The sequence below is a fragment of the Streptomyces sp. NPDC022910 genome, assembly GCF_055561075.1.
This window is the reverse complement of record NZ_JBVHHL010000003.1, coordinates 283,697-334,676: the sequence shown is the minus strand read 5'-3', so window position 1 is coordinate 334,676 and position 50,980 is coordinate 283,697. Positions and strand designations below refer to the sequence as shown.

The 50,980-nt window shown below is 68.8% G+C and carries 40 protein-coding genes and 4 pseudogenes (1 of these 44 only partly in view); 22 read left to right on the top strand and 22 right to left on the bottom strand.

What is annotated here, in order from left to right; all coding sequences use genetic code 11:
* Nucleotides 1-245: 245 nt before the first annotated feature.
* Complete coding sequence (locus ACZ3TS_RS04895; protein WP_467613643.1) at nt 246-1,364, bottom strand: hypothetical protein; 1,119 nt, start codon at nt 1,362-1,364, stop codon at nt 246-248.
* A 198-nt stretch (nt 1,365-1,562) separates the two neighbouring features.
* Here ACZ3TS_RS04895 and ACZ3TS_RS04890 point away from each other — a divergent pair, with 198 nt between their 5' ends.
* On the top strand, nt 1,563-2,717 hold the full coding sequence (locus ACZ3TS_RS04890) for a cystathionine gamma-synthase (RefSeq protein WP_467613642.1): 1,155 nt from the start codon (nt 1,563-1,565) through the stop codon (nt 2,715-2,717).
* Nucleotides 2,718-2,727: 10 nt separating this feature from the next.
* On the opposite strand, the gene ACZ3TS_RS04885 is transcribed toward ACZ3TS_RS04890, so the two are convergent.
* The 3 genes from ACZ3TS_RS04885 to ACZ3TS_RS04875 form a co-directional block, all read right to left on the bottom strand.
* Nucleotides 2,728-2,976 (bottom strand): hypothetical protein, encoded by a 249-nt coding sequence (locus ACZ3TS_RS04885; RefSeq protein WP_467613641.1) that lies wholly within the window; start codon nt 2,974-2,976, stop codon nt 2,728-2,730.
* A gap of 88 nt (nt 2,977-3,064) precedes the next feature.
* Entirely contained in the window at nt 3,065-3,568 is a 504-nt protein-coding gene (locus ACZ3TS_RS04880) for a sigma factor-like helix-turn-helix DNA-binding protein (RefSeq protein WP_467613640.1), read from the bottom strand.
* A gap of 219 nt (nt 3,569-3,787) precedes the next feature.
* A complete protein-coding gene (locus ACZ3TS_RS04875) occupies nt 3,788-4,294 on the bottom strand; it encodes a MarR family winged helix-turn-helix transcriptional regulator (RefSeq protein WP_467613662.1) in 507 nt (168 codons plus the stop codon).
* A 164-nt stretch (nt 4,295-4,458) separates the two neighbouring features.
* Here ACZ3TS_RS04875 and ilvA point away from each other — a divergent pair, with 164 nt between their 5' ends.
* The 3 genes from ilvA to ACZ3TS_RS04860 all read left to right on the top strand — a co-directional run bounded on the left by ilvA (nt 4,459) and on the right by ACZ3TS_RS04860 (nt 7,764).
* Entirely contained in the window at nt 4,459-5,688 is a 1,230-nt protein-coding gene (gene ilvA, locus ACZ3TS_RS04870; protein ID WP_467613639.1) for a threonine ammonia-lyase, read from the top strand.
* A 211-nt stretch (nt 5,689-5,899) separates the two neighbouring features.
* Nucleotides 5,900-6,910 carry an ATP-binding cassette domain-containing protein gene (locus ACZ3TS_RS04865; RefSeq protein ID WP_467613638.1) on the top strand — a complete coding sequence of 337 codons (1,011 nt, stop codon included), beginning with the start codon at nt 5,900-5,902 and terminating at the stop codon, nt 6,908-6,910.
* Nucleotides 6,907-7,764, top strand: coding sequence for an ABC transporter permease (locus tag ACZ3TS_RS04860; protein ID WP_467613637.1), 858 nt, complete (start codon nt 6,907-6,909; stop codon nt 7,762-7,764). The genes ACZ3TS_RS04865 and ACZ3TS_RS04860 overlap by 4 nt, the downstream gene beginning before the upstream one ends.
* 88 nt (nt 7,765-7,852) lie before the next feature.
* On the opposite strand, the gene greA is transcribed toward ACZ3TS_RS04860, so the two are convergent.
* Together greA and ACZ3TS_RS04850 are read right to left on the bottom strand one after the other, a co-directional pair.
* Nucleotides 7,853-8,353: a transcription elongation factor GreA gene (greA, locus tag ACZ3TS_RS04855; protein WP_467613636.1), complete on the bottom strand. Its 501-nt coding sequence runs from the start codon at nt 8,351-8,353 to the stop codon at nt 7,853-7,855.
* A 173-nt stretch (nt 8,354-8,526) separates the two neighbouring features.
* On the bottom strand, nt 8,527-8,925 hold the full coding sequence (locus ACZ3TS_RS04850; RefSeq protein WP_467613635.1) for a DUF4307 domain-containing protein: 399 nt from the start codon (nt 8,923-8,925) through the stop codon (nt 8,527-8,529).
* A gap of 157 nt (nt 8,926-9,082) precedes the next feature.
* Between ACZ3TS_RS04850 and mca the strand changes: the two genes are divergently transcribed.
* Both mca and ACZ3TS_RS04840 read left to right on the top strand, forming a co-directional pair.
* Nucleotides 9,083-9,955: a mycothiol conjugate amidase Mca gene (mca, locus tag ACZ3TS_RS04845; protein ID WP_467613634.1), complete on the top strand. Its 873-nt coding sequence runs from the start codon at nt 9,083-9,085 to the stop codon at nt 9,953-9,955.
* Between the two features lie 12 nt (nt 9,956-9,967).
* Nucleotides 9,968-10,231, top strand: coding sequence for a hypothetical protein (locus ACZ3TS_RS04840; protein WP_467613633.1), 264 nt, complete (start codon nt 9,968-9,970; stop codon nt 10,229-10,231).
* A gap of 62 nt (nt 10,232-10,293) precedes the next feature.
* On the opposite strand, the gene ACZ3TS_RS04835 is transcribed toward ACZ3TS_RS04840, so the two are convergent.
* Together ACZ3TS_RS04835 and ACZ3TS_RS04830 are read right to left on the bottom strand one after the other, a co-directional pair.
* A complete protein-coding gene (locus ACZ3TS_RS04835) occupies nt 10,294-13,494 on the bottom strand; it encodes a tetratricopeptide repeat protein (RefSeq protein ID WP_467613632.1) in 3,201 nt (1,066 codons plus the stop codon).
* Nucleotides 13,495-13,582: 88 nt separating this feature from the next.
* The gene (locus tag ACZ3TS_RS04830; RefSeq protein WP_467613631.1) at nt 13,583-14,005 is read right to left on the bottom strand and encodes a hypothetical protein; all 423 of its coding nucleotides are present in this window, start codon (nt 14,003-14,005) and stop codon (nt 13,583-13,585) included.
* 91 nt (nt 14,006-14,096) lie between these two features.
* Between ACZ3TS_RS04830 and ACZ3TS_RS04825 the strand changes: the two genes are divergently transcribed.
* The 7 genes from ACZ3TS_RS04825 to ACZ3TS_RS04795 all read left to right on the top strand — a co-directional run bounded on the left by ACZ3TS_RS04825 (nt 14,097) and on the right by ACZ3TS_RS04795 (nt 25,157).
* Nucleotides 14,097-14,681 (top strand): helix-turn-helix domain-containing protein, encoded by a 585-nt coding sequence (locus ACZ3TS_RS04825; RefSeq protein ID WP_467613630.1) that lies wholly within the window; start codon nt 14,097-14,099, stop codon nt 14,679-14,681.
* Entirely contained in the window at nt 14,662-16,689 is a 2,028-nt protein-coding gene (locus ACZ3TS_RS04820; RefSeq protein WP_467613629.1) for a thioredoxin domain-containing protein, read from the top strand. The genes ACZ3TS_RS04825 and ACZ3TS_RS04820 overlap by 20 nt, the downstream gene beginning before the upstream one ends.
* Nucleotides 16,690-16,893: 204 nt before the next feature.
* The gene (locus tag ACZ3TS_RS04815; protein ID WP_467613628.1) at nt 16,894-18,171 is read left to right on the top strand and encodes a glycosyltransferase; all 1,278 of its coding nucleotides are present in this window, start codon (nt 16,894-16,896) and stop codon (nt 18,169-18,171) included.
* Nucleotides 18,168-19,811, top strand: coding sequence for an ArnT family glycosyltransferase (locus tag ACZ3TS_RS04810; protein ID WP_467613627.1), 1,644 nt, complete (start codon nt 18,168-18,170; stop codon nt 19,809-19,811). The genes ACZ3TS_RS04815 and ACZ3TS_RS04810 overlap by 4 nt, the downstream gene beginning before the upstream one ends.
* Entirely contained in the window at nt 19,808-21,136 is a 1,329-nt protein-coding gene (locus ACZ3TS_RS04805) for a glycosyltransferase (protein WP_467613626.1), read from the top strand. Before ACZ3TS_RS04810 ends, ACZ3TS_RS04805 begins: the two co-directional genes overlap by 4 nt.
* On the top strand, nt 21,133-23,559 hold the full coding sequence (locus ACZ3TS_RS04800) for a galactose oxidase-like domain-containing protein (RefSeq protein ID WP_467613625.1): 2,427 nt from the start codon (nt 21,133-21,135) through the stop codon (nt 23,557-23,559). The genes ACZ3TS_RS04805 and ACZ3TS_RS04800 overlap by 4 nt, the downstream gene beginning before the upstream one ends.
* A 275-nt stretch (nt 23,560-23,834) precedes the next feature.
* Nucleotides 23,835-25,157: a glycosyltransferase 87 family protein gene (locus ACZ3TS_RS04795; RefSeq protein WP_467613624.1), complete on the top strand. Its 1,323-nt coding sequence runs from the start codon at nt 23,835-23,837 to the stop codon at nt 25,155-25,157.
* A 39-nt stretch (nt 25,158-25,196) separates the two neighbouring features.
* On the opposite strand, the gene ACZ3TS_RS04790 is transcribed toward ACZ3TS_RS04795, so the two are convergent.
* The 3 genes from ACZ3TS_RS04790 to trhA form a co-directional block, all read right to left on the bottom strand.
* Entirely contained in the window at nt 25,197-25,931 is a 735-nt protein-coding gene (locus tag ACZ3TS_RS04790) for a Mut7-C RNAse domain-containing protein (protein WP_467613623.1), read from the bottom strand.
* A 34-nt stretch (nt 25,932-25,965) separates the two neighbouring features.
* Nucleotides 25,966-26,616, bottom strand: a complete 651-nt coding sequence (locus ACZ3TS_RS04785) for a TetR/AcrR family transcriptional regulator (RefSeq protein ID WP_467613622.1) — start codon at nt 26,614-26,616, stop codon at nt 25,966-25,968.
* 316 nt (nt 26,617-26,932) lie between these two features.
* Nucleotides 26,933-27,646: a PAQR family membrane homeostasis protein TrhA gene (trhA, locus tag ACZ3TS_RS04780; protein ID WP_467613621.1), complete on the bottom strand. Its 714-nt coding sequence runs from the start codon at nt 27,644-27,646 to the stop codon at nt 26,933-26,935.
* Between the two features lie 306 nt (nt 27,647-27,952).
* Between trhA and ACZ3TS_RS04775 the strand changes: the two genes are divergently transcribed.
* On the top strand, nt 27,953-29,830 hold the full coding sequence (locus tag ACZ3TS_RS04775; RefSeq protein ID WP_467613620.1) for a phosphoenolpyruvate carboxykinase (GTP): 1,878 nt from the start codon (nt 27,953-27,955) through the stop codon (nt 29,828-29,830).
* 144 nt (nt 29,831-29,974) lie between these two features.
* Here ACZ3TS_RS04775 and ACZ3TS_RS04770 read toward each other — a convergent pair whose 3' ends face one another.
* The 4 genes from ACZ3TS_RS04770 to ACZ3TS_RS04755 are packed head-to-tail and all read right to left on the bottom strand — an operon-like array spanning nt 29,975 to nt 34,362.
* A complete protein-coding gene (locus ACZ3TS_RS04770; protein ID WP_467613661.1) occupies nt 29,975-30,559 on the bottom strand; it encodes a hypothetical protein in 585 nt (194 codons plus the stop codon).
* Between the two features lie 4 nt (nt 30,560-30,563).
* Nucleotides 30,564-32,099, bottom strand: coding sequence for a substrate-binding and vWA domain-containing protein (locus ACZ3TS_RS04765; protein WP_467613619.1), 1,536 nt, complete (start codon nt 32,097-32,099; stop codon nt 30,564-30,566).
* On the bottom strand, nt 32,096-33,271 hold the full coding sequence (locus ACZ3TS_RS04760) for a toxic anion resistance protein (protein WP_467613618.1): 1,176 nt from the start codon (nt 33,269-33,271) through the stop codon (nt 32,096-32,098). Before ACZ3TS_RS04760 ends, ACZ3TS_RS04765 begins: the two co-directional genes overlap by 4 nt.
* Nucleotides 33,268-34,362, bottom strand: a complete 1,095-nt coding sequence (locus tag ACZ3TS_RS04755; RefSeq protein ID WP_467613617.1) for a substrate-binding domain-containing protein — start codon at nt 34,360-34,362, stop codon at nt 33,268-33,270. The genes ACZ3TS_RS04760 and ACZ3TS_RS04755 overlap by 4 nt, the downstream gene beginning before the upstream one ends.
* 522 nt (nt 34,363-34,884) lie before the next feature.
* Here ACZ3TS_RS04755 and ACZ3TS_RS04750 point away from each other — a divergent pair.
* Both ACZ3TS_RS04750 and rfbA read left to right on the top strand, forming a co-directional pair.
* Nucleotides 34,885-35,568 (top strand): L,D-transpeptidase family protein, encoded by a 684-nt coding sequence (locus tag ACZ3TS_RS04750; protein WP_467613616.1) that lies wholly within the window; start codon nt 34,885-34,887, stop codon nt 35,566-35,568.
* 357 nt (nt 35,569-35,925) lie between these two features.
* Nucleotides 35,926-36,870: a glucose-1-phosphate thymidylyltransferase RfbA gene (rfbA, locus tag ACZ3TS_RS04745; protein ID WP_467613615.1), complete on the top strand. Its 945-nt coding sequence runs from the start codon at nt 35,926-35,928 to the stop codon at nt 36,868-36,870.
* Between the two features lie 180 nt (nt 36,871-37,050).
* Here rfbA and ACZ3TS_RS04740 read toward each other — a convergent pair whose 3' ends face one another.
* A complete protein-coding gene (locus ACZ3TS_RS04740; protein WP_467613614.1) occupies nt 37,051-38,553 on the bottom strand; it encodes a DUF2079 domain-containing protein in 1,503 nt (500 codons plus the stop codon).
* 237 nt (nt 38,554-38,790) lie between these two features.
* On the opposite strand from ACZ3TS_RS04740, the pseudogene rfbC reads away from it, so the two are divergent.
* From rfbC to ACZ3TS_RS04725, 3 genes and pseudogenes are all read left to right on the top strand, one after another.
* A pseudogene (gene rfbC / locus ACZ3TS_RS04735) lies at nt 38,791-39,388 on the top strand (dTDP-4-dehydrorhamnose 3,5-epimerase).
* Between the two features lie 309 nt (nt 39,389-39,697).
* Entirely contained in the window at nt 39,698-40,315 is a 618-nt protein-coding gene (locus tag ACZ3TS_RS04730) for a hypothetical protein (RefSeq protein ID WP_467613613.1), read from the top strand.
* Between the two features lie 252 nt (nt 40,316-40,567).
* Nucleotides 40,568-40,693, top strand: a pseudogene (locus ACZ3TS_RS04725) (NAD-dependent epimerase/dehydratase family protein); the annotation flags it as partial.
* 35 nt (nt 40,694-40,728) lie between these two features.
* Here the strand turns inward: ACZ3TS_RS04725 and ACZ3TS_RS04720 are convergent.
* Entirely contained in the window at nt 40,729-42,201 is a 1,473-nt protein-coding gene (locus tag ACZ3TS_RS04720; protein ID WP_467613612.1) for an IS3 family transposase, read from the bottom strand.
* Between ACZ3TS_RS04720 and rfbB the strand changes: the two genes are divergently transcribed.
* The 3 genes and pseudogenes from rfbB to ACZ3TS_RS04705 all read left to right on the top strand — a co-directional run bounded on the left by rfbB (nt 42,126) and on the right by ACZ3TS_RS04705 (nt 45,039).
* Nucleotides 42,126-43,133, top strand: coding sequence for a dTDP-glucose 4,6-dehydratase (gene rfbB / locus ACZ3TS_RS04715; RefSeq protein WP_467613660.1), 1,008 nt, complete (start codon nt 42,126-42,128; stop codon nt 43,131-43,133). The genes ACZ3TS_RS04720 and rfbB overlap by 76 nt on opposite strands.
* Nucleotides 43,130-43,910: pseudogene (gene rfbD, locus ACZ3TS_RS04710) on the top strand (dTDP-4-dehydrorhamnose reductase); the annotation flags it as partial. The gene rfbB and the pseudogene rfbD, both read left to right, overlap by 4 nt.
* 38 nt (nt 43,911-43,948) lie before the next feature.
* Nucleotides 43,949-45,039: pseudogene (locus ACZ3TS_RS04705) on the top strand (IS630 family transposase).
* Between the two features lie 437 nt (nt 45,040-45,476).
* On the opposite strand, the gene ACZ3TS_RS04700 reads toward ACZ3TS_RS04705, so the two are convergent.
* The 5 genes from ACZ3TS_RS04700 to ACZ3TS_RS04680 form a co-directional block, all read right to left on the bottom strand.
* The gene (locus ACZ3TS_RS04700; protein WP_467613611.1) at nt 45,477-46,676 is read right to left on the bottom strand and encodes an IS4 family transposase; all 1,200 of its coding nucleotides are present in this window, start codon (nt 46,674-46,676) and stop codon (nt 45,477-45,479) included.
* A gap of 59 nt (nt 46,677-46,735) precedes the next feature.
* Nucleotides 46,736-48,010 (bottom strand): glycosyltransferase, encoded by a 1,275-nt coding sequence (locus tag ACZ3TS_RS04695; RefSeq protein ID WP_467613610.1) that lies wholly within the window; start codon nt 48,008-48,010, stop codon nt 46,736-46,738.
* Nucleotides 48,007-48,477, bottom strand: a complete 471-nt coding sequence (locus ACZ3TS_RS04690) for a tetratricopeptide repeat protein (protein ID WP_467613609.1) — start codon at nt 48,475-48,477, stop codon at nt 48,007-48,009. Before ACZ3TS_RS04690 ends, ACZ3TS_RS04695 begins: the two co-directional genes overlap by 4 nt.
* 884 nt (nt 48,478-49,361) lie before the next feature.
* Complete coding sequence (locus ACZ3TS_RS04685; RefSeq protein WP_467613608.1) at nt 49,362-49,826, bottom strand: SCO4983 family protein; 465 nt, start codon at nt 49,824-49,826, stop codon at nt 49,362-49,364.
* A 102-nt stretch (nt 49,827-49,928) separates the two neighbouring features.
* Nucleotides 49,929-50,980 carry the 3' portion of a pyridoxal phosphate-dependent aminotransferase gene (locus tag ACZ3TS_RS04680; RefSeq protein WP_467613659.1) on the bottom strand. It continues 160 nt past the right edge of the window, so 1,052 of the gene's 1,212 nt are visible here — the last part of the coding sequence; its start codon lies off the right edge, out of view; it ends in the stop codon at nt 49,929-49,931.

Below are 50,980 nucleotides of genomic sequence, written 5' to 3'. Positions count from 1 at the left end.
GCCCCATACCCACCCCGATCCATCGGATGTGGGCACAACGTTGACTGACGGCCTGTCATTCCAAGGAAACGACCGGTCATTTTGCTAGGAGTCCTTAGCTTGACCCCCGTGCCTACGGGGCTCTCGTGTCAGGTGACCCCTGGCACGAGAGCTGTTCAGGGCGGGCAGTTCCGGGGCCGGCTCCGGTTTCGAGGATGGCCGGCCACCGCCTCGCCGGGTGGGCCCCGCATGCGTTCCCAGCCGTCTCAGCGCGGCAGTGTCGCCGGGCTTCCCCCGTTCGCCTCGTATCCCGCCACCGCCAGCGCGCGGTATATGGCGTAGTCCGCGGCCGGGTCGGAGGTCAGGGTCCAGGGCAGTGCGCCCACGTGGCCGTCGACGTGGACCAGTTGGGCCATGGCCTCCGTCCAGCGCTCGCTGCGGACCAGGAAGAAGAGCAGGAGGTGGCGGACGTGCGCCAGCATCGGGTCGTCGGAGCGGGCCGACTGCACCGCGAAGAGCGCGCCGTGGATCGCCTTCGTCACGACCTCGCTCTGGTAGAAGCTGCTGACCAGGTTCACCTCGGGGAGGTGCTCGAAGACCGCGAAGAGGGGCATCGCGGCGAGGAGCGAGCCCTGAGGGGCGCGGGCCGCGGCCGATTCCGCGAAGGAGTACGCCAGATCGCGCGAACCGTGCCACTTCTCGCACCAGTAGTGCAGCGCCGCCAGATGCGCGCCCATGTGGGCGGGGGCGCGGTCCAGGATCTTCAGCCACAGCTGCTCGAACTCCGGCTGCGGGTAGGCGAGCCCGCGGGCCACCGAGAGCTCGATGATGTACGGGATCGGGTCACCGGGGGCCAGCAGCGCCGCCTCCGCGCACGACGACCTCGCCTCCTCCATGATGATCCGGAACTCGTCCGTCCCGGGCGTCGACGTGCGCCACGCCTGCTGCACCAGGAACTCCGCCTGCACGGCCGCGCCGCCCGCGTCCTTGGGGGCCTCGGCCCGCCACACCCGCAGCCACTGGCCCCCCGGTGTCTCGCTCACCCCGCCGGGTCGCTGCTGCAGCTCGAGGGACGCGGCGCCCGCGAAGGCCTGCACGCGCTGCCAGCGTGACTCGCCCTCCGTCTCGGTGCCCGCCAGGAGCTGCGAGGCCGCCCGGTAGTCCTGCGTGCGCTGCACCACGTCCAGGACGTCCAGCAGGTCCTGGTCGGGGCCGGGCATGCGGATGTCCAGCTCCTCCTGGCGCACGAAGCCGTAGTTCGCCGGGTCCGCGGCGTCCGGGTCGCCCGGTGCCACCTGCTGGATACCCGCGCGCCTGCGCATGAGGACGGGCAGCAGGACCATGCTCAACATGGCCAGCGCCATCAGGACCCAAAGAATCACCATGCCTCAAGCGAACCAGACCGGTCCGACACTTGGCCAACCTGGTCGCCAGGCCTGTGGAAAACCCACCAGCGTTGCTCCGTGGACCGGTCGCCGTCCCGGCTCGCCCGCTCACCGCTCCCGCCGTTCAGGCCTGCGCCTCCGACGCCGCGGGTCTCGCGCGCCGTCGTCCTCGCCACGAGCGCACTACCCTCGGTGCCCATGAGCGACAGGCACATCAGTCAGCACTTCGAGACCCTCGCGATTCACGCGGGGAACACCGCCGACCCCCTCACAGGTGCGGTCGTCCCTCCGATCTACCAGGTTTCGACCTACAAGCAGGACGGCGTCGGCGGGCTGCGCGGCGGATACGAGTACAGCCGCAGCGCCAACCCCACCAGGACCGCCCTGGAGGAGAATCTCGCCGCCCTGGAGGGCGGCCGCCGCGGCCTCGCGTTCGCGTCCGGACTGGCGGCCGAGGACTGCCTGTTGCGTACGCTGCTCAGCCCCGGTGACCACGTGGTCATCCCGAACGACGCGTACGGCGGTACGTTCCGCCTCTTCGCCAAGGTCGTCTCGCGGTGGGGGGTGGAATGGTCGGTCGCCGACACCAGCGATCCTTCGGCCGTACGAGCCGCGCTCACCCCGAAGACCAAGGCGGTGTGGGTGGAGACCCCCTCCAACCCGCTGCTGGGCATCACCGACATCGCCGCCGTCGCCCAGATCGCCCGTGACGCGGGAGCCAGGCTCGTCGTCGACAACACGTTCGCGACTCCCTACCTGCAGCAGCCCCTCTCGCTCGGCGCGGACGTCGTCGTGCACTCCCTGACCAAGTACATGGGCGGGCACTCCGACGTCGTCGGCGGTGCGCTGATCGTGAACGACCAGGAGTTGGGCGAGCAGCTGGCGTACCACCAGAACGCGATGGGCGCGGTCGCCGGTCCCTTCGACTCCTGGCTGGTGCTGCGCGGGACCAAGACGCTGGCCGTCCGCATGGACCGGCACAGCGAGAACGCCGCCAAGATCGCCGACATGCTCACCCGGCACGCGCGCGTGACGCGCGTTCTGTATCCCGGTCTGCCGGAGCACCTCGGTCACGAGGTCGCCGCGAAGCAGATGAAGGCGTTCGGCGGCATGGTCTCCTTCCAGGTCGAGGGCGGGGAGGAGGCGGCCGTCGAGGTGTGCAACCGGGCCGAGGTGTTCACACTCGGCGAGTCCCTGGGGGGTGTCGAGTCCCTCATCGAGCACCCGGGGCGCATGACGCACGCGTCCGCGGCCGGCTCCGCCCTGGAGGTCCCCGCCGATCTCGTGCGCCTCTCCGTGGGCATCGAGAACGTCGACGACCTCCTGGAGGACCTGCAGCGGGCACTCGGCTGACGGCCCGGTCTCACCAGTTGCTGATCGGTGGAGTCGTCGTGGACGGCGGCTCCACCCAGGGGCGTGCGACCGACGCCCAGATCACGAAGGCGAGGGTCGCGGCGAGCAGGGCCAGCCACAGCAGGCGGCGAGCCCCTGTCCGGCGGCGCAGCATGCGGCTGCCGCGCCGCACCACCTCCGGGTACAGGTCGGGCGGCACCGGGGGCGGCGTCCGCTCCAGCATCCGCCGCACGGCCGCCTCACGCTCGGAGATCTTCATCCGTCACCTCCGTCACCTCCGTCACCTCCGTCACCTCCGTCACCTCCGTCACCGCAGGCCCGGGGCCCGGCGGGCGTCGTCGGCCCGGTCATGACGGCGCCACCTTCGCGACCGGCACCGCCGGTGCCGGCCCGGGCGGTGGATGCAACAGCGTGGCCGTCGCCCGCAGGCAGATCGAGCGCACCCGCTCGGTGGGCAGCCCCAGCAGCGCCGCCGTCTGTTCCTCGGCCACACCCTCGTACAGCCTCAGGACAAGGATCAGCCGTTCCTGGGGCGACAGAGCCGCGAGCATGCCGCCCGCGTCCGGCCGGTGCCGGCCGAGCGCCCCGTGGCGGTGCCACGCCTCGCGCGCGAAGCGGGTGGCCAGATGCTGGCGCGCCCGGTCGTAGGGGTCGTCGCCGCGCAGCCGGTCCCAGGAGGCGTACGTCTGGGCGAGGGACAGCGTCAGCAGGCGCCGTGCGCGAGGGTTGGCGTCCGGCGCCTCAGCGGTGAGCAGGGTGGCGGCATGCAGCAGCCGCCCGGCCGCGCCCGCGACGAATGCCTCGAACTCACGGGCCCGGCGAGCGTCCTGGGACGCATGCCGTTCTCGCACCGCGCCTCCCCCTGAGGGCGACCATGAAGGAACGGGACCTCGCCGCGTGCGGTACCGGCCGCGCCCGCACGACGAGCAAGTGGGGCGTGCACGGCATGCCGGACCGCGTACGACAGGGGCCCGGTCTCATATGAGACCGGTCGCGCCCCCCGGGTCAAGAGCCGGGGAGCGCTCGCACGCGCGCGTGCCGGGGTGGTGACGTACGGCGTGGACCGGGGCTCAGGACGTCGGCTGTGACTCCGACCCCGGAATTCCCTGTGCCGTCTGCCGGGCGGAGAGGGCCGTGTTGAACCGCGTGAGCAGCGCGCAGAAGTCCTGGCGCTCCTCCGGCGTCCAGTCGTGCGTCAGTTCGGCCATCAGCTGTCGCCTGGAGGAACGTACCTCCTCCAGGCGGGACAGGCCGCGCGGGGAGAGCTGGAGCACCACCGCGCGCCCGTCCTCCGGGTGGGAGGTGCGCTTGACGAGACCGGTGTCGACCAGCGGGGCCACCTGCCGGGTGACCGTCGACGAGTCGATGCCCATGCTCGCGGCTAGCGCCTTGACGCCCATCGGGCCTTCCTTGTCGAGGCGGTTGAGCAGCAGGTACGCGGCGCGGTCCATGGAGTTGCGCACCTGCCCGACCCCGCCGAGCCGCGTCTGTTCGGCGCGGCGTGCGAACACCGCGACCTCGTGCTGCAGCGTGTCCAGAAGACCGGTGTCACCGACGGTCGTCATGTCCATCGACATTTCAGGTGTTGTGGGCATGGCCGGGGGCTCACTTCATGCGTGGGGAGCTGGGTTGGGGGACAGGGTACGCGGCCGGGACGCGGGTCGTACCAGCGCTGCGCAAACCCGTACCAGGCCTTGGTCACACCCGCTGCCGACGGGCGTGAACTGCGAGACTGGTGGTCATGAGCTACAGCACGGCTGACTCCTTGCCGGCGGTGACGCTGGACGACGTACGGGGCGCCCAGAAGATGCTGTCGGGCATCGCCCGCGTCACGGCCATGGAGGGCAGCAGGCACCTGTCCCAGCTGGTCGGCGCGCCGGTGCACTTCAAGTGCGAGAACCTCCAGCGGACCGGGTCGTTCAAGCTGCGCGGCGCGTACGTGCGCATCGCGGGGCTGCTGCCCGAGGAGCGGGCGGCGGGCGTGGTCGCCGCGAGCGCGGGCAACCACGCGCAGGGCGTCGCGCTCGCGTCCTCGCTGCTGGGTGTGCACTCCACGGTCTTCATGCCCAAGGGCGCCCCGCTGCCGAAGATCAGCGCGACCCGCGAGTACGGCGCCGACGTACGACTGGACGGCCAGGTGGTGGACGAGACACTGGCCGCGGCGCAGGAGTACGCGGCCGAGACAGGTGCGGTCTTCATCCACCCGTTCGACCACCCGGACATCATCGCGGGTCAGGGGACGGTCGGTCTGGAGATCCTGGAGCAGTGCCCGGAGGTGCGCACGATCGTCGTCGGCATCGGCGGCGGCGGGCTGGCTGCGGGCATCGCGACCGCGGTGAAGGCGCTGCGCCCGGACGTGCGGGTGGTGGGCGTGCAGGCGGAGGGCGCGGCCGCGTACCCCGCATCCCTTGCGGCCGGACGTCCGGTGTCGGTCGCGAACCCGGCCACGATGGCCGACGGGATCAAGGTGGGGCGGCCCGGCGAGGTGCCTTTCCGGATCGTCCACGACCTGGTCGACGAGGTCCGTACGGTGTCCGAGGACGCGCTGTCCGCCGCCGTGCTGCTCTGTCTGGAGCGGGCCAAGCTGGTCGTCGAGCCGGCCGGCGCGAGTCCCGTGGCGGCGCTCCTGAGCGATCCGGGAGCCTTCGAGGGGCCGGTGTCGGCGGTGCTGTCCGGCGGCAACGTCGACCCGCTCCTGCTGCAGCGCATCCTGCGGCACGGCATGGCGGCACAGGGCCGCTACCTCGCGGTTCGGCTGCGGCTGACCGACCGCCCGGGCGCTCTCGCGACGCTTCTCGGGGTGTTGTCAGTGCTCGACGCTAACGTCCTCGATGTGAGCCACGTACGGACCGACCCACGGCTCGGGCTCACGGAGGCGGAGGTCGAGCTGCATCTGGAGACGAAGGGCCCGGTGCACTGTGCGGAGGTCGAGCAGGCGCTGCGGGAGGCGGGTTACACCGTCACCGACTGAGGTCCGGGACCGTTGTCGCAGGTGCGCGGAAATATTCGTTGAGAGACGCGATACATCGCGTTATGGTGTGTCCGTCTCGTGGCCTCTGCCCATGCCGCGGGGCGTTCGCCGCCGTGCGCGCGGAAAACCCGTCGAGCGGACGAAAGCCTGAACCGTACGCTCGTTGCCCGATCCCCAACGACCCTGATCCCCATAGACGTGGAGAACTCATATGCCAGGTGCCATCTATGCCGAAGGTCTGGTGAAGACTTTCGGCGACGTAAGGGCTCTGGACGGCGTCGACCTCGATGTCCCGGAGGGCACCGTGCTGGGCCTCCTCGGGCCGAACGGCGCGGGCAAGACCACGACGGTCCGCTGTCTGACGACCCTGCTGCGCCCTGACAGCGGCACGGCGGTCGTCGCGGGGATCGACGTGGTCAAGCACCCCGACGCGGTGCGACGCTCGGTCGGTCTGTCCGGGCAGTTCGCCGCCGTCGACGAGTATCTGACCGGCCGCGAGAACCTCCAGATGGTGGGGCAGCTCTACCAGATGAAGGCGAAGGCGGCGAAGCAGCGGGCGATCGAGCTGCTGGAGCAGTTCAACCTCACGGATGCCGCCGACCGTCCCACCAAGACGTACTCCGGCGGTATGCGCCGCCGTCTCGACCTCGCGGCCGCGCTGGTGGTCCGGCCGCCCGTGATGTTCATGGACGAGCCGACGACCGGTCTCGACCCGCGCAACCGCCAGCAGCTGTGGGACGTCATCAAGCAGCTCGTCTCCGGGGGCACGACCCTGCTGCTGACCACCCAGTACCTGGAAGAGGCCGATCACCTGGCGCACGAGGTCTGCGTCGTCGACCACGGCCGCGTGATCGCTCGGGGCACCTCCGACCAGCTCAAGGCGCGTACCGGCGGCGAGCGCGTCGAGGTCGTCGTGCACGAGCGCGAGCACATCACGACCGCTGCCGAGGTCCTGGGCGGCTTCGGCAAGGGTGAGACGACGGTCGAGGAGCACACCCGCAAGCTCACCGTCCCGGTCACCGGCGGCGCCAAGCTGCTCGCCGAGGTCATCCGCGAGCTGGACAGCCGCGGTATCGAGATAGACGACATCGGGCTGCGCCGTCCCACCCTGGACGACGTCTTCCTGTCCCTGACCGGCCATGTGGCCGAGGAGAAGCCCGAGGACAACGGCGCGGCCGAGGTCCCCAAGGCCCGCAAGCGCACGAAGGAGACCGCCACGTGAGCGCAAGCACCGACACCCTCGCCGTCGCCGCGCCCGCAAACCCGCTCGGCCAGTCCGTCCGTGACTCGCTGGTCGTCGCCAAGCGGAATCTGATCCGCATGACCCGGATCCCGGAGATGGTGATCTTCGGACTGATCCAGCCGATCATGTTCGTCGTGCTGTTCAGCTACGTCTTCGGCGGCTCCATGCAGATCGGCGGCAGCACCAGCCCCGAGGCGTACCGCAACTTCCTGATGGCGGGCATCTTCGCCCAGACCGTCACGTTCGCCACGGCGGGCGCCGGCGCGGGCATCGCCGACGACATGCACAAGGGGCTCATCGACCGCTTCCGCTCCCTGCCGATGGCCCGGGGCGCGGTGCTCACGGGGCGCACGCTCGCGGACCTCGTACAGACCGCGCTGACCCTGCTGGTCCTCGCGATCGTCGCCCTCCTGGTCGGCTGGCGCGTGGGCTCCAACGCCGACACCAACCTCGGCAAGGTGCTCGCCGCCTTCGGCCTGCTGCTCCTGACGGGGTACGCGTTCACCTGGATCGGCGCCCTGATCGGCCTCTCGGTGCGGACGCCGGAAGCGGCCACCTCCGGCGGGCTGATCTGGCTGTTCCCGGTCACGTTCATCTCGAATGCGTTCGTGGACACCAGTCACATGACGCCCTGGCTTCGGCACGTCGCCGAGTGGAACCCGTTCAGCGCCACCGTGCAGGCCTGCCGCACGCTGTTCGGCAACCCCGGGGTGTCTCCGTCGGACGCATGGCCGATGGCCCACCCCGTCTGGGCCTCACTGATCTACTCGGTGGTGATCATCGCGGTATTCCGGACGCTCGCGGTACGGAAGTACCGCTCGGCGACGGCCTGACGCGACGCCGGCCCGATCCGACCCCGGGCATGGCAATGCCCCCGGTGCCACAAGGCACCGGGGGCACGCCGCAGGTGTCGGGGGAGGCTCAGCCCTGGTAGGGCTCGGCCTTCAGGATCTTCACCGAGGCCTTCTTGCCGTTCGGCAGTTCGTACTCCGCGTCCTCGCCGACCTTGTGGCCGATCACGCCGGCGCCCAGCGGGGACTGCGGCGAGTAGGTCTCGATGTCGGCGCTCGCGTACTCGCGGGAGGCGAGCAGGAACGTCAGCGTGTCGTCCTCGTCACCGTCGAAGGCGATCGTCACGACCATGCCGGGCGCGACGGCCCCGTCAGCCGAGGCGGGAGCCTCGCCGACCTTGGCGTTCTCCAGAAGCTGGGTCAGCTGGCGCACACGGAGCTCCTGCTTGCCCTGCTCCTCCTTGGCCGCGTGGTACCCGCCGTTCTCGCGCAGGTCGCCCTCCTCGCGCGCGGCCGCGATCTTGGCGGCGATCTCCGTGCGCGCAGGACCAGTAAGGTGCTCAAGCTCGTCCTTGAGCTTGTTGTACGCCTCCTGGGTCAGCCAGGTGACGTTCTCGCTGGTCTGGGTCACAGGTGCTCCTCGTCGGTACTGGGAATACAAAGCATCGCCCTACCCAGAAGAATGTTCCTTCACGGGTGGGCGAAACCACGAGCCTAACAATTCAGCGGCGAAAGGGGGAGGACATAAGCCATCAGAATTACGTCAACGCAGCTCAGAGCCTACGTGAGAAGAGTGGCGTGGCGTCAGTCCGCGTGACAGCCGAGCAGCTCCGCCGTCGTGCCGGGGGACGTCGTACGCAGCGTGACGACCTTGTCGATGCGTGTGGCATGCCCGCCGAACCGGAAATCCCCCCGGCCCACCTCGGCGCCGTCCGCCGACTGCGAGCGCAGGGTGCAGTAACCGGTGGCATCCGCGTCCTTGCGCACCTCCAGATGCACCTTGACCGAGTCGTGAGAGGCCTCGAAGGTGATCACCTCGCCGCTGATCTTGCTCTCGACGACATAGTGATACGCGAACCAGCCGATGACGACCAGCAGCACCGCCCCCAGCACACTCGCGACGATCTTGAGTGTGCGGTCGGCACGCTCGTCCGCGGAGCGGCCGTAGCGGCCCTCGGGCAGCCGGGTGCTCGCCGTACTCATGATCGTCCTCTCGGCAGGGGCCGGGACGAACGTCCCGGAAGGGGCACTCCGGGACCGGACCCGGAATTTTCCGCCCCCCGATTCGGTCACTATAGAAGCCGCCCAACGCGCCGAATCACACCGGGCGCCGACTTGCCGACTTACTGAGGATCGAGTCTTGACTGACCAACTGCGACTGATGGCCGTGCACGCCCACCCCGACGACGAGTCGAGCAAGGGCGCGGCCACCATGGCGAAGTACGTGTCCGAGGGGGTGGACGTGCTGGTGGTGACCTGCACGGGCGGGGAGCGCGGCTCCATCCTCAATCCGAAGCTCCAGGGCGACAAGTACGTCGAGGAGCACATCCACGAGGTACGCAAGAAGGAGATGGACGAGGCCAGGGAGATCCTCGGCGTCAAGCAGGAGTGGCTCGGCTTCGTCGACTCCGGGCTGCCGGAGGGCGACCCGCTGCCCCCGCTTCCCGAGGGCTGCTTCGCCCTCGAGGACGTCGACAAGGCGGCTGGCGAGCTGGTCCGCAAGATCCGCGCGTTCCGTCCGCAGGTGATCACCACGTACGACGAGAACGGCGGCTACCCGCACCCCGACCACATCATGACCCACAAGATCTCGATGGTGGCCTTCGAGGGCGCGGCGGATACCGAGCAGTACCCGGAGGGGGAGTTCGGCCCGGCGTGGCAGCCGCTGAAGCTGTACTACAACCAGGGCTTCAACCGACCGCGCACCGAGGCGCTGCACCACGCGCTGCTCGAGCGCGGTCTGGAGTCGCCGTACGGGGACTGGTTGAAGCGGTGGGACGAGTTCGAGCGCGCCGAGCGCACGCTGACCACCCACATCCCCTGCGCCGACTTCTTCGAGATCCGCGACAAGGCGCTGATCGCGCACGCCACGCAGATCGACCCCGACGGCGGCTGGTTCCGTGTCCCGCTGGAGCTGCAGAAGGAGGTCTGGCCGACGGAGGAATACGAGCTCGCGAAGTCCCTCGTGGACACCTCCCTCCCGGAGGACGACCTCTTTGCAGGCATCCGCTAGCCCTGAGGGACAATGCCTGACATGAGCGCAAGCGTGAGCCTGGCAATGACGCACCTCGTCCCCCTCGCCGAGGTCGACCAGAACAAGGTCACCCCCGGCGTCCTCGGCTTCATCGTCTTCGCCGTGATGGCACTGGCGGTGTGGCGCCTGATGAAGTCCATGAACAAGCACATGGGCAAGGTGGACTTCGAGGAGGACGCCCCCGACGCCGGTGCCAAGGCCGGCAAGAAGGGCTCCGGCACGGTCAAGGGGGCGCCCAAGGCCCAGCGGGGCTGAGGGCTGTTCACTGCAGGGGCCACGCCACCGATGCCCGGCGCGGCCCCTGCCCGGCGTGACCGTCAGCTCCCGGCGGGCACCGCCACCCCCATCACCTCCCGTGCGTGCCGTCCCGGCACCATGCCCAGGCGCCACGCCTGCCAGCCGCCCTCCAGGTTCACGCCCCGCTCCAGCAGCAGCTGGTACGCCCCCACGTAGTCGTCCAGCTTCTCGTCCCTCGACGGGTGGACCGTGCGGGACAGCTGGGCCAGTTCCTCCTGGGCCACTGCCGTGCCCACCTCGGTGCCTCCCGGAGAGGCGTAGGGGAGAAGGGTGCAGCGCAGGAAGCGGGCCCAGTCCTCGCCCCGGCGGTCGCCGTACGACGTGAAAAGGCCCACCGCCTCGTCGCAGAGCGCCAGTGCCTGCTGGGTGCGGGCGTTGCCTGCGTCCACCACCGCCAGTTCCAGGCACGTCCACGCCTCGCCGTGGGCCACACCGATGCGCTGGAAGTCCGCCTTGGCGTCCACCAGCAACTGGCGGGCGAAGCCGGAGTTGCGCAGGGAGCCCGTCCGGGCCGCTCGCTGGTCACGTGTCACGCGCGCCGAGTGATGGCGGGCGCAGGCCAGACCGTAGACATCCCGCATCCGCGAGAACATCGTGCGCGCGCGTTCCAGGTCGCGGACCGCCTGGTCGAGGTCGCCGGTCTCCTCCAGCGCATGGCCCAGGTAGTAGACCGTCCAGGCCTCGCCGCGCGCGTCCTCGTTCTCCAGGTGGCGCGTGGCGGCCCGGCGCAGGTCCTCCGCCGCCGCGGCCGCGTCGCCCGCGACCAGTCGGGCGCGGGCCAGCTGGGTCAGCGCCCAGGCCTCGCCGCGTGCGTCACGGGTGCGGGTGTACAGATCAAGCGCGGTGCGCAGCTCGCCCTCCGCACGCGACGCGTCGCCCATGCGCAGCGCCAGCTGCCCCAGCTGGAAGTGGGCCCAGGCCTCGCCGTGCACCGACTCGTTCTCCCGGTGCAGGACCAGGGCGCCGGTGAGCAGGTCCAGCGCCTGGGCCAGCCGTGCGCGGTCACGCTCCACCGCAGCCAGCGCGTGCATCGTCCACGCGCGGTCCGCCGCAAGCTCGGGCGAGGCCTGCAGATCCAGCGCCTCCTGGAGCCTGGTCGCCGCCTCGGTGAGGTTGCCCTGGTGATGGAGGGTGATGCCGAGGGAACACAGCGCCCTGGCGGCGCCCGCGTCCTGGTGCGCCTCGAAGTACAGATCCACCACCGAGGCCAGCGTCGTGCGCGCCTTGTCCAGCTCGCCCAGCTGTCGTGCCGCGATGCCAGTACGCCACTGCACCGAACGCACCAGCAGGCCCTGGTCGACGGCCTGCGTCAGCTCGCTGATCTCGCCCAGGCGGTAGAGGTCGCCGCGCAGCAGGCAGTAGTCGCACAGGGCGCCCAGCAGGTTCAGCACCGCCGCCTGGTTGACGCCCTCCGCGTGCCGCAGGGCAGCCGTGATGAAGCTCGACTCGTCGTCCAGCCAGCGCAGCGCCGCGTCCAGGGACGTGAAACCGTGCGGTCCGAAACTGTCCGAGCGGGTCGACATGTTGCCGTCCACCAGGCGCAGTACCGAGTCGGCCAGTTCGCCGTAGTTGACGATCAGGCGCTCGTGCGCGGCCGTACGCTCGGCCGGCTCCTCCTCGTCCAGCAGCCTGGCCTGGGCGAAGGCCCGTACGACATCGTGCAGGCGGTAGCGGTTGCCGCGGACGTGGTCGATCAGAGCTGCGCGCGCCAGCGTCTGCAGATACCGCGTCGCGTCCTGCTCGTCCGTGGCCAGCAGGGCAGCCGCGGCGGCCGCCCCCAGTGAGGCACGGCCCGCCAGCGCGAGCCGCCGCAGCAGACGCCGCGCCGCCTCCGACTGGTCCGTATAGCGGAGCCACAGGGCACGCTCCACGGGCTCCACCGGGCCGTACGCCGCGAGATCCACGGCCAGTTGACGAGGGGTGCGCGGACCGAGTGACGTGCCGGCGATGCGCAGGGCCAGCGGCAGACCGCCGCACAGCTGCCGGGTGCGGTCGGCGGCCTCGGCGTCGTACGGTCCCGAGGTGTCCTGGGCCGCCGCGTTCAGCAGTTCCTCCGCGCCCGCCGCGTCCAGTGCCTCGACCGGGAGCTGGTGCACCCGGGCCGGCAGGTCCTCGGGCAGGTCGAGGGGGCCCCGGGCGGTGACGAGCACCAGGCTCTCGGAGCGTTCGGGGACGAGGGTGCGCACCTGCTCGAGGTCGGAGGCGTCGTCGAGCACGATCGTGACCGGCAGGCCCGTCAGGTGCTGGTGGTACAGCTCGCTCAGCCGCTTGAGCTGCTGGTCCGGGGCGGAACGCTCGCGGAACAGGAGCTGTTCGCGAGGGGCGCCTAGCCGGTTGAGCAGATGGAGCAGGGCATCACGGGTGGACAGCGGCGGCTCCTCGGCGCTGTCGCCGCGCAGGTCCACCACGCACGCGCCGCGGAAGTGGTCTTTGAGCTCGTGCGCGGCGCGGATCGCCAGCGTCGTGCGCCCCGAACCGGGCTCACCGTGCAGGACGACCACCGACGGCTTGCTCTGCGTGCTCGCGCGGGCCGCCTGGACCCACTGCCGGATGTGTGCCAGCTCCTGGCGGCGGCCGGCGAACGGGCCTGCGGGTTCGGGCAGTTGACCGAACGACTGCTCGAGCACCGTGCGTCTGCGGGCCGCCGCACTCTTGTCGGTGCGGCGCAGCTGGGCCGAGCCCTTCTTGGGGGTCGTCGTGGAGACGATCACCCGCTGCTGGTCGAGGAAGGGGCGAATGCCGCGCACCTCCAAGGCGGTCAGCCACTGCAGGCGCAGCTGCTCGGGGCCGCCGGGCTGGCCGAGCGCGCCGGCCCGCCGACTGGCCGCCGGCAGATGGGACGCGGTCACCTTCACCACCGTGGCCGCGGCCCCGACGACGCCGACGGTGGCGCCGGTGCCCAGTGCCGTGCCGCTGTCCGTGCCCAGGGCGAGGTCGGCCACACAGGCCGCGACCGCGGCAACACCCGCGACCACAAGCGCGGTTCCGGCTCCCTCCCTCGCATATCGCTGACCGAAGGTCAGTCGCCCGGCCTCCGCCTCGTCGAGGGCTCGTGTGTATGCCCCGTACTCCTCAGCGGCCGTCTGTGCCATGGCGTCGAGCGATCCGCGCGCCCGCGCCAGGAGTACGGCTCCGTCGGTGCGGCCGCCCGAGCGGCGCACCTCTTCTTCCACGGCCCGTGCCAACAGCCGCTCGGCTTCCGCCCGATGGCTGTCCCGCATGTCACGTCCCCCTCCGGCGTCAACTCCCTTGCCCCTCAGTGTCCTTCGAGTCCGACGTGAGCGCGAGGGGGCCGACGATCACAGACGCTCATCCGCAACGGCCGCCGGTCGCCGGCCACGTCGACACAGCCAGGAACACACACGCCGCCGCCAGCGCCGTCTCCGCCACCGCGCAGACCACCGCCTGGGCCAGGGCCTCGCCCGACGGCGAGGTGGTTATGTCGAACCACGCGTCCAGGACCGCGACCGCGGCCGTGGCCGATGCGGTGAGACGTGCGTGGGCGAGGCCACGGAAGCCGAGCAGCGCCGTGGCGGCACAGCCGGCCGCCAGGAGGACGTCCAGGCCTACCCACGCCACCTGCCAGTTCCGCACCTCGGGGCTGGCCGGCAGTGTCCCGGCCAGAAGCACCGTCCAGGGCACGAGGCCCACGGCCGACGCGCCCAGCACCACGAGGGTCCAGCGTCGCGCGGCGGCGGCGCCCGACCGGTCATGAATCTCGATCGTTCGCATGCCCTCCACCTTAGACACCGCAGAGGAAGTTCTGCAAAGGAAATTCTGCAGAAATAACTCTGCAGAGCGAAATCGGCGCTACCGTGGTGTCATGCAGGAGCCCGAACTGACCAGCATCGAGCGGACCGCGCTCTACAAGTCCCTCGGCAACCCGTTGCGCCACAGCATCCTCGAGTACCTGGGCACTCACACGGAGGCGAACTCGACCGTGCTGGCCAAGGTGCTCGGCGAGAGCTCCGGCACGACCAGCTACCACCTGCGCAAGCTCGCCGAGCAGCGTCTCATCGAGGAGGTTCCGGAGAAGTCGGGTGGACGCGAGCGCTGGTGGCGCGCCCTGCCCTTCCGCCACACCACGCCCGATCCGGCCACGATGGCGCCCGAGGAGTACGCGGCCGCGGAGCATCTCGCCCTGCTGAAGATCGACGTGGACACCGACCTCTTCCACCGCGCCCACAGGGAGTACCGCGGCCCGGAGGGCTGGGCCCAGGTCATGCGGGCCGGTACCTGGATGACCAGGGAGGAACTGCTGGACTTCGCAGGGGAGTACCAGGCGCTCCTCGACCGGTACGGCCACCCGCGCGAGGACGCCCCCGAGGGGGCGCGCCAGGTCAGTCTGCGGTTCTACGCGGTGCCCGACACCGTGGGAGAGTGGGGGAGTGAACCGACTGGCCCATGAGACGTCCCCGTACCTGCTCCAGCACGCCGACAACCCCGTCGACTGGTGGCCCTGGTCGGCCGGGGTCTTCGACGAGGCACGGAAGCGGAATGTGCCCGTTCTGCTGAGCGTCGGCTACAGCAGCTGCCACTGGTGTCACGTCATGGCGCACGAGTCCTTCGAGGATCAGGACACCGCCGACTTCCTCAACGAGCACTTCGTCAGCATCAAGGTCGACCGCGAAGAGCGCCCCGACGTGGACGCCGTCTACATGGAGGCTGTCCAGGCCGCCACCGGCCAGGGCGGCTGGCCCATGACCGTGTTCCTCACCCCGGACGCCGAGCCCTTCTACTTCGGCACCTACTTCCCACCCGCCCCCCGCCACGGCATGCCCTCCTTCCGGCAGGTGCTGGAAGGGGTCCACCACGCCTGGGCCGAGCGCCGGGACGAGGTTGCGGAGGTCGCCGGGAAGATCGTGCGGGATCTCGCCGGACGGGAGCTGACGTACGGCGACATGCGGACCCCCGGGGGGGAGGAGCTCGCCCAGGCCCTCCTCGGCCTCACCCGCGAGTACGACCCGCAACGCGGCGGCTTCGGCGGTGCCCCCAAGTTCCCGCCGTCCATGGTCCTGGAGTTCCTGCTGCGCCACCACGCCCGCACCGGCTCCGAGGGCGCCCTGCAGATGGCGCAGGACACCTGCGAGCGCATGGCCCGCGGCGGCATCTACGACCAGCTCGGCGGCGGCTTCGCCCGCTACTCCGTCGACCGCGACTGGGTCGTCCCGCACTTCGAGAAGATGCTGTACGACAACGCCCTGCTGTGTCGCGTGTACGCCCACCTGTGGCGTGCCACCGGCTCCGAGCTCGCCCGCCGGGTGGCCCTCGAGACCGCCGACTTCCTGGTGCGTGAACTGCGTACCGACGAGGGCGGGTTCGCCTCCGCGTTCGACGCCGACAGTGACGACGGGACCGGCAGGCATGTCGAGGGCGCGTACTACGTGTGGACGCCGCAACAGCTCCGGGAGGTTCTCGGGGACGAGGACGCCGAACTCGCCGCCCAGTACTTCGGCGTGACCGAGGAGGGCACCTTCGAGCACGGCAGTTCCGTTCTCCAACTTCCGCACCACGAGGGTGTGTTCGACGCGCAGAAGGTGGAGGCGATCAGGCGCCGCCTCCTGGAGAAGCGATCGGGACGCCCGGCCCCCGGGCGCGACGACAAGGTGGTCGCCGCCTGGAACGGCCTCGCCATTGCCGCCCTCGCCGAGACCGGCGCGTACTTCGACCGCCCCGACCTGGTGGAGGCCGCGATCGGTGCCGCCGACCTCCTCGTACGGCTGCACATGGACGAGCATGCCCGTCTCGCCCGTACGTCGAAGGACGGTCGGAGCGGCGCCAACGCGGGCGTGTTGGAGGACTACGCCGATGTGGCCGAGGGCTTCCTCGCGCTCGCCTCCGTCACCGGCGAGGGGGTTTGGCTGGAATTCGCCGGATTCCTGCTCGACCACGTTCTCGCGCAGTTCACCGACGAGAGCGGGGCGTTGTACGACACCGCCGCCGACGCGGAGAAGCTGATCCGCCGCCCCCAGGACCCCACCGACAACGCCGCCCCGTCCGGCTGGACCGCTGCCGCCGGCGCCCTCCTGGCGTACGCCGCGCAGACCGGCTCGGAGCCCCATCGCACCGCGGTGGAGCGGGCGTTGGGCGTCGTCAAGGCGCTCGGGCCGCGCGTGCCCCGCTTCATCGGTTGGGGGCTCGCCGTCTCCGAGGCACTCCTCGACGGGCCACGCGAGGTCGCGGTCCTCGGCCCGGCGCTCGACGACCCGGCCACAAGGAGCTTGCACCGCACGGCACTTCTGGGCACCGCTCCGGGGGCGGTGGTGGCCGTGGGCACACCGGAGAGTGATGAACTGCCGCTCCTTGTTGACCGAGTTCTGGTCAATGATGAACCGACGGCGTACGTCTGCCGTAACTTCACCTGTGATGCCCCGACCACCGATCCGGAGCGGCTTCGCAGGGCGCTGAGCGGCTGAAACGTCCGTTGGAAGGTTCTGTTCCAGTTGCCGGAGATGAGCATGTGTTCGGATAGATCCCCCTAGAGGGCCGCTCGTTCCGAAACAAGCTATTTATCTGAAGAGCTCCCGGACTTCACAGTTCCCTCCTAATCTCTCCACGGTGACGCGACAGGTATGACTCACTGTCGCGACAGGGGGTTTTTGGGGATCTGGGGGGATCTGTTGCTGACGTCTGTCTTCATCGCTGCCGTTTCGCTGGCCTTGTTCTGGATGGCGGCCTTCACTCTGTGGTGGCAGATGCACGCGTGGCGCACGCCCGAAGTGCTCGCCTCCACCCGGTTCAGCAGCCCGGACGGCGCCGATCATCTGTCGTTCTCGCTGCTGCTGCCGGCGAGACACGAACAGGCCGTGCTGGACCACACCATCCAGCGGCTGCTGGAATCGACCCACGCCGACTTCGAGATCATCGTCATCGTGGGGCACGACGACCCGGAGACCGCCGAGGTCGCCCGGAGGGCCGCGGCCCGCGACGAGCGCGTCCGCGTCGTCGTCGACCACCACGAGAAGAAGAACAAACCGAAGGCCATGAACACGGCGCTGCCGCACTGCCGCGGCGACGTCGTCGGGGTCTTCGACGCCGAGGACCAGGTCCACCCGGAGCTGCTCGCCCATGTGGACCACGCCTTCCGCACCACGGGCGCCGACGTCGTCCAGGGCGGGGTCCAGCTCATCAACTTCCACTCCAGCTGGTACAGCCTGCGCAACTGCCTGGAGTACTTCTTCTGGTTCCGCTCCAGGCTGCACCTGCACGCGCAGAAGGGGTTCATTCCGCTCGGCGGCAACACCGTCTTCGTCCGGACCGACGTCCTGCGGGAAGCCGACGGATGGGACGCCAACTGCCTTGCCGAGGACTGCGATCTGGGTGTGCGGCTGTCCAGCGTCGGCAAGAAGGTCGTCGTCGCCTACGACTCCGACATGGTGACCCGGGAGGAGACCCCCGGCTCGCTGATGTCCCTGCTCAAGCAGCGCACCCGCTGGAACCAGGGCTTCCTGCAGGTCTACCGGAAGAAGGACTGGAAGCAGCTCCCCGGCTTCGGGCAGCGGCTGCTCGCCCGCTACACGCTCATGACGCCGTTCCTGCAGGCCTTCTCCGGCGTCATCATCCCGCTCAACGCCGCGATCGCCCTCTTCCTGGACGTGCCGGTCGGCGTCGCCTTCCTCACCTTCCTGCCGCTCGTGACCGCCGCGGTCACCTTCGTCTTCGAGGCCGTCGGACTGCACGACTTCGGCAAGCAGTACGGACTGCGCGTCCGCCTCGTCCACTACGTCAAGCTCATCGTGGGCGGCCCCTTCTACCAGGTGCTCCTCGCGGGCGCCGCCGTCCGTGCCGTCTGGCGCGAGCAGCGCGGCCGCAACGACTGGGAGCTGACCAGCCATGTCGGCGCGCATCTCACGGCGGTCGGCGTGATCCGCGAGTCCCGAGAGGACGTTCCTGCGTGACCTCCACTCTTCCCGCGGCGACCGATACGAAGGTCCCCGCGCAGGGCACACGTGTCCCCGAAACCGTTCCCGTTCCCCGACTGGTGTTCCGTTTCCGCGGCTCTCGTCCCGATCTGCTCCTGTGCGGGCTGCTCCTCGCGGCGGTCCTCACGGTGCAGGGCTGGAACATCGCCGCCTACCCGACCCTCAGCGACGACGAGGGCACCTACCTCGCCCAGGCGTGGGCCGTGCAGAACGGCCACGGGCTCGCCCACTACACGTACTGGTACGACCACCCGCCGCTCGGCTGGGTCCAGATAGCCCTGCTGACCTGGATCCCCGCCCGCATCGACCCCCACCTGATGACGGTCGGCTCGATGCGGTTCGCGATGCTGCTGGTCAGCGCGGTGAGCGCGGTCCTCGTCCACGTTCTCGCCCGTCGACTGCTGCTGCCGCTGTGGGCCGCCGGACTCGCCATGGTGCTGTTCGGGCTCTCCCCGCTGTCGGTGGTGCTCCAGCGCGAGATCTTCCTCGACAACATCGCCGTGATGTGGACGCTCCTCGCGTTCACCCTGGCCGCGTCCCCGAGCCGCCACCTCTGGCACCACTTCGGAGCGGGCCTCGCCGCGGCGGCGGGCGTCCTCACCAAAGAGACGATGCTCGTCGTCCTCCCCGCCGTCTTCCTCACCATGTGGCGCCACAGCCACCGCGACACCCGTAAGTTCGCGCTCACCGGCGCGGTCACGGCGTGCGTGCTGATCGGGCTGTCGTATCCCCTCTTCGCCCTGCTCAAGGGCGAGTTGCTGCCGGGGTCGGGCCATGTCTCCCTGTGGGACGGCATCACGTACCAGATGAGCCGGGCCGGCTCCGGCTTCATCTTCGACCCCGGCTCCGGCTCCTACGGCGTCCTGCACTCCTGGCTCTACTACGACCGGGTCCTGCCCGTCGGCGGTCTCGCCGGAGCGCTGATGATCCTGCTCACCTGGCGCTGGTCGGTCACCGCACGGGCACTGGCCGGCCCCGCGCTCGCGGTCGTGATCCTGACCCTGGTCGCGATGCGGCCGAGCGGCTATCTGCCCGCGATGTACGTCATCCAGGCCCTGCCGTTCCTGGCCCTGGTCCTGGCCGGCGCCGCCGCGAGCGTGGCCCACGCGGTGCTTCGGCGCCGGCGCGGTCGTACCGAGAAGCAGTACGTCACCTGGGTGCGGTACGCCGTGGCGGCGCTGCTCGTGGCCGCCGCCGGGGCCTACGTCGTGCCCCGCTGGTACGACGGCGACCGCACCGCCGTGACCGCCGACGCCAACGCCCCCTACCGGGCCGCCTCGCACTGGCTCGCGGGCGAGGTGAAGGACCCGAAGGACACCAGGGTTCTCGTCGACGACGCGCTCTGGCTCGACCTCGTCCATGCCGGGTACCGGCCGGGGCTCGGCGTCATCTGGTTCTACAAGGCCGACCTCGACCCCGCGGTCACCAAGACGATGCCGCGCGGCTGGCGCGACCTCGACTACGTGGTCGCCTCTCCCACGGTGCGGCGCGACGCCGTCGACCTGCCGAACGTCAGGGCCGCCATTCAGCACTCCACGCCGGTCGCCACCTTCGGTACCGGCGCCGACCGGATCGAGATCCGCAGGATCGACCAGGCCGCGGGAGGCGACCGATGAGCCATGAATCCACCGTCCCCGGCAAGCGGGGCGATCCGGCCGTACGGGCCGCCACCGCTGGTGAGCCGAAGGGGCGCGCCGGTGTCGAGAGGCAGAACGCGCGCAGGCCCGAAGGGTTGAGCACGATCGCCCTCTCGACACCGGCCGAGGCGCCCCGGAGGGGAACCGAGCGCCGAAATGAGGTGCCCGAACCGGGTGCCGTCACCATCGTCGTACCGACCTTCAACGAGTCGGGGAACATCCGCGAACTGCTGCACCGGATCACCGAGTCGGTGCCGTCGCGGCTGCCCTGTGAGGTCGTCTTCGTCGACGACTCCACCGACGACACCCGCGACGTGATCTTCCGTGAGGCGCAGGACTGCTCGTTCCCGGTCACCGTGCTGCACCGGCAGGAGCCGGTCGGCGGGCTCGGCGGGGCCGTGGTCGAGGGCATGAAGGCGGCCGGCTGCGACTGGATCGTCGTCATGGACGGCGATCTGCAGCATCCGCCCTCCCTGGTACCGGAGTTGGTCGGCACCGGGGAGCGCACGAACGCCGGGCTCGTCGTCGCCTCCCGCTACATCAAGGGCGGCAGCCGCGCCGGACTGGCCGGCGGCTACCGGATCGCCGTCTCGCGCGGCGCGACCTGGCTGACCAAGTCGCTGTTCCCGCGCAGACTGCGTGGCATCAGCGACCCGATGAGCGGCTTCTTCGCCATTCGCCGCAGCGCGGTCACCGCAGAGGTCCTGCAGCCCCTCGGCTACAAGATCCTCCTCGAACTGGCCGTGCGCAGCAGGCCGCGCCGGGTCACCGAAGTGCCGTTCGTCTTCCAGGACCGGTTCGCCGGCGAGTCCAAGTCGACCGCGCAGGAGGGCTTCCGCTTCCTGCGCCATCTGGTCGGGCTGCGCACCGCCTCGCCGGTGGCGCGCATGGTGGCCTTCGGGCTGATCGGCGCCACCGGTTTCGTACCGAACCTGGTCGGCCTGTGGGTGCTGACCAGGCTCGGAGTGCACTACCTGCCGGCGGAGATCCTCGCCAACCAGCTCGGCGTCGCCTGGAACTTCCTGCTCATCGAACAACTGCTGTTCCGCGAGCGGCGACGGCACCGCCGCTGGTGGGACCGGGTGGGCCGGTTCGCGCTCCTCGCCAACGCGGACCTGGTGCTGCGCATCCCGCTCATCGCACTGCTGGTCGGCACGTTCGGCGTGGGCGTCCTGCCCGCGACCGCGCTCGCGCTGGTCATGACCTTCGTCCTGCGCTTCGTGGGGACCGAGGCGCTGGTCTATCTGCCGCGCCGGGGCCGCACCCCCGGGAGCGGGAGCCGCACAGCAAGGAGAGCCGTATGAGAACCGTCCGCAGACTCCGCATATCCCGTAGACGCAGAACCGCCCTGCTCGCCGTGACGGGCCTGACGGCGGGCCTGCTCCTGACCTCGCCGCAGCCCGCGTCCGCCGCCAACCTCGTCAAGAACCCCGGCTTCGAGACCGCCGGAACCGACGGGATGCCGTACTGCTGGGAGAAGTCCGGCTGGGGCGACAACGACTTCACCTTCACCACCACCAGCGACGCCCACACCGGCGGCAAGGCCATGAAGGTCGAGCTGACCCGCCGCGTGAGCGGCGACCGCAAGGCGCTCATCACCGAGTCCGCGAGCTGCGCTCCGGTGGTCACTCCGGGCAAGCAGTACGACCTGTCCCTCTGGTACAAGTCGACGACCCCGGACACCTCGGTCACCCTCTTCCGGCACGACAGGACCGCGGGCTGGCAGTACTGGACCGACCTGAAGACGCTCGACATGAGCGCGGCCTGGGCCCGGGCGAGCGTGCGCACCCCGGCGGTCCCGGACGGCACCGACCTGATCACCTGGGGAGTGTCGGTGTACGGCACCGGGTCCGTCACCACCGACGACTACACCATGGAGCAGGTCGCCGACCCGTTGCCACCCGCCCAGTGCACGGGTACTGCCGACCAGTGCGCGAACGGAAGCTGGACGGTCCTTCCCACCCAGAACCCGGTCCGCTCCATGCACTCCGTCGTCCTCAACAACGGCAAGGTGCTGCTGATCGCGGGCTCGGGCAACAGCGAGGAGAACTTCAACGCGGGCACGTTCACGAGTGCGGTCTACGACCCCTCGAACGGCTCGTACAAGGTGATCCCCACTCCGAAGGACATGTTCTGCGCCGGGCACATCCAGCTCCAGGACGGGCGTGTGCTGGTGCTGAGCGGTAACAAGGCGTATCCGGTCACCGGCGGGCACGGCTACGAGGGGTTCAAGGACTCGTACATCTTCGACCCGGCGACCGAGACGTACACCAGGACGAACGACCTGAACGACGGCCACTGGTATCCGTCGGCGACCGAGCTCGGCAACGGTGACGTGATCTCCTTCGGCGGGCTGCGCGAGGACTCCACGGGCTCGGTGACCACCGAGTACTGGTCAGACGCCGAACAGCAGTGGCTGCCGCTGTGGAAGGTCAACCAGACCTGGTCGTACTGGGGTCTGTACCCGTCGATGATCCTGATGCAGGACGGCCGCCTCTTCTACTCCGGCAGCCATGTCTTCGGCAACAACATCCCGGGCACCGGCTCGGCGATCTACGACTACGACGCCAACACGATCACGCAGATCCCGGGCCTGCAGAACAAGGACGAACGCGACCAGTCCGCGAGCGTGCTGCTGCCTCCGGCCCAGGACCAGAAGGTCCTCACGATCGGCGGCGGCAACATCGACTCCAACCCGGACGCGAACCGGCTGACGGACATCATCGACCTCAAGCAGGCCGACCCGCAGTACGTCGCGGGACCGCAGATCCCGCAGGGCACCGTCGACCTCGGCAACGGAAAGGTCGCCGAGACCGGCAACCAGGGCAAGATGTACGTCTCCGCCGTGCTCATGCCGGACGGCAAGGTCCTGGAGACCGGCGGCGGTCTGCACAACCGGGCCGACCCCGTCTACGAGGCGTCGATCTTCGACCCGAACACCTCCACCTTCGACCCGGTGACCGCCGACCCCGAGGCCCGCGGCTACCACTCCTCCGCGTTCCTGCTGCCGGACGGCCGCATCATGGCGACCGGCGACAACCCGGGCAACGGCACATGGAACCACAACGTGTCGATCTATTCGCCGCCGTACCTGTTCAAGGGCACCCGCCCGACGATCACCTCGTTGATCACGAACGAGTGGACGTACGGCACCACGCAGCGCATCACCGTGGACCGGCCCATCGCGAAGGCCGAGTTGATCCGTCCCGCGGCGGTCACCCACTCCTCGGACCCGAACCAGCGGTTCGTGGACCTGCCGCTGTCGGTGAACGGCAACAACGTCGACCTGAACGTGACGAGCAACCCCAACCTGGCCCCGCCCGGCTGGTACATGCTCTTCGCGGTCGACGCGAACGGCGTCCCCTCGGTGGCGAAGTGGGTCCACCTGCAGGGCCCGGCGGCCCTGAGTGCGAGCACCGCCTCGGCGCACGTGCACTCCTTCGCCGACTCCCTGGAGGGCAAGACGGTCAGCCCCGGCAAGAAGCGTGCCTCGCAGAAGGTCAGCACGACGATCTCCGGCTGCGACCGGCACTACGGCTCGGCCAACGTGTGTGTGCCGACGGTGTTCCCACCCGAGGTGAAGAAGACGACGGCAGCGCGCTGCGCCTGGCTCAAGGCGAACGACTACGGCCGTCTGAAGGTCAACGGCAGGGACGACCCGCTGGGCCTCGATCCGAACAAGGACGGGGTGGCCTGCGGGAAGGGTGATGTGAGGAAGAAGCGCTAGGCGTCGACGGGCCCGCAAGATTCACCTCGCATGCGACGGGCGGGGAAAGCCAACTGGCTTTCCCCGCCCGTCGCATGCACCCGGAACCCGGCGCCAAGCCCGCCGAACGGGCGAAAAGTGCCGCAGCCGTGCCAGGCGCCCGTGCTACGAGGCGGTGGCTCCCCTAGGGTTCCCGTGCTCTTTCGCCATCCTTTGGTCTGAAACATCCGACGCCGTTCGTCCGGAGCAGGGGCCTTCACGTGCATGCGGTGCGCGGCACGAAGGAAAGGAATCTCATGATCGGCCACCAACGGGACCGGGGACGACAAGCGGGACCGCTCTTCGAGTGGGGGATCAGCAGACTGCTGCTGCTGATGTTGGTCTTCGGCCTGGTCTCCCTGCCGGTCGTGGACGGGAACGACGGCGAACTTGCCATCTACCGGCAGTGGCTGTACGTCTTTCAGTCCGGGAGCTTCCCCGTAGGCGACGAGACCTGGCAATACCCCCCGGGCATGTCCCTGGCGGTCCTGGCGCCCGCGCTGCTGCCGGTGCTCACCTACAAGCACGCTTTCTTCCTGGCCGCCTTCCTGGTCGACGCCGCCGTGTTCGCCGCGCTGGTGCGCACCGGCCGTCGAGAGGGGCGCAGCATGATGGGCGCCTGGGTCTGGACGATCGGTATCCCGCTGCTCGGGTCGATGCCCTACGCACGCCTGGACATGACGGTCACGGGCATCTGTGTGGCTGCTCTGCTCTGGCTGCCCACCCGTGCCCGAGTCGGGGGTGCCCTGGCCGGCGTCGGGGCAACCATGAAGCTCTGGCCGGTGCTTGTGCTGCTGGGGGTCGGGTCGGGAGGGGCCATGCGTGCGGCGTGGAAGCGGGCCCTGGGAGCCGCGGCCGGTCTCTGCCTGGCGCTCGGCGCCGTCCTGCCAGGGGCGTGGTCCTTCCTCTCCGGGCAGCGGGACCGTGGTCTCCAGATCGAGTCGTTCGGCGCGCTGCCCTTCCATGTTGCCCGCCACTTCGGCTGGCCCGGACAGGTGAATCTGTCCTATGGGGCGATGCAGTTCACGGGGCCGTACGTAGACCTTGTGGCGCACGCACTCCTGGTACTGAACGTCCTGGGTCTGGCCGGGCTGGTGTGGCTGAGGTTGCGCCTTCCGGCGAGCTTCTTCACAGGCGCCGCGCCCTCCGTCCTGGGTCTCGCCGCCGTGTTGCTCTGCATCTTCACCAGCCGGGTCTTCAGCCCTCAGTTCATGATCTGGGCCGTGGGACTCGTCGCCGTCGGCACCAGCTGGCGCACCTCAGGGCTGCGGATTCCGGCCCGCATGATCCTCGCAGCGTGCGGTTTCACCTTGGTCCTCTACCCGTTCACCTACTGGAACGTCATCAACAGCACCTGGTCCGCTGTCGTCACACTGGCCGTGCGCGACGCGCTGCTGGTAGCCGCCGCGGTGTTCGTCCTGCGCCCGCTGTGCACCTCGGCCACCGCGGCCAGGACCGCGCCGGTTCAGGCAGGTGGGCTGGTACCACGGCCACATGCGGCGGACGAGGCGGTGGCCGCGGGCCGAAGTCCACTGCCGACGTCGTCCCACCTCCCCGGGCCTCATACCGCCAACACGTAGCCGACCAGGCAAGACAAGATCAGAGGACCGGACGAAGCACTACTGGGCCCGGCTCCGGAACTCGGTCAGGGCGCGTTCCACGATGGCCTCGAGCTGTTCGTGGTGCGCGCCCTTCCAGTAGGCGCGGCCGCACTCGCCGCACTGGGCGAAGACGTCGTACGACCGTCGTGTGCCGTGTTCGAGCTGGTCGGCGACCTCTTCCTTCGTGGCGTCGCGGAGCAGGCCGTTGCAGGCGGTGCACCGCGTCCACGGCCGCAGCTCGGGCGCGAACCTGTGGAGCACGTCGCGGAGTTGGTCCTCGGGCCGGGTGCTGTACACGAACGCGCCCGCCCACAGCTCGCGGCGGCGCAGCAGGCCCCGGTCGCGGCTGAGCATCACGCGCTGCTCGGCCGCCGAGCGGGCGGCGAGCGCCGGATCGCCGATGTCCGTGGACTCGTATGCCGCGTCGACGCCGAGCAGGCGCAGACGGCGGGCCAGGGTGCCGAGGTGGACGTCCAGGAGAAAGCGGAGGGGGGCGCCGGGCACCTGCTGGGGGCGCTCGACGGGGCGTACCTCGATGGACTCGCCGGCGGCGGGCACATGGGAGGAGGACGAGGCGAGGCCGTCCACGACGAGCGCCCCGACCTCGGTCAGCGGCACCCCCAGCGACTCGACGACATGGCCGAGCGTGGAGGCGCCGTCGGTGACGACCTTCGTGGCCCGCCCCCGTCGCCCGTGCGGGACGAAGAGCCCCAGCTCGGGGGCGAACGCGATATGGATCTCGGGTCCGTTCACCTGGTCAGGATGGCACGCGGACGGCGCACGACGCCTAGGATTTCCGCCGCTCGAGACCGTGCTCCAGCACGTCGAGCGTGCGGGCGACGTACTCCCCGATGTCGCCCTGCTGCCCGTGTTCGGCCCAGTAGCGGGAGGTCTCCATCAGCGCGCCGACGACGCTCATGCAGTACACGCGCACCTCCAGGTCGTCGGGGTCCCGCCCGGTACGCTCGGCCACCACCCGGCACATCATCCGGCCGGTCACGGACATGCTCTCGGTCATCCGGGAGCGGACCGCGGGCACCTCGACCATCAGACGGCCGCGCAGCCGCATCTCCTCGGGCGTCTCGTACTCGCCCGACATGCTGCGTTCGACGGCGCTGCGCACCACGTACCGCAGCGACTGAAGCAGCGGTTCGTCGGCGGGCCGGGCCCGCAGTTCCTCCTCCAGGATCGGGTCGTACTCGTCGGTGACGACGATGTCCTCCTTGGTGGGGAAGTACCGGAACACCGTGGAGGGGGAGACCTCGGCCGCCTCCGCGATCTGCTCGATGGTGGTCGCGTCGTATCCCTGCTCCTGGACCAGCCGGTACGTCGCCTTGCGGATCGCCATACGAGTCTTGATCTTCTTCCGCTCGCGCAGCCCCAGACGGGGTTCGGCGGCGGGAGTCCTGCGGTGTGCGGTGGCGGCCATGGTCGTCATTGTCGGGCATCCTCCGGTGCCGGGACCATGTCGGGGTTCTCCTCCGGGAGAGACCCCCGCCGAGGTCCCGGGCCATGGTCGGCAGCGCCACGTTGAGGATCGTCATGTCGAATCCGAGCACCAGCATGCTCGCGACCAGGGCACCGAGGGCCCACCAGCGGCGGGGATCGCGCCGCACGTCTTCGGTATCAGTGACAGTGGCCATGAAATGAGAGTAGCTATCAAAATATTGACACTATCAATGAGGAGCTTCTCGCGACATACGAAAAATGGCCACGGCTTGTGAGCCGTGGCCAGGGGGCAGGGGAGTGGAGCGCTACGTGTGCTGGTACGCCACCAGGGAGATCCCCACGTAGTGCACGACGAACGCCGCGAGGGTGAAGGAGTGGAAGACCTCGTGGAAGCCGAACCAGCGCGGTGACGGGTTCGGCCGCTTGATCCCGTAGACCACGCCGCCGGCGCTGTACAGCACTCCGCCGACGATGACGAGCACCAGGACGGCGATCCCGCCGGTGCGCATGAAGTCGGGGAGGAAGAAGACGGCCGCCCAGCCCATCGCGATATAGCAGGGGGTGTAGAGCCAGCGCGGGGCGCCGACCCAGAAGACCCGGAAGGCGATGCCGGCCGCCGCGGCGCCCCAGATGCCCCACAGCAGCCACCGCCCCTTCGCGCCCGGCAGGAGCAGCAGTGTCAGGGGGGTGTAGGTGCCCGCGATGATCAGGAAGATGTTGGCGTGGTCGAGCCGGCGCAGGACGCCGTCCATGCGCGGGCTCCAGTTGCCGCGGTGGTAGAGCGCGCTGACCCCGAAGAGCAGGCACGCCGTCAGAACGTAGATGCCGCAGGCGATTCGCCCCCGGGGTGAGTCCGCGAGGGCGGTGAGGATCAGGCCCGCGACGAGCACGACCGGGAACATCCCGAGGTGCAGCCAGCCGCGGAGCTTCGGCTTGACCTGGTGGGGCAAGGAGAGCGCGACGGGACCGCGGCCGGCTGTCGGCGAGTCCGTGGGCGCGTCGGGGACGGACGCAGTCATGCGCGGCATGGTACCTACGGAACCGTAAGTTACGGATCAAAGTGCGACCGATATCACCCGGGCTGTCCGGCCTGTGCGGGTGCGATGCCGCGGCAAAAAATCTTCCAGCTGAACCCTACGTGCACGCAAAGAAACGGCCACACGTGGCGATCCTCACTCCGCTCAGCTGTGACGTCCTCTGGACAGATGGGCAATCTCGTCGGATGATCAAATGAGTGCGGTCGGCACCGGATGAGCGGCTACGAAGCATCCGGGTCGCAGCCCCCACGGGGCAGTCAACAGAAAACCCCTCATCTAGGAGCAATCGTGGCGCGCGACAACGCGGCTCCCTCAACGGTCCCCACCCAGCACAAGGAACTGATCTCGTGGGTCAACGAGGTCGTCGAACTGACGCAGCCGGACAGCGTGGTCTGGTGTGACGGATCCGAGGCCGAATACGAGCGACTGTGCGAGGAGCTCGTCCGCAAGGGCACGTTCAAGAAGCTCGACCCGATCAAGCGCCCGAATTCTTACTACGCCGCCTCCGACCCGACCGATGTCGCGCGGGTCGAGGACCGGACGTTCATCTGTTCCGAGAAGGAGCAGGACGCGGGTCCGACCAACCATTGGAAGGCCCCCGCCGAGATGCGGGAGATATTCCAGGGGGAGAACGGTCTGTTCCGCGGCTCCATGCGCGGTCGCACGATGTACGTCGTGCCGTTCTGCATGGGCCCGCTGGGCTCGCCGCTCTCCGCGATCGGCGTGGAGATCACCGACTCCGCGTACGTGGCGGTCTCCATGCGCACCATGACGCGCATGGGTGAGGCGGTCCTCGACGAACTCGGCTCCGAGGGCTTCTTCGTCAAGGCCGTCCACTCCCTGGGCGCCCCGCTGGAGCCCGGCCAGGAGGACGTTCCCTGGCCCTGCAACCAGACCAAGTACATCTCGCACTTCCCCGAGAGCCGCGAGATCTGGTCGTACGGCTCCGGCTACGGCGGCAACGCGCTGCTCGGCAAGAAGTGCTACGCCCTGCGCATCGCCTCCGTGATGGCGCGCGACGAGGGCTGGCTGGCCGAGCACATGCTGATCCTCAAGCTGACCCCGCCGCAGGATGACCCTGCGGCCCGAAGGGCCTCGTTTGAGGGTGGTGGGGAGCGACGGGAGGGCGAGTCGAAGTACGTCGCCGCCGCCTTCCCGAGCGCCTGCGGCAAGACGAACCTCGCCATGCTGGAGCCGACGATCTCCGGCTGGACCGTCGAGACGATCGGCGACGACATCGCGTGGATGCGGTTCGGCGAGGACGGCCGCCTGTACGCGATCAACCCCGAGGCCGGCTTCTTCGGCGTCGCGCCCGGCACCGGTGAGCACACCAACGCCAACGCGATGAAGACGCTGTGGGGCAACTCCGTCTTCACCAACGTCGCCCTCACCGACGACAACGACATCTGGTGGGAGGGCATGACGGAGGAGACTCCGGCCCACCTCACCGACTGGAAGGGCAACGACTGGACGCCGGAGTCGGGGACCCCGGCCGCCCACCCGAACGCCCGCTTCACCGTCCCCGCCTCCCAGTGCCCGATCATCGCGCCCGAATGGGAGGACCCGAAGGGCGTGCCGATCTCGGCGATCCTCTTCGGCGGTCGCCGCGCCACCGCGGTCCCGCTGGTCACGGAGTCCTTCGACTGGAACCACGGCGTCTTCCTCGGCGCCAACGTGGCCTCCGAGAAGACCGCCGCCGCCGAGGGCAAGGTCGGCGAGCTTCGCCGCGACCCGTTCGCGATGCTGCCGTTCTGCGGCTACAACATGGGTGACTACATGGGCCACTGGATCGAGGTCGCCAAGGACAAGGACCAGTCCAAGCTGCCGAAGATCTACTACGTCAACTGGTTCCGCAAGAACGACGAGGGCAAGTTCGTCTGGCCGGGCTTCGGCGAGAACAGCCGCGTCCTGAAGTGGATCGTGGAGCGCCTCGAGGGCAAGGCCGAGGGCGTCGAGACCCCGATCGGCGTTCTGCCGACGAAGGCCGCGCTGGACACGAACGGCCTGGAGCTGTCGGAGTCCGACCTGGAGTTCCTGCTCACCGTCGACAAGGACGTGTGGCGCGAGGAGGCCGCCCTGGTCCCCGAGCACCTCAACACCTTCGGCGACCACACGCCGAAGGAACTGTGGGACGAGTACCGCGCGCTGGTGCAGCGCCTGGGCTGACGCCCCCGTATGAACTCCGCGGCCGGTCGGACTTGCCCTGACCTGCGACGTCGACAAGACCGGCCGTGGTGACAGCACCCGTACAGGCCGGGGCCCCGCACAACGGCGTGCGGGGCCCCGGCCTGTACGGGTGCTGCGCGCGGCTCACTTGGAGCGGTCCTCCAGGTACCGCGTGTGGGTCTCCTGCCGCCGTGCCTCCGTCTCGCGCAGGGCCGAGGCGAGCCGGTCCGCCTCGTCGTGGAGCAGGGTGAGCTGGCGCTCCAGATGACGTTCCGGCGGCTCCTGCCCCGGTGCCAGCCGGTTCCACCAGCGGGTCCTTACGAAGGTGTCGACGGCCTCCGGGATGTCCTGCCGCACGGCCCGTGACAGCGAGTGCACGCCCTCGGGGTCCTGCGCGAGCACCTCGGCGACCCAGCCGGGCTCCAGCAACCCGGACAACAGCTCGGTCAGTTCGGTGAGCCGGCCGGAGGCGGCGGGTGGCAGTTCGACGTCCGCAAGATACGGGCGCAGCTTCTCGAAATCGTCCCGCAGCTCGTCCAGTTCGGCGGACGCGTCGGGAAAGTCCGGCAGCGTGGGACGCTCGGGCGGGGCGATCAGCGCGCCGGCGCCGTACAGCCCGGCGACGACGACGGGCCAGTACGGGCCCGCGACGCCGGTGAAGGTGAGCACGAGACCGGCAAGTCCGCAGGCGCTCCCGGTGAGGTTCTTCCGGGACTCGACGTACCGCATGAGCCTACTGGTAGCCACGGATCTCCTCGAAGGCGCCGTCGAGCGAGCCCTTCCGGGCGTCGAACAGACGCCCGCCGGTCAGGTCGGCGATGTGCTGCAGCTCCGCCCGGTCGGAGTCGCCGAAGAGGATGGGAAAGACGGGGATGTCCCGCTGGTGGCCACTCAGCCGGCCGTGGAAGCCGTCGAAGTCCCCGGCCCCGGCGCCCGTGGTGTTCTCGCCGTCCGTCATCAGCACGATCGAGGTGAAGGTGTCGCGGTCGTCGCCGAGGTGCTCGTACGCCTTCTCCAGGGACGTGTAGATGGCGGTGTCACCGTCGGCACTGAGCGCCCGGGTGTCCGCGCGGATGGCGTCCAGGCCCCGTTGCGGATCGGAGGGGCTGACGACATGCGTCCGCACGCTCTTCACCTGCGACCCGAACGGCATCAGCGTGACCTCCTCGCGATCGCGGAAGTCGCCCGTGAGATCGGTGAGGGCCTTTTTCAGCCGTGCGAGGCGGTCGCCCTCCATCGATCCGGAGGTGTCCAGGACGTAGACGGTCCGGGACGGCCGACGCAGCTTGTTCTCGTACGCGTCGAGAAGGCGGTCGGCCACGGAACGCGTGCCCGGGAAGGGCAGTTCCCGCCGCCGGCTCGGGTCGAGACCCGCGGCGGGCCGTACCGACGCGACCACCGGACGGCGGTGCGTGCGTTCGGTGATCAGCCGCTGCACGGCCGGGGTGCGCAGGGCGTCGGCGAGACGGCGGACGTCGTCGCGGGTGCCGGGGCTCGTCGAGGCCAGCGAGGAGAGAGGGTAGTCGGCGGTGACCACGCCGTCGCGGGGGCGGATCACGGTCAGGCCCCGGATGCCCTTGAGGACGGATTCGTAGTTGAGCAGGGCGTCGACGCTGCCGCGGCGGGTGTACGCGGTGGCCAGCCAGCCGGACGAGCCCGATGTCAGCTTCTGCCCCTTGAAGAACTCCTTCAGCTTCGGGGTGGCCTTGGCGACGTCCGCCTCGGTGAGCGCGGACTGAGCGCCGGACAGCCCGGAGGCGACCGAGATCAGCGTGGAGAACCCGGAGTTGGAGCGGGCGGGGTCGGTCATGCCGTAGGTGAGCCTGCCGTCCTGTACGGCCTGCTCGACCTGCGACCAGGTGACATGGTCGGGCTTCCAGTGGAGTGCGCTGATGGTCCGGGGCTTGACACCGATGGCGACCGGGCTGGACATGACCGGCGTCTCGGAGACGACCTTGCTCGCGGCGTCGGGGCGGAGGCGGAGGTAGTCGTCGGAGGAGAGCCACAGGGCGTCGTACGCGCCGTCGACCTTGCCCTTCGCCAGGAGGTCCACGGCGTCGAGGGTGCCCATGTAGGTGGGCCGGACGGTGATACCGGTGCTCTTGCGTACCTGGTCGAGGACCGGCGCCATGTCGCTGAGCTCACTGGAGGCGAGGACGCGCAGGGTGCCGGGTCCGGGCGCGCCGCGGTCCTTCGGCTCGTCCTTCTGGGCCGTACAGGCGGTCAGCAGGACGGCGAGCCCGGCGACCACGGCCAGACGTCGTCTCATCCGAGCCCCCCCTCCAGCGCGCCCTGCGACCGGCTCCGCTCCAAGTACGAGCTCGCCTCCTGCAGTTCCGCCGTCAGGGACTCCACCGTGGCCGCCATGGTCTGCGTCGCCTGCGCCTTGTAGGTGTCGATGGCGTCGAGGGTGCGGTAGATCTGCTGGAAGGCCGAGCGGAGCGTCTCCGCGCCGACCGCCGGATCGGCGGCGATGCGCTGGATCTCGCCGCTCTGCGTCGCGAGCATCTCGGCGTTGCCTCGGATGAGGTCCTCGGTGGTGCCCCGCAGGGCGTTCACCTGGTCGACGACCTTGCGCTGGTTGTCCAGGGCGGAGGCGAGCATCACGGAGATGCGCAGCGCCGAGACGGTCGTGGTGGCCGCACGGTCCACGCCCTTGATCAGTTCGTCGTTGTTGCGGCGCACGACGTCCATGGCGAGGTAGCCCTGCGCACACACCGCGAGCTGGGTCAGCAGGTCCTGGTGCTTCTGCCGGACCGGGAACAGGACATCGGCCCGCAGGGTGTCGCCCCGAGCGGGATCGGCCGCCTCGACGCCCGCGATGTGCTGCTCGACCGCTGTGTCCAAAGCCTCGGTGAGTACGACGTACTCCTGAAGCTTGCCCATGGTCTCCCAGAGGCGCACGCGCTCGGTCTGGAGTGCCGCGTTGTCGCGGCGCAGTTCGTCCTGACCGCCGCGCAGGGACCCCACGATCTTGTTCAGGGTGCCTTGCGCGGAGGCGTACTTGGCGACGTGGTCGCGCAGCTTGTTGCCGCCGGGGAGCCGGGAGAGGAACTTCCGCCCCTTGTTGGCCGGCAGGTCGCGCGGATCCAGGTCCTCCACCACCCGCCGCAGTTCGACGAGCGAGCCGCCGACCCTCGACTGGGCGTCCTCGCCCTTTCCGGGCAGGCTGCGGATGGTGCGCTCCAGCATACGGTTGGACTGGGCGGCGGCGTTGCGCATCTCGCTCGCGCCGAGCGCGGTGATCTCCCCCACCCTGCCGGCGAATTGGGGAGAGCGGGCGTCGAGCGCGGCGAGCCCCTCGATATAGGCGGTGGCCTTCCGGTCCATGTCCGCGCGTACGGAGTCGTCGAGCGGTACGAGCCCGCCGGCCTTCTCCCGCGGCACGGGGGCAACGGGCTCGGGCGGGGTCAAGGTGAAGGCGTCGTCGTTGTCGGTCATGTGCGGTCTCCCCCCTGGGCCCGGGCCCGGCGCGCCATCTCGTGCAGCACCGCGGAGGTGGGCACGGGCGCCTGCCGGATGCCGGTCAGCTTCTGGTTGAGGTACGAGGTGTACGAGGCGGTGGCCGCCGTGAACTCGGCGGTGTCGCCCTGAGGCCGGAACCCGTGCCGGACCTCCAGCTTGCGCAACGCCGGGTCACTGCCCAGGAGGTCGGCAAGCCCGCGCCCCTCATCGGTGAGCGGCACGACCGTGTGGTCACTGTTGACGGTGGTGTCCGGGTAGAGGACCACCAGGTCGTCGGGGTTGTGATGCTCCTCGAGCAGGGAGGCGACCTGCGATTCGTAGACGAGGACGAGCGGGTTGCCGGCGCCGCTGACGAAGTCCCGGAAGCCCGCGTCCGAGCTGGACTGCTGGGCGCCCTGGACGCTGACCAGCTTGCGCAACAGGGGCGCGGTGCGCTCGACGTCGGCGTCACTGGCCGCCACGCGGCCGCCGTTCGCGACGTAGGAGGCGGCGGCGAGGTAGAGGGCGCCGGAGTTGGAGGTCTCCGGGTCGGTGCTCGCGATGTAGAGAGTGCCAGTCAACTCCCCATACTTCATCGCCCCCTTGAGTTGCTGCCAGGTGCGGTCGTGCCGGGCCGCGTCGAGGTACGCGGCCATCTTCAGAAGTCCGCGGTTCTTCCCGGCGAGCGTGGCCAGGCCGTTCCCGGCGAGCACCTCAGCGGCGCCGCGGTGGGCGACGACGACGAGCGGCGAGTAGAAGGGACGAGGGAGGGTCCCCCGTACCTTGTACTTCGCGGCGAGCTCGGCGGCGGGCGCCTGGCTGGAGGGGAAGGCGACGTCGTACCCCTTGAGGTCCAGCCCCTCCATGGCCCACGACCCGGAGGTCTCCGTCTTCACGGTGTAGCCCTTGGCGGCGAGGGCCTTCACCACGTCCGGATCCGCGAAGAACTCCGCCTTCTCCGATCCGATCACCACGCGCACGGTCTTCGTTGCCGTGCCCTTGTCCTCGTTGTTGCGGCCCGCGACGACGGCGGCCACCACGCCACCGATCAGCAGCACCGCGAGGACGATTCCTGCGATACGTCTCACGCCGGGAGCGTGCTCCCGGAATCCAACATTCCCCGCTTCCGAGGGTGAACAGCCAGTGACGTACCGGTCCCGGTACGCTACCGGAATCAGCCACGCCGCCAAGCCTGCGGCAGGCGCTGCAGGGGCAACCGCACCGCCGTTCAGCAACGCACGACCTACTACGTCGTCCATGACACCGGCACGGCGTACTCCTCCATGACGGGCAATCAAAGGGGAAGGGAAGGAGGCGAGCCATGGCGGATGACCGGCTTCGCCTCCCCGGGCGCTCCTGACCGATGACAGTGCCCCGGGCCGGCTGTCCGGCCCGGGGCACTGTCGTGTTCTGTCGTCATCTCTCGCGTGGTCAACCGTTCCGGGAGGGCGGCTGGTCGTTCGGAGTGACAGCCGTGGTATGTCCGTTTGATAGGAAGAAGAAGTGTCAACGAGTCCCCTGGGACGCCGGGAATTCCATGGACGGGCACGAGAGGGAACCTGATGGCGAACAAGCAACGAGTCCGCTTCCAACGGAGTCCTATCCGGACCGTGACGGGCGTGGCGTTTTCGCTCGTGCTGGTCGCCGCCCCAGTGGCATCGGCCGCGGCCACGGGGGAGTTCCGCCCGGCAGAAGACGACGGCACCACGGAATGCCGGCTCGCCACGGGGCCTTATCAGCGACGGGTGGAAAAGTATCTGGGCCTTCCTCAGGACGGAAAGCAGTCCGAGGAGGACTGCACGGCAATCCGGGGAATGCAGCAGAAGTACGAGATCACCCCGGCGGACGGCTATGCGGGCCTCGTGAGCTACCGAGCCGCGATCGTGGACTGGGCCACGGCGCACAGGACGTCACTCACCGGATGCCCGATCCGGTCGAAAGTCGTGGTCTGCGTGGATCAGTCCCGCCAGTTGCTGTGGGTGCAGAAAAAAAGGAAGATCACCTTCGGGCCCGTCCCCGCCCGTACCGGGATGCCGGGTCACGCGACGCGCAACGGTCGGCACCGGATTTACAGGCGCGTGCAGAGGTTCTGGTCGCACCTGTACCCCGGCCCGATGCCGTACAGCCAGTTCTTCGACCGGGGTGAGGCCCTCCACGCCAGCTACCGGCCGATTTTCGAGGATCCGGGATCGCACGGCTGCGTGAACCTCCGGTACGACGACGCCAAGGCACTGTGGTCCATGCTCCGCATCGGTGACGGCGTCTACGTCTGGGGCACCAGAAAAGGCAACTGACCCTGTCCGGGCCGCGGGCGCGGAGACCGGAGGCCGCGCTGACGGAGCGGCCGGCGTCAGCGCACCGTGCGCAGGCATCGGCATGTATGGAGCCAAGCCCGGGGAGACGCACTTCAGGCAGCGGCCGAACGAGGCGACCTGCACCGGCATCGGCAGGAACCAAGGTTGCCGGGGCAGCGGGAAAGCCACCGCGATCGCCGAGGAGGTCGCTGGCTATGGCGGTTCGGCTCACGCTGCAAGGGACCTTGCGGGTGGGCAATCGAACCGATCAGTGATCGAACCACGCTGATGCATCGAAGTCGGTCCATGACCGTGTAAGAAAGCGGCATTAGCGGGCAATTCACCTATCGTGATCGCATGCGCGGAATTTTGTTGGCCGGGGGTACCGGCTCGCGACTGTGGCCCTTGACCCGCTCGGTGTCGAAGCAGCTGTTGCCAGTCTTCGACAAGCCCATGGTCTATTATCCGCTTTCCACGCTGGTGATGGCCGCTGTCCGGGAGATTCTGGTCATCACCACGCCAGAAGATCAGCACCAGTTCGTCAGGCTGCTCGGCGACGGCAGTCAATTGGGCCTGCGGCTGGAATACGTGGCACAGGAGCGCCCGGAGGGGATTGCTCAGGCTTTCATCCTGGGGGCCGAATTCATCGGTGACGAGTCGGTCGCCCTGATTCTGGGCGACAACATCTTTCATGGGAGCGGCCTCGGCACCCGGCTGGCCCGCCACGAAGACCTGAAGGGTGGAAGGGTGTTCGCCTACCAGGTCGCCAACCCCTCTGCCTACGGCGTGGTGGAGTTCGACGACTTGGGCCGGGCACTGTCCATCGAGGAGAAACCGGCCCGGCCCAAGTCCCGGTACGCCGTGCCCGGGCTGTACTTCTACGACAACCGCGTCGTGGACGTGGCACGCGGACTACGGCCCAGCGCAAGAGGCGAGTTGGAGATCACCGACCTCAACCGCGTCTACCTGGACGCCGGGACGCTGCACGTCACCCGGCTCGACCGAGGCACCGCGTGGCTGGACACCGGAACCTTCACCTCCATGGTTCAGGCGTCGGAATTCGTCCGGGTGATCGAGGAGCGCCAGGGTTTCAAGGTCGGCTGCATCGAGGAGGCGGTCTGGCGGGCAGGCCTGATCGACGACGACCGGCTCCGGGAACTGGCCCAGCCGCTGCTCAAGAGCGGATACGGGCATTACCTGATGGGGTTGCTGGAGGACTCCCGATACCTCGTCATGCCCCAGCGCGGCACTGGATCGCGTCGGGAGGCACTGCTGAGAACGGCGCAGGGCGCTTCTGTGTGACGGCGTCTCTTCCTGCGGAGCTGTGTTCTGGTTGCCTTTGCGGCGGGGCGTCGTCTTCGCATGCCGCGGCAAATGCTGTGTCCGTCCCGACGGACCGGAGAACTGCACCTGCCGCCGGCCGCAGCCCGACGATGGCTGTGACTGGCGGCAGATGCCCCGCCGAACGACTTTGATGTCCGATCAGCCCCGGTGCTGCTGCGTCACCTCACGGCGATGCAGCACTACAAAGCCGTCCTGCTCCGCCACGAGGTCGTAGCCCTGACGGCGATCCTCCGCCAATCGCCGCTGTTCCGCTTCAGCGCTCAGCGGCTCACCCAGCCACTCCCGCTCATTACCCGGCACCCAGGTGTCCACCATGATCCACTGGGGGTTGGGGCGGCTGCCGTACGAGCCGTAGAGGCTGACGCTCGTACGGTTGGCGAGCTGGGGCACCAGATGGTTGGACGTCTGGACCGTGACCCCGTCGGGGATCTTGTCCATCAGACGACGGGCGACGGCGACCCGAGGATCGGTCCGCCAGGTGTCCGGCTGGACGAGCTGGAACAGGGCGAAGTTCGGAAGGATAATAAGGGTGATCGCGGCGGAGCCCGCGAGATAACGGCGCAGGCTGCGCTCGCTCGTCCCACGGCGGATCAGAGCGTCGACGAATGCCGCGAAGACGATCGGCATCAGGACGAGCGAGTAGTGGAAATCGGTACCCCAGTGCAGACCGTTGTTCGACGCGAAGCGCCACACCAGAGTCGGCACGGCGACCCACAGCAGTGGGGACCGCAGCGCCAGGAACACGGTGGGCGCCAGCACGAGTACGAAGGTCGACACCTTGGTCTGGGGGGTGATGAGACCGATCGTGCCCCGGTGGAGCAGATCCAGCAGACCGCCCGCACTGCCAGGGTTCTCCTCCACCAAGGACCAATAGGCGAAGGATCCGGTCGGGTTGAAGGCCGGCACAATCACGAGGAGCACCAGTGCTGATCCGGCGAGCCCGGCGGCAGCCGTGAGCAATCCGAGCCTGCGGTTGCCTCGCCGGGCGATGACGAGACCGATGACGAGGACCGTGAGTCCGAGGTCTTCCTTCACGAGCAGCAGGGGCAGAGCCCAGCACGCTGCGGCGGTCAGCCGTCCATTTCCGAGAGCGCTCAACGAGAACGCCAGGAGCGGAACGGCGAACGCCACTTCGTGGAAGTCGTAGCCGACCGCACTCGCGATTCCCCATGAGAGGCCGTAACAGGCACCGATCACGGCTGCGGCCGGGTCGCCCAGGGTCCGGCGTGCCCAAAGAGTCAGAGGGACGACGCTCACCGCGAGGAGCGCGGCCTGCACGACCAGAAGCGTGTCCGCTCCCCGCCATGCCCAGTAGAAAGGCACGACGAGCGCCAGGATGGGGGAGAAGTGATCCCCCAGGACGGGAAAGTCCTGCCCCTTCACTTCGGAGACCGGCAAGTGTCCTTCCGCGTACGAGCGGACCACCTGTTCGAAGATTCCCAGGTCATAACTGTCCGTCAGCATCCGTTGGTGAAGACGCAGCGATACCGCCGCGTACATCACGTACAGCGCTCCCGCCATGGCCCAGATCCACCAGGTGCCGTCGAGGCGACCTTTGCCCGGTGGTTCGGCCTCCGTCTTCTTGTCGAATGCCGTGTGCTGCGTCGGTACCGTTGCGCTCTTGGCGGGCGGAGCTTGCATCTGGGGCCCTTCAGGAAGCCGGGAGTGGCGGCATCAAGATGCCAGCACCAGGAGGTATTTCGTCTCGCTCAAACACCCGCGCAGCCAGAATCCACCGAATGGCCGTAAACCCCGGTCCCTCGTCGCCTCCATTGCCCACGGCGACGCGTCGCCCGCCGTCTGAAGTCCGGCTCCGGATGTCCCGAAACCCGGGGGTAGTGACGGGCAAGTGAGCTGCTTGGCGGAAGGAAGCGATCAGTGAGACCACTCGGTATCGAAGGGGCATGGGTGGACACACCGAAGGTGTTCACGGACAACAGGGGCCGATTCCACGAGTTGTTCCAGAGCCGCAGGTTCCACGATTCCATGGTCAGGGGCTTCAGCTAGAGCAGGCCAACTGCTCCCGCTCCGTTCGCGGCACTCTCCGCGGTATCCACTATGCGTCGGTCCCCCCGGGGCAGGCCAAGTACGTCACGTGCGTCAGCGGCGCCGTCCTGGACGTGGTCGTCGACATCCGCACCGCCTCCCCGAGTTTGGGGAGTGGGAGGCGGTTCGGCTCGACGACGCGACCCACCGCAGCGTCTACCTCTCGGAAGGGCTCGGCCACGCCTTCATGGCTCTGGAGGACGACTCGACCGTCGTCTACCTGTGTTCGCAGGGATATGCGCCCCAGCGCGAGTACGACATCAGTCCGCTCGACCCCGCGTTGGCCATTGACTGGCCCGAGGAGGTCGAACCGATCCTTTCCGACAAAGACGCCGCGGCGCCCACACTGGAGGAAGCCGAGCGGCGAGGCCTGCTGCCTTCCTTCCCGGACTGCGCCGCCTATCGCAGAAGTCTCCTGACCGGCGCCTGAAATGACTGCCCATCAGTAAACCCGGCTCTTGCGGCGAACCTTCGTGTCCCTGGCAAGGGGGAACAGCGAAGAAAGCGCCGAGGAAAGCGCGGGGAAAGTTCACTTGGGGCCGCACGGGTGATGTTCGCCTATGACACGGATGGGATCGTAAATCTTTCTGTTGTGTCGAGTGAAGACTGGCTCCGTCCGTAGCCCAGTGCGACGCGACACGCATGCGAACCAAGCGCACCGAGTGCGCACGCTTGCGGTCTGATCTCTGCCCAGTGAGGAAGGTTCTCTGTGAGCCGTAGAACGATCCGAAGTTCACGCGTGAAGTCCGTCACTCTGGTGACGGCCGGCGCGCTTGCGGTGGCACTCAACGTCGTCCCGAGCACGACGGCCATCGCCGACGCGATCCACAGGTCCGGCGGCGACGGCAGTGTGGCGCTCCCCGGGCCGAACGGCGCCGTGAGTGCCGACGGCGACAAGGACAAGGACAAGGACAAGGACAAGGACAAGGACAAGAACAAGCGGGGTCCGCAGGGCTTCCAGGGCGACCGGGGTCCGCAGGGCTTCCAGGGCGACCGGGGTCCGCAGGGCTTCCAGGGCGACCGGGGTAAGGACGGCGAGCGGGGTCCGCAGGGCTTCCAGGGCGACCGGGGCCCGCAGGGCTTCCAGGGTACCGCCGGTGCTGGGGTTAGCACTTACATCAAGACAGGTGCGCGGGTAACCACTTCGGACACCCCGTCGACTGCGTTCTGCGACGACGCCAACGACCAGATCACCGGCGGCGGATTCCTTAGCAACCCTCCTGGTGGCAGCCCCGGCCGCGTGATTCAGAGCCAACCGTTCAAGACCAGTCCGGTGGACGGGTGGCAGGCCACCGCCAACCAGCTCCCCGGCAACTCCTTCGTCCAGGCATTCGCGGTCTGTACCAGAGTGCCGTAAACCTCATGTGAGCGGCGATGCGGCGCTGGCTGACCGCTTCACCGGGACATGATCGACGGTGCCCCGAGGCTTCGGTCTCGCGGGCACCGTCCGCACGCTGTCCGCGCTCACGCCCTCAAGGAATGCGCCGCCGCGTCGCCCATGACGCGACCACTGGGGGGAAATCGGACATCACCCGACGGTCGATCAGAAAGAGGTCGACTTGACAACACCCATCTGCCTGGCGGGGCCGGCAAGAAAACTCGGAGAACCATGCGCATCCTTGTGACTGGCGGCGCCGGATTCATCGGTTCGGAATACGTCCGCCGACGGCTGGAATCGGACCCGGCAGCGCGGATCACCGTCCTCGACAAACTCACCTACTCGGGGGTCGAGGCGGAACCTGTCAAAGCGATCAAGGCAGGTAGGTCGTTCTAACGTTGCGCTGGTATCAGTGGGCCTGCTGGTGCCGGCTTGTTGATCCAGGCCGCTGCGGGGAGCTTTGGAGGCTCGGGTGGCTTGCGGACGAAGCGTTCGGGGTGCTTCGCATAGACCGCCTCCAGGACGTCGGCTCGCATCTCGCGGAGTTGTCCGGCGAGGCCGAAGTGCATGTCGTAGGGGGTGTGCAGGCCGATCCCGGAGTGCCGGTGCTCCGTGTTGTACCAGGTGAAGAACCGCTCGCACCACGTGCGGGCATCCTCCAGGGAGCCGAACCGTTCGGGGAAGTCGTGCCGGTATTTCAGGGTCTTGTACTGGCTCTCGCTGTAGGGGTTGTCGTTCGACGTCTTCGGGCGGGAATGCGACTTGGTGACGCCGAGAGTGGCCATCATCTGGGCGACGTTCTGCGCGATCATCGGGGACCCGCGGTCCGAGTGGATCGTCAACTTGCCTGGTTCGATGCCGTACTTGGCGATCGTCTCGGACAGGAAACGCTCCGCGAGGTCCTTGTTCTCGTGGGCGGCGATCATCCAGCCGACGGTGTAGCGGCTGAAGATGTCGATGATCGTGTAGAGGCAGTAGTAGACGCCCTTGACGGGCCCCTTCAGCTTCGTGATGTCCCACGACCAGACGCGGTTGGGGTCCTCGGCGACCAGCTCGGGGACGGTCCGGGGCGGGTGGACGGCCTGGCGGCGGCGTTCACGGACCTCGCCGCGCCGGCGCAAGAGCCGGTACATCGTCGACTCCGAACACAGGTAGACGCCACGGTCGAGGAGGACGGCGTAGATCTCGGCGGGGGCCATGTCGGCGAACTCCGGGGAGTGCAGCACGTCCAGGACCCGCATCTCCTCCTCGGGCGACAGTGCCCGGGGATGCCGGCGCCGTTCTGGCCGCGGCCGCTGGGGGGCGGAGCTCTGGCGGTGGTGGCGGTAGTAGGTGGCCCGGCTCACGCCGAGCGCCGCACACGCCTGGACCCGTCCGACCACCGTAGTGAGCTCCTCGAGGGCCTGGTCGCGGACGGTGTCGAACACCGCGGCCGCGAGCTGGGCTTGGGTCACTGGTCCTTCTCGCCGTTCCGGGTCGGGGCGCTGTCCGTGGCGAACTGGTCGAGCAGCGCGGAGAGTTTTCCCTGCACCTCGATGACGGTGCGGGCCTTGGCCAGATCGGCTTCCAGGCGGGCCTTCTCCGCCTTGAGCTTCTCGATCTCCTTGTCCCTCGGGTCCGCCTTCGGGCGTCCCGCCGGGGCGGCGAGCGCGTCCAGGGCCCCCTTTGTCCCGCTGCTGCCGCCACGTCGTGATCAGCGACGAGTACAGGCCTTCTCGCCGCAGCAGAGCGCCCTTGCCCTTCTTATCCAGCCTCTCGTACTCCGCGAGGATCCTCGCCTTGTACTCCGCTGTGTACCGGCGCGGGCCGGTCGAACGGGCTTCTACCTGCGGATCAGGGGTCCCGTGGTCGTTGGTACTGGCCACCTGGGCACTACTCCCTCTCCGCCCTCGACTCAATGAATCATCCAGTATGCCTGACTCGGTCTACTTTGACAGAGAGGGAGGCGAATCTGGCGCCGGTGGCGGAACGCGCGGGCTACACCTTCGTCCAGGGCGATATCTGTGACCCGGACGTGGTCGACCAAGTGTTGGCGGGGCACGACACAGTGGTCCATTTCGCCGCCGAGTCGCACGTGGACCGGTCGATCGACGGCGCCGGTCCGTTCGTCCGCACCAACCTGATGGGCACGCAGGTTCTCCTGGACGCGGCCCACCGGCACGGCGTAGGCCGCTTCGTCCACGTTTCCACCGACGAGGTGTACGGATCGATCAGGCAAGGCTCATGGACCGAAGGGTGGCCCCTGACCCCGAACTCCCCGTACTCCGCCTCGAAGGCCGGCTCCGACCTGCTGGCGCTCGCCTACCACCGCACTCACGGCCTGGACGTCGTGGTCACCCGGTGCTCCAACAACTACGGGCCGTACCAGTTCCCCGAGAAACTCATCCCGCTCTTCATCACCAACCTGATCGACGGCAAGACGGTCCGTCTGTACGGAGACGGCCGCAACATCCGCGACTGGCTGCACGTCTCCGACCACTGCCGGGGCATCGACCTCGTCCTGCACGGCGGCACGGCCGGGGAGGTCTACAACATCGGTGGCGGCACGGAGTTGACCAACCACAAGCTCACCGGCCTGCTGCTGGACGCGATGGGCGCGGGCTGGGACCGGGTCGAGTACGTGGCCGACCGCAAGGGCCATGACCTTCGCTACTCGCTGGACGGCAGCAAGATCCGCGAACACCTCGGCTACGCCCCGGAGGTGGACTTCACGGAAGGCCTGGCTGCCACGGTCGCCTGGTACCGCGCACACCGCTCCTGGTGGGAGCCGCTCAAGACGAGGGCCGAGCTGCGATGACCACGAGCTGGCTGGTGACCGGTGCACTGGGGCTCCTCGGTCAGGAAGTGCTTGCCGAGCTCGCCGCTGATCCTGACAGCGTGGTGACGGGACTGAGCCGCGGCCAGCTGGACATCACCGACCCGACAGCCGTGCGTGCGGCGGTCGCAAGCCACCGAGTGGTCGTCAACTGCGCTGCCTGGACGGACGTCGACGGCGCCGAACGGTCCGAGGAGGCGGCCACGGCCGTCAACGGCACGGGCGCCCGCCACCTCGCAGACGCCTGCGCAGACAGCGGCGCACTCCTGCTGCACATCTCGTCCGACTACGTCCTCCCTGCTGACTCCCGTCGGCCGTACCCCGAAGACGCGCCGACGGAGCCCGTCAACGCCTACGGGCGCAGCAAACTGGCGGGCGAGCGGGCAGTAACCGAACTGCTGCCACACACCGGCTACATCGTTCGCACCGCCTGGCTCTACGGCGCGCACGGCTCCAACTTCGTGGCGACCATGCTCGAACTCGCCACCCCGTCACGAGACCCTGGACGTGGTGGCCGACCAGCACGGTCAGCCGACCTGGTCCCGCGCGCTCGCCCGGCAGCTCGCCGCCCTCGGCCGCGCCGCGCTGTCCGGGCGGGCGCCGGCAGGCATTTACCACGGCACGGCGGCCGGTCACACCACGTGGTGCGGCCTGGCGCGGGAGACCTTCCGACTCAGCGGCCTCGACCCGGAGCGGATCCGCCCGGTCGGCACGGAGAAGTTCCCGCGACCGGCTGCCCGCCCGACGTTCGGCGTACTAGTGTCCTGCGCCTGAAATTTGTCAGGTAAATTGGTCCTGTGGCGAGGACGGGACGGCCGAAGGCCGAGTTGATACTGACGGACGACGAGCGGACGACGCTGACCAGGTGGGCCCGTCGGGCGAAGTCGTCACAGGCTCTGGCGTTGCGATGCAAGATCGTGCTGGCTTGCGCCGACGGCGCGTCAAACGCCATGGTTGCGAGGGAGCTTGGGGTGCACCCGGACACGGTCGGCAAGTGGCGAGGGCGGTTCGTGGCCCGGCGGCTTGAGGGACTCGTGGATGAGGAGCGGCCGGGTCGGCCGGCGTCCATCACGCTGGACCAGGTCGAGGAGGTGCTGGTGGCCACGCTGGAGGAGACCCCGAAGAACGCCACGCACTGGTCGCGGGCCTCGATGGCGAAGAAGTCCGGGCTATCGAAGTCCACCATCGGCCGGATCTGGCGGGACTTCGGCCTCAAGCCGCACCTGGCCGACACCTTCAAGCTCTCCACCGACCCGCTGTTCGTCGAGAAGGTCGTGGATGTCGTCGGGCTCTACCACAACCCGCCCGAGAAGGCGGTGGTTCTCTGCGTCGATGAGAAGTCCCAGGTCCAGGCGCTGGACCGGTCGCAGCCGGTGCTGCCGATGATGCCGGGGATGCCCGAGCGGCGCACCCACGACTACGTCCGGCACGGCACCACCACCCTGTTCGCCGCCTTCAACATCGCCGACGGGACCGTCATCGGCGAGACGCACCGCCAGCACCGCGCCGCGGAGTTCAAGAAGTTCCTGACTGCCATCGACAAGACCGTGCCCGAGGGGCTGGACGTCCATGTGGTCTGTGACAACTACGGCACCCACAAGACACCGGCGATCAAGGCGTGGCTCGCCAGGCACCCCCGGTTCCACATGCACTTCACCCCGACCGGCAGCTCATGGATCAATCAGGTCGAGCGATGGTTCGGCTTCCTGACCGACCAGATGGTCCGGCGCGGCGTCCCAAAAGCGTGCAGAGCCTGGAGAAGGACATCCGCGCCTGGATCAAGGACTGGAACGAGGACCCGAAGCCCTTCGTATGGACCAAGACCGCCGAAGAGATCCTCGACTCCCTCACGCGATATCTCCGGCGAATTTCAGGCGCAGGACACTAGGTCACGGCAACTGGCTGCGGGCCGGCCTCGTCCCCCTCGCACGGTGGGACGACCAGCTGACCGCGGCCCTGAACACGCCCGCCTTCGCCGCGCTGGCCGCCGCGGCGCGAACGGGTAGCGACATCTGAACGCATGAGGCGCCCTACGGGATGGTCCCGCAGGGCGCCTCATGCGTTGAACGCCTAGACCCAATGCCGCTGTTTTAAGCCGTGGCCTTGGGTTTTCGCTTGGTCGGGGCGGTTTTGGACGCGGGAACGATGGTGACGGCGTCGGCCGGCGGGGCGGCGGGCTGGGGCCAGGTGCGGTGGTGGGCGCGTTTGAGGCCCCAGTTGGACATCTTGCGCTTGACGACGCGGGGGAACGCGCGAAGTCTGCGGACCGGTAAGAGGCGTCGGGCGATCTCGGCGAGGGTGCGGTCCCAGGCAGCGGCCAGCCGCTCAGGGGGAAAAAGCCGCCTGGGCGGGGACCTGGCGGCGCACGACGCGCAGGGAGCGGGTGAAGGACAGCCGGTCGGGGTCGGTCCCGGCCCGGTCTGCGGCCTGGTGCATGACCTGGCGCACGGCGTGATGGACGAGGAGGAAGCCGTAGACCTCCTGCTCGACGCCGTCGGGGTATCTGGAGCGCAGGACCACGTCCGGGCCGCGCTGGTGGACCTTGATCTCGTCCAGCACCCCTTCCACCTCCCACCGCTCGTGATACAAGGCCGCCAATTCGGCCGCCGGCGCCTGTTCCGGATCCAGGATCGTGGTGATCAACCGGATCGGGCCGGCCTCCTCGTGCCCGGCGACGGTGTACTCCACCACCCGCACCAACTGCCCGTGCACGCGGCGCTTGTCCCGGGCCGCGTAGATCTCCGACAGGTACGAGCCGTCCGCGTACTGCTCGCGCACCACCAGCACGACATCCGATTTGACCCGCCACAGCAGATCCGCGCCCGTCGCGGCGGCGGCCTTCCACCGGTCATAGCCGGGGAAGTTGCGGTCGGCGAGCAGCAGCATCCCCGGCTGAAGGTGCGGCAGCAGGGTGTCGGCGAGCACCGTCTCAGCCACCGTGCACGGCCCAGTGGCCGCGGCGAACACCGCATGCGTGCCGCACTCGGCCAGCACCACCAGCCGCACCTGCGGAAACGCGCTCTTCTTGTCCCCACGCCCGGACCCCGGCCGCCCGAAGAACGCGTCGTTGTCGGGGGTGTCCGCCACATCCAGCGTGGTGCCGTCCACCGCCACCACCCGCCGGCCCCGGTACCAGGCACCGATGGTCTCCCGCGTCGCCACTGGCTGGCACACCCGCGCGAACAGGGCCCTCAGCGGCTCCGGGCCGAGCCGGGCCCGCGCCCGGGAGATCGCGCCAGTGGACGGCACTTCCCACCTTCCCCGCCACCGGCCGGCCCAGGCCAGGCCCTCCGCCAGCAGCCGCGCGACCTCCTCATACGCCTGCCCCGAGAACAGACACATCGCCAGCACGAAGTAGACCGTCACCCGCGCGGGCAGCAGCCGATGACGCTGTTCAGCCCGTCCCGTCTCGGAAATGACCTCGTCGACCAACTCCGCCGGAAACACCCGCGTCAACACGCCCAACGCGATGCGATCCGACAGCCGCTCCTCAACCGGCGGCTTCACCTGCCCAGCCCGTGGCACCAGCACCCCTCCCGGCCACAAGCTACAAGCTGATCAACCCAAAGTCAGCGGCATTGCGCCTAGACCAGCAGCAGTCCGCCGCACCGCGCGGCGCCCTCCTTCATTGCGATGAGGTTGGCGACTACGTACGAGATGTCGTGCTCGGCGTGCCACTGGGTCGGGAAGTAGGTGACCAGCCGGGAACTCTGGAACTTCGCCTCGATCTCGGGCACGGAGGCGCGGTACTGATTGTCCGTGTAGTACGAGAACGATCTTTCGTTGTAGTAGGCGACGCTCGTCGGGTGCTCGAACGCGCCACGACCGTCCGAACTGGGCGTCATGGTGAGGAGCATCCCGCCTGGGGCCAGCAGCCGGTACAACTCGTTGACCAACGGCACCTTGTCGGGCACGTACTCGAGGAATTCCACCGCGCGGATCAGGCCGACGGATGCGTCCGGCAGGTCCAGCTTCCCCGGCAGGGCCGCGACGATGTCCACCCCCTTGCCCGGCTGCCGGTCCACGCCCAGGTAGCCAGGCGGTTTCCGGTTCGCCGCGCCCAGGTCCAGCGCGATCAGCCCACGCCGCGCGCACCAGGCGAGGGCGTTGGCCTCAATGTACTTGTCGTACAGAGCGACCGTCTCGCGTTGGATGTACGCGTTGATCTGCGGGTCCCGCTGAGTGTTCGCGGCGTGAACCCGCTGCAGGTACAAACAACGAGGGATGTGGTGGAAGTCACCGACATGGAACAGACGGCACATCAGGTCCTGGTCATCCAGGACCGTACGCGTGGCGTCGTACCCGCCGGCCTTCTCGTAGCTCTCCTTGCGGAACGCGCGTACGTGGTTGGGCGCGTACCAGATGTAGGCGACGTTGTGCGGTGTCGGCGCCATGGAGATGACGCGCAGCAGCTTGCGGCCGTCGACGCGCACCTCCTCGTACGTCCAGCCGTACCGCTCGTCCCAACGGGAGTCGTCCCACTTCCCGTCCTCGGTGATCTGCGCGGTGTCGCTGTAGACGAAGACGGCCTCCGGGTGGGCGTCGAACGCCTTGCCGAGCTCAGCGAGGCATGCCTTCGCCAGGAGGTCGTCGTGGTCGAGTTCCACCAGGATCTCGCCGCGCGCCAGTTCACAGGCTCTGCGCTTCGCCGCACCGACGCCGCGGACGCCGTCCGCGATCTCCACACGGACCCGCTCGTCGGGTCGCTCGGGCTGCCACCGGGCGCCGTTGTTGAGCAGGACGATCCACTCCCAGTCCGGACAGGTCTGCGCCTGCAGGGTCGCCAGGCACTCATCGAGAAAACGGGGCTGGTGGCTGGGGGTGAAGACGGAGAACCTCGGTGTCGCGGTCGACGTCATCTGGGGTTCCCTGCGTTGCTCGACGTGGGTGAGGGGCTCACGGAATCCCGGAATCCCTGCGGTACGTTGGGAAGGAGCGAGGGATTTTCCGCGACAGCGCGACTGAACTCGTCCTTGGCCTCGTCGTCGCGTTTCTGCTCCGCCAGGAGGAGCCCGAGTTGCATACGAACCGAAGCCGCCTTCGGTTCGGCGCCAACGGCACGCTTCAGGAGTTCGATGGCCCGTTCGGAGTCGCTCGACTTTAGTAGGAGCGCCTCGCTGTAGAGAGCCGACATGAATGACGGATCGATCTTCAGCGCCTTCTCGAAGGACGTATGGGCATCGGCCGTGTTGCCCAACTGCTGGGCGACAGTCCCCAGGCTGTACCAGGCGAACTTGTTTTGAGGGTCCAGTGCCAGCACGCGCCGGTAGGTATGGGCAGCTCGAAGGAAGTCTTGGCGTTGCTGCTGCTCAAGGGCGTCCTGCATGAGCAGGGTTGCCTCCTTGGTCCTGTCGTCCAGCGACCGGGCCTTGGATTCCGGGGGTGCGACCGACTGGGACTGATTCGTCCAGACGGTCACCCCCGTGACAACCGCTGCCGCGGTGACCGCCGTAGCTGCGAGCCCTGTCCACAATGTTCTACGTTTCACTTGGCCACATCTCATGGAGTCGGTGAGGGAAACGACAGATTCGGCTGATCCCAGGTTTCCGGCACGGATGAGACTTCGGCGGTGCCGGCACTAACCGGAGTCCGAACGTCCCTCATCTTCACCAAAGTTACGAGTAGGTCCAGATGGCGCCGCCAGTCGTCAGTAAGTCGGGGCGCACAGACCACCCGAATGTACGCATCAATGAAGCGGTTTGCCGAAACCGACGTCGTGAACTTCGCGCTGTCATCGGGTTATTGGGACAGCTGCTCAAGAATTCGTCGGACTTTCCTCGTCGCGTGGCCGTGAGTGGCTGAATACCGTCCGATATCGGGCCTTTGCTGCCGTGGAGTTGGATAGACCTGTGAAGTCAACGCTCCATCTGAATATGATCGTCAAGGGTGACGGTTCGGTGATCCGGTCGGCATCCTGCACGAGTACTATGACTGCGCTTAGCGGTTCACTCTGGAGGCTCTCGAAGGTGGTGCCCACATCCTCATCGTCGGCGGCGGGATGCGCGACAGGGAGGCGAGGAAGTCTGGCGCGCCTGTGCCGTGCCAACGGCCAGCGCTGGCTGCTTGCCTACATGTTTGCGCGGCGGGCGGCGCGGATTCCCGCAGCACCCCAGCGCCCACTGCACGTTCGTGGCGCCCGGTCCGCGCGTCGCTGCGGGTGCACGCGGACCGGGGCCGTCCGAGGGGGCCGCTCGTCGCGGCCCGGAGGGATCAGCCGGCGGCGATGGGCGCCCGGGGCCCGGCCAGCGCGGCGGTGTGCGCGTCCATGCGTTCGGCGGACAGGATCGCCGCGGCCGTGTCGGCGCGGGACGCCGCGACCACCAGGGCACGGCCCGCCAGCGCGTGGGCGCGCCGGTGCAGTTCCATGACCCGCGACGCGTCGCCGTGTGCAGCTCGTGCCGCACGGGTCGGCGGCACTCCTCCCCCAAGCTCTCGGCTGCGCTCGGGCAGGGGGGACCCCCATCGCAGCCGTGCCACCTGGCAGGCCAGTCGCTCGGCGGCCGTATCCAGCTCCCCGGAGGGCTCCAGCGCGCGCAGCTCGTCCGTCACCGCGAGTAGTGCCGCCAGATGGCCCGCGAGCTGGATGTCCAGCTCCTCCTCGCGTGAACGGTGCGGGAAGTCGGGGGTGGTGCCGGCCCTCGTGTGGACCGACTTGGTGCGGATCGGTTCGTACATGGGACGGCCTCCTGTGCTCTGACAGGAAACCATCCTAGCTTGGATTTCGTCTAAAGTTGAGCCGGATCGCACAACGTGTGCACCGAACACGCACGGTGAGCTTCAGGGCTGGCTGTAGCCGTCCAGGAAGTCCCCTATGCGGGTCATCGCCGATGTCAGGTCCCCCACGGTCGGCAGTGTCACCACCCGGAAGTGATCGGGCTCCGGCCAGTTGAAGCCCGTCCCCTGCACGACCATGATCTTCTCGCGGCGCAGCAGGTCCAGGACCATCTGGCGATCGTCCTTGATCTTGAAGACCCTGGGGTCGAGGCGGGGGAAGAGGTACAGCGCCCCCTTCGGCTTGACGCATGACACACCCGGGATCTGCGTGAGCAGCTCGTACGCCGCGTCCCGCTGCTCCTTCAGGCGCCCGCCCGGCAGTACCAGCTCGTTGATCGTCTGACGGCCGCTGAGCGCCGCCACCACACCGTGCTGACCCGGCATGTTCGCGCACAGTCGCATGTTGGCGAGGATGGTCAGCCCCTCGATGTACGACGCCGCGTGCGCCAGGGGGCCCGAGATCGACATCCAGCCCACCCGGTATCCCGCCACCCGGTACGCCTTCGACATGCCGTTGAAGGTGAGGGTCAGCAGGTCCGGGGCCACCGCCGCCGTCGGCGTGTGTGTCGCGCCGTCGTAGAGGATCTTGTCGTAGATCTCGTCGGAGCAGACGAGGAGGTTGTGCCGGCGCGCGATGTCCGTCAGGCCGCGGAGCACCGCCTCGTCGTAGACGGCGCCCGTCGGGTTGTTGGGGTTGATGATGACGATCGCCTTGGTGCGGTCGGTGACCTTCCGCTCCACGTCAGCGAGGTCCGGCATCCAGTCCGACTGCTCGTCGCAGCGGTAGTGCACGGCCGTACCGCCCGACAGCGACACGGCGGCCGTCCACAAGGGGTAGTCGGGGGCCGGCACGAGTACCTCGTCGCCGTCGTCCAGCAGGCCCTGCATCGCCATCACGATCAGCTCGGAGACGCCGTTGCCGATGAAGACGTGCTCGACGTCCGTCTCGATGCCGAGGGTCTGGTTGTGCATCACGACCGCCCGGCGGGCCGCGAGCAGGCCCTTGGCGTCGCCGTACCCGTGCGCCGTCGAGACGTTGCGCAGGATGTCCTCGA

What these genes read in the sequence shown, in the direction of transcription:
- ACZ3TS_RS04890 (WP_467613642.1), top strand. Translation starts at nt 1,563, where the DNA reads ATGAGCGACAGGCACATCAGTCAGCACTTCGAGACCCTCGCGATTCAC.
- ACZ3TS_RS04850 (WP_467613635.1), bottom strand. Translation starts at nt 8,925, where the DNA reads ATGAGTACGGCGAGCACCCGGCTGCCCGAGGGCCGCTACGGCCGCTCC.
- trhA (WP_467613621.1), bottom strand. Translation starts at nt 27,646, where the DNA reads ATGACTGCGTCCGTCCCCGACGCGCCCACGGACTCGCCGACAGCCGGC.
- ACZ3TS_RS04695 (WP_467613610.1), bottom strand. Translation starts at nt 48,010, where the DNA reads ATGACGTCGACCGCGACACCGAGGTTCTCCGTCTTCACCCCCAGCCAC.
- ACZ3TS_RS04840 (WP_467613633.1), top strand. Translation starts at nt 9,968, where the DNA reads ATGCCTGACATGAGCGCAAGCGTGAGCCTGGCAATGACGCACCTCGTC.
- ACZ3TS_RS04865 (WP_467613638.1), top strand. Translation starts at nt 5,900, where the DNA reads ATGCCAGGTGCCATCTATGCCGAAGGTCTGGTGAAGACTTTCGGCGAC.
- ACZ3TS_RS04795 (WP_467613624.1), top strand. Translation starts at nt 23,835, where the DNA reads ATGATCGGCCACCAACGGGACCGGGGACGACAAGCGGGACCGCTCTTC.
- ACZ3TS_RS04835 (WP_467613632.1), bottom strand. Translation starts at nt 13,494, where the DNA reads ATGCGGGACAGCCATCGGGCGGAAGCCGAGCGGCTGTTGGCACGGGCC.
- ACZ3TS_RS04690 (WP_467613609.1), bottom strand. Translation starts at nt 48,477, where the DNA reads ATGCAGGACGCCCTTGAGCAGCAGCAACGCCAAGACTTCCTTCGAGCT.
- ACZ3TS_RS04685 (WP_467613608.1), bottom strand. Translation starts at nt 49,826, where the DNA reads ATGTACGAACCGATCCGCACCAAGTCGGTCCACACGAGGGCCGGCACC.
- ACZ3TS_RS04825 (WP_467613630.1), top strand. Translation starts at nt 14,097, where the DNA reads ATGCAGGAGCCCGAACTGACCAGCATCGAGCGGACCGCGCTCTACAAG.
- ACZ3TS_RS04765 (WP_467613619.1), bottom strand. Translation starts at nt 32,099, where the DNA reads ATGAGACGACGTCTGGCCGTGGTCGCCGGGCTCGCCGTCCTGCTGACC.
- ACZ3TS_RS04740 (WP_467613614.1), bottom strand. Translation starts at nt 38,553, where the DNA reads ATGCAAGCTCCGCCCGCCAAGAGCGCAACGGTACCGACGCAGCACACG.
- ACZ3TS_RS04885 (WP_467613641.1), bottom strand. Translation starts at nt 2,976, where the DNA reads ATGAAGATCTCCGAGCGTGAGGCGGCCGTGCGGCGGATGCTGGAGCGG.
- ACZ3TS_RS04875 (WP_467613662.1), bottom strand. Translation starts at nt 4,294, where the DNA reads ATGTCGATGGACATGACGACCGTCGGTGACACCGGTCTTCTGGACACG.
- ilvA (WP_467613639.1), top strand. Translation starts at nt 4,459, where the DNA reads ATGAGCTACAGCACGGCTGACTCCTTGCCGGCGGTGACGCTGGACGAC.
- ACZ3TS_RS04785 (WP_467613622.1), bottom strand. Translation starts at nt 26,616, where the DNA reads ATGACGACCATGGCCGCCACCGCACACCGCAGGACTCCCGCCGCCGAA.
- ACZ3TS_RS04830 (WP_467613631.1), bottom strand. Translation starts at nt 14,005, where the DNA reads ATGCGAACGATCGAGATTCATGACCGGTCGGGCGCCGCCGCCGCGCGA.
- ACZ3TS_RS04895 (WP_467613643.1), bottom strand. Translation starts at nt 1,364, where the DNA reads ATGGTGATTCTTTGGGTCCTGATGGCGCTGGCCATGTTGAGCATGGTC.
- ACZ3TS_RS04770 (WP_467613661.1), bottom strand. Translation starts at nt 30,559, where the DNA reads ATGCGGTACGTCGAGTCCCGGAAGAACCTCACCGGGAGCGCCTGCGGA.
- ACZ3TS_RS04760 (WP_467613618.1), bottom strand. Translation starts at nt 33,271, where the DNA reads ATGACCGACAACGACGACGCCTTCACCTTGACCCCGCCCGAGCCCGTT.
- rfbA (WP_467613615.1), top strand. Translation starts at nt 35,926, where the DNA reads ATGCGCGGAATTTTGTTGGCCGGGGGTACCGGCTCGCGACTGTGGCCC.
- ACZ3TS_RS04805 (WP_467613626.1), top strand. Translation starts at nt 19,808, where the DNA reads ATGAGCCATGAATCCACCGTCCCCGGCAAGCGGGGCGATCCGGCCGTA.
- ACZ3TS_RS04800 (WP_467613625.1), top strand. Translation starts at nt 21,133, where the DNA reads ATGAGAACCGTCCGCAGACTCCGCATATCCCGTAGACGCAGAACCGCC.